Source organism: Sporosarcina sp. Y1004 (assembly GCF_057669665.1).
The window spans coordinates 56,838-114,508 of sequence record NZ_JBYHFQ010000008.1 but is presented as its reverse complement, the minus strand read 5'-3'; the positions used below and the strand labels follow the sequence as shown (position 1 = coordinate 114,508).

Sequence of the window (57,671 nt, the reverse complement as noted above, 5' to 3'; positions counted from 1 at the left end):
TTCGATATAAGGAACGACGATGTCATTGTGTAAACCCACTCCGGTAAGACCCCCTCCTACGCGTTCGAGTTCTTCTCCGATGATGACACCGTAGCTAAAATCAAGTCCGAGCCCGCCGTACTGTTCTTCAACTTGCGGACAAAGAAAGCCCATTTGTCCAAGTTTTTTCCAAAACGCAATCGGAACAAGCCTCTCTTTTTCCCATAAGTCATAATTTGGAACTGCTTCTTTCTGAAGAAACTTTCGAAGCGAATCCCGAAACATGTCATGCTCATCTGTTTCAAATCTGTATTTCCCCACTGGTTAACCCCCCCTTTTTTTCCATGTGCTTCAAAAAGATATATGTTATCTATCAGCGCTCGTCGATGATATATCTTTAACTCTCGACTTCCAAATCACTTCGGTTGCATCCGGATCGCACCGTCTAACCGGATGACTTCACCGTTTAGCATCGTATTCGTGAAAATACTTTCAACAAGCATTGCATATTCGTTCGGCCGGCCAAGTCGTTTCGGAAACGGCACCATTGAAGCAAGTGATAAACGCGCAGCTTCAGGTAATCCGTCAAACAGCGGTGTTTCTACAAGACCCGGCGCAATTGTCATCACACGAATCCCGAATGCCGCAAATTCACGTGCAATCGGTAATGTCATCCCAACGACACCGCCTTTTGATGCACTGTATGCACTCTGTCCAATTTGCCCTTCGAATGCAGCAACAGAGGCTGTATTTACAATAACTCCGCGCTCGCCTTCTTTGTTTGGTTCGTTCTCTTGCATAGCAACCGCCGCCACACGAATCACGTTAAATGTCCCTATCAAGTTAACCCGTATCACTTGTTCAAATTGTTCAAGCCCAATCGGAGTACCTCGCGATACGACTTTACCTGGTGTCGCAATCCCTGCGCAATTGACTACGGCAGTTAACTTCCCGAAAGTCTCTTTGACGGAGGCCACATTCGCCTCCACTTCTTCCGCACTTGCCACATCCGTTTTCAAAAATACAACATTTTTTTCCCCAAACTCATTTGCAAGTGCCAATCCACGCTCTTCATTCATATCGAAAATAGCTGCTTTTCCGCCGGCATCGATTATTCTTCTTACAGTGGCCTCCCCAAGACCTGATGCTCCACCTGTTACGATTGCGACAACCTGCTTCATTTCCATCCCTGAATCCCCCTTTTCAATCACGCCTCGGTGTGATTACGTCAAGATTTTGAATTGAGCTCGAGGCCTGCAGGGTGGAAGGATTGAACTTAATTCCTCCCTGTTAAATCCGTTCGATAATTGTAGCGTTAGCCATACCCATTCCTTCGCAAACCGCGAGCAATCCGTATCGGCCTTCTGTCCGTTTTAGTTCATGGATCATTGATACGAGCAATTTCGTTCCAGTCGCGCCAAGCGGATGGCCAAGTGCAATGGCACCGCCGTTCGGATTCAATTTCTTAGGATTTCCCCCGGTTTCTTTCAGCCAAGCTAGTGGAACTGGTGCAAATGCTTCGTTCACTTCATACGTATCCATATCTTCTATTGAAAGACCCGCTTTTTCTAATACTATCCGGGTCGCTTCTATTGGCCCTGTCAGCATTAACGTGGGATCAGACCCTACAACAGAACGCGCAACAATGCGGGCAATCGGTTTGAGTCCAAGCTCATTCGCTCTCTCCTGTGACATTAAAAGTACCGCCGATGCACCGTCACTCATTTGACTAGCATTACCCGCAGTGATTACGCCATTTTCATCAAAGACTGTTCGTAACCCAGCCAGCACTTTCGTTGTCGATTCGGGACGAGGCCCTTCATCTTTAGAAAACATTTCAGTTGTACCATCATCTCTCGTGATTTCGACAGAGACGATTTCTTCTTCAAACTTCCCTCCATCGATTGCCCGAATTGCTCTTTGGTGGCTTTCGAATGAAAAGCGGTCAAGTTCCTCGCGTGATAAATTCCATTTTTTGGCGATTCGTTCCGCCGATAGTCCTTGATTAATAATTTCATGTTTTTCTATGAGTTTTGGACTTGGTTTTGATTCTCCCATGTTAGACTTCATGGGAGCGCGCGTCATACTTTCCACGCCGCCCGCAATGACAATATCCATATCTCCCGAAAGAATGGCTTGTGACGCAAAATGCACAGCTTGCTGACTTGAACCGCATTGTCGATCGATTGTTACTCCAGGTACATGAACAGGAAATCCAGCGATTAGTGCTGCGGTTCTAGCAATGTTACCGCCCTGCTCTCCTGCCTGCGTCACACAACCTAAAATAACGTCATCAATAGCGCTTTTATTAATTCCGGCACGCATGACAAGCTCCTCAAGCACTACCGCTGCGAGGTCATCAGGTCTATAATTTTCAAAACTTCCCTTTCTTCTACCAATCGCGGTCCGTACCCCTTTAATAATAACAACTTCTCTCATTCCCCAATCACCCCTCTCAGATAAGCGATTTTACAATGACACTCCATTTTTAGTTTCTACACGCAACTGATATTTCGAAAACTTACCAAATTCATAGATTATTCTCATAATTATAGTTTACATGAAATCCCTACTATTTTCCATAACTATAGTAAATCAACTCAGCCTTAAGACCGAGTTGCAAATCCGTACAGCGCCTGTTTGGACAAGTGTAAAATCGTTATAAGATTAAGCTACAAACGAAAGGAGGAACAACACATGAAGAAACTTGGTTTTGCAGTACTTGGTATTACGGCAGCAATTATCGTCCTTGTGAATCTTGGATCACTTCTTGCACTTGCCTTTTCTGCATTGATTGCATATGCAGGGTTCCATTATTTCAGAAAAAGTAATTCTACAATCTCGAAAATTTTCTGGGGCGGCGTACTCATTCTCGCCTTGTTAAGCGCTATAGCGAATGTACCAGCGTTCATTGGGATCCTCGCAATTCTCGGTGTTTGGTATGCTTGGCGTAAATGGAAAGGCTCAGAAAACAACAATGTCATCAGTAATGTTTCAAACGATCCCTTTGTAAACTTTGAACGCCAATGGAATGACATTACAAAATAAGAGGAGGAACTATTAATGAACTCACTTTGGAATAGATTTAAATACTCGGTACAAGCAGATCTCCATACTCTATTCGACAAAAAGGAAACGAAGAACCCAATCGCAATGTTGAACCAATATATTCGTGAGGCTGAAAAACAGACTGATTCAATCGGGAAATTACTTGAACGACAAAGCACACTGCAAACTGAATTACAAAAAGAATTGTCAGAAGCAGAAAAAATGGCGGACAAACGTCGGAGTCAGCTTGAACTTGCAATAGTTGCTGGTGAACAAGACCTAATCGCATTCGCTGAAGAAGAAATTTCCGCGTACGATACACGTGCTGCAGAACTATCTGAAAGTGTTATGGAGACAGCTTACGAATTAATCTCTTTAGAGCGTAAATTCGAAGAGATGAAACATAAAGTAAAAGATATGAAAGTGCGTCAGCTACAATTGATGGGCAAAGAAAACGTAACGCGCGCCCATCACCGTATGGACGAAGTTATTTCACCGAAAAATGCAGACAGTAACATGGGCACAATCGGCGAGATGAAAAAGTATATTGAAAACCTTGGTGGGAAGATTGAACGTGAATTCGAAACGTCTTCAATGGACCGCCGACTTCAATCATTAGAGAAAAGTTCCGCAAAAGAGACGGAAGTTGTGTAAACTAGACTATAGGAGGAGGGTGTCTTCAGGAAATGGCAATAGTTGCCCGCCTTCCTTTTCCTTTTTTCAAAAAATCTGACCTCAAGAAGGAGGAGCAATAAATGGATCGAGCTAATACGAGCAAAATTACATTTTGGGGATTTACCTTTCTGCTGCTCATATTTGTCGAATCAGCATTCTTTCATAACGGTAATATCGTGTTCGCCCTTCTTGGTGCCGGATTTATTTATTACGGATCGAAGAAGCGCTCAAAACCTTTCTTTTTCATCGGACTTTTCTTCATCGCGGTCGCACTTTTTACATTGTGGAGCTTACGATTGCTCATTTTTGGTAGTCTTGTCTATATCCTTGTAAAGTTATGGAAAGGCGTACCGTCTGAAGAAATCATGCGTCCGCTAAAAGAAATCCAACAGGAAACTCCGAACGGCATTTGGAAAAACAAATTATTTTCTGTCCAATCCTCCCCGTTTTCGTCTTATGAGTGGGAAGATATTCACATTCAGGGGTTCTTTAGCAATATTCACATCGATGTGACAGATACAGTGCTACCAAAAGGAACCTCTTTAATTTCAGTGAGACAGGGATTTGGGAAAATTAAAATTGAGGTACCTTATGAAATTCCCGTTCGTATTCATTACACAACATTAATTGGTGACGCCAGAATTTTTGGCATCCATCGAAAACGACTTATCAATGAAACGCTTCATATGAAAGACAGTTATGAAGGCAAAATGCCTGATTCTCCTGAACTCATCATTACACTTTCCACTTGGGCCGGGGATGTTGAGGTGACGAGAAAATGAAAGCAGTCATCGGACGCGGTATTATGCTATCACTTCTACTTCTGGCCATTACAGCGGTATATGTCTACTTCCTCCTTGGCCTACCTTTGGAGGAAAGTTGGTTCGCCTTTTTCGAGTTGCAATTTGCGGAGGTTCCGCTTGGTTGGTGGGTTTTAAATACGATTTTTGTGCTTGCTTGGGGAATAGCCCTATGGAGTGGTACATTAGGAAGTTCAAAAGAAAAAGCAATCGAGCAAAAATTAACTGGATTAATTGATGCTGAAAAAGATGTCATTTTAAAAGAGAAACTTTCTCCACGAATGGACCGAGCAATTGGTTCAGTGTCAAATGTCATTCAAACGCAGCGAAAAAGTTTACAGCGGATTATTGATGAACGAGCAGAAGCACAAGACAAAATTATCCAAGAGCGCATCATTCAAGAAAGACAGCGGCTTGCACGCGAACTGCATGATTCCGTCTCCCAACAACTATTTGCTGCATCGATGCTAATATCTGCTATCACGGAAAACAACGACGACCTATCAGCACAAAAACCTTTGCTCCAAATCGAACGCGTTGTACAGCAGGCGCAACTAGAAATGCGGGCTTTACTTCTTCATCTGCGACCAGCAGCTTTGAATAATAAATCACTTACAGAAGGACTTGAAGAGCTACTCGTTGAACTAAGAGAGAAAGTACTATTCGATATCCGTTTTCGTTTAGAAGAAGTAAATCTCTCAAAAGGGGCGGAAGATCATTTGTTCCGAATTGCACAGGAAACGTTATCCAATACGCTTCGCCACGCACAAGCAACAGAAGTCGATGTACTATTTGTAGAACGGGATGGCCTTGCCATTTTCCGCGTGCAAGATAACGGGATTGGATTCAAGGATAGTGATGGAAAAGGCGGATCCTATGGACTCCAAAATGTCAAAGAACGGGCAATTGAAATCGGGGGATCATGCAAAATTGTTTCTGTACCATCCCAAGGTACAATTGTTGAAGTGAAATTGCCTGCGCGAAGAGGAGATGAATCGAATGATCAAGATCTTATTAGTGGATGATCATGAAATGGTCCGGATTGGTGTGTCAGCTTATTTGCAGATTCAACCGGATATGGAAGTTATCGGTGAAGCAGAAAACGGGAGAGAAGCAGTAGAAAAAGCACTCTCACTACGCCCCGATATTATTTTAATGGATATGGTTATGCCTGAAATGAATGGTGCAGAAGCAACTGCGGAGATTATTAAAGAGTGGCCTGAAGCGAAGATTGTCATTGTTACAAGTTTTTTAGACGATGATAAAGTATATCCCGCACTTGAAGCCGGAGCTCTCAGCTATATATTAAAAACCTCAAACGCCAAGCGAATCGCGGGAGCAATTCGTGAAACTTTGAAAGGACAAACGGTGTTGGAGCCTGAAGTAACTACGAAGATGATGCAAAAAATGCGAGCTGGCAAGGACCGACAGCCACATGATGACTTAACAGAACGTGAACTTGAAATTTTAATGCATCTTGCGAAAGGAAAAACGAATCAGGAAATCGCTGATGATTTATTTATTGCACTAAAAACAGTGAAGACGCACGTCAGCAACCTGCTATCTAAACTAGAAGTCCAAGACCGGACGCAAGCGGTCATTTATGCATTCACACACGAACTAGTCAATTGACATATCAAAAGCGCAGAGCGCCTGTTCAGAGGCGACAGGCATATGACGAGTTGGCGGAGCAGCGTCCTTTGCTGCAGAGCTAAATCGACTTATGACCCGAGCCTCTAGGCGCACGGAGCTAGACATATCAAAAGCGCAGAGCGCCTGTTCAGAGGCGACAGGCATATGACGAGTTGGCGGAGCAGCGTCCTTTGCTGCAGAGCTAAATCGACTTATGACCCGAGCCTCTAGGCGCACGGAGCTAGACGTATCAAAAGCGTAGGGCGCCATTCAGAGGCGACAGGCATAAGACGGGTTGGCGGAGCAGCGTCCTTTGCTGCAGAGCTAAATCGACTTATGACCCGAGCCTCTAGGCGCACGGAGCTAGACGTATCAAAAGCGCAGAGCGCCTGTTCAGAGGCGACAGGCATATCAGAAAAGGCAGCCATGTAGATTCGGATAGTCTCCGTCTCTAAGTGGCTGCCTTACTTATATAATTATTCCCCCACCAAGCGGCTCAACGCGTTAATAGTGCCTGCGTGAACGCCTTCATGCCAAATTACAAATTGAGCGACCGCATCTACTGTTACCATCGTATGCAAAGGACCAATTGACATCGGTTCTTGTAACGAATCGCTCAGTTTCCCATCAAGTGCTTTCATAATACGCTCCGGTTGTTCCTCTAACGCCACGAGAAGTTCTTCAATAGAAGGGATGTTCCCCTCCCAGCTCTCTGGAGTCGAGCCCGATACAAAAAATGAAATCCATTCCGGATTAACAAGCTCATAGCCCTCCACTGCTTTTTGAATAAGTGTTTCCATAGAGACAAAAATATGACCCGCGTTCCAGCGAATCGTGTTGCTGAATCCTGCAGGTTGTGTGTCCCATGCCTTTTCACTTATTTTGGCTACACGGCCAAGTGTGTATATACGACTGAATTTCAATTGATTCAATGTTTCGATTATAATCATCCCTTTCTTAATTCTCCCCCTTCTACTCTATCGTACCCTCGGGGGAAATCAAAGCGGTCACTCCATATAGGGGTGACCGCTGCTTAATTATGGTTTAAAAGGATCTTCATTTGGTTTCTCTTTGTTCCATTTTTCGTGTGTATGCTGGTCAAAATTGCTTTTTCCTTTATCTACCTCGCCATTAGGAGAACCTACGCCCGATACCGGTTTATTATTACCCGTATTCGTATTATTTATCTTATTTTCGGCGAAAGCAGACGGTTTGTTCTCACCCGTCTCTTCCTTTTCATTTTCTCTAAAAACTTCCGATGTATTTGAATCGGAAGGATCCGCAAGCGGTAGCTCATCGGATTTAGACATCCCTTTAACATTTGGTTCTAGATCGTCTTTGTTTGGATAATTGCCATCTGATTTTGTCATATCTACTTTAAATCCTCCCTCTTCGTACGGGGAACCGGGATATGCTTTCCGTCCCCTCGCACGGTTCTCGTTTTTTTATTTTGAGTCTTGTTGCTTTAACTTTCGCTATCAAAAATAGCCAATCGTTAACACAAGTATTGCTAGTAGTAATTCAAGTAACCCACTGAAAAGATTAATATATTACGGATTTCTGAACGTATGATGCCCTTCATTCACTAAATAACCTTGAAGAGACGCAAACCTATTTTCAGAATCCTGTGAAACCATTATCCCACTATTTCGTCTTATTTACAATAAACAGGGGGGATTTTTTGGAGAAATCGCTTTTTTTTGCTATGCCATTAATCAACATCGCTATTCTTATCTGGATTGAACAAAGTCTTGAGGTTGAATACATATGGAAAACGATGGCGAAGGTTGTTCTATTTCTACTGATTCCACTCATTATATATAGAAAGTTTGGATTTCCATTCTTACGCTTACGCGGTACAGATTCTAAAAGTATGGGTATCGCAATCACTTCGGGAATCTTAATAATGGCCGTTATCATCATGTCATTTCTCTTATTAAAGCCATTCATTAATCTAAATGAACTTATTGGCGATTTAGAAGACGCTGGTGTAACAGCTACAGTGTTCCCTTTCATCGCATTCTATATCTTGTTCGGTAATTCGATACTGGAGGAGTTTTACTTCCGCGGCCTGTTGCCTAATATTATAAGCAATTCAAAAGTCCGGCTTCTTGTTCCATCCTTCCTGTTCGCAATTTACCATATCGCAATTTTTCTACCTTGGTTCAGTCCAGCACTTCTCGTAGTTGCCGTTGCAGGACTCTGGTTGGGAGGAGTGATCTTTCAGTTGGCCAATGAAAAAAGCGGAACCATTTTGCCCTCTTGGACAGTTCATATGTTTGCAGATATCGGTGTTTTACTTGTTGGAGTGTATATTATTTACTTCTATTGAAAGAATGATCAATTTGCGTACTTTACCTAATCATTCCCGCCAAAGGAAAGCCTTAAACCCATTTCAATCGTAACGAATCCGCAAATAGAAAGAAGCCGTACGCAATACCCTTGAGTAAAGGCATTGAGTACAACTCACATCATTGTCCATTTATTAAACCGCTGCCACGACGACCGTTACTTTGAATAAATCTCCATCTACTTCAATTTTCATATTCCCATTATGCAAATCGACGATGGATTGTGCTATCGCAAGACCAAGTCCAGAACCGTCCGTTTGGCGTGATGCATCAGCCCTTTTGAATCGTTCAAACAATTCGTCGGTGTTTTCACCAAGCTCATACTTCGTCACATTTTTCACGACGAATTCCGCGTTATCTCCCACTTTTCGAAGTGTAATATAGACACGGGTACCCGGCAATGTGTATTTAATGGCGTTGACAATCAAATTATCCAGTACGCGCCACCATCTTTTCCCGTCGACATAGGCAACAAGCGTAGACTCTGGTAAGTTCACCCTAAAATCAAGGCCCGATTTCGAAATTTCTTCTTCGTGTTCTGCAAGTGCTTGTTGAAGCAATTGTGTCAAATCGACGCGTTGTTTGTGAAGCTCCAAGTTACCGCTTGCCATTTTCGAAACTTCAAACAAATCCTCAATCAATGTCTTTAAACGCTGTGATTTCCTATCTAAGATATCTATATATTTTGCTCTATCTTCAGCTGTGATATCTGCCTTTTTCAATAGATCCGTGTACGTAATAATGGACGTTAATGGTGTCCTAAGATCATGACTAACGTTCGTAATAAGTTCCGTTTTTAGGCGTTCACTCTTCGCTTGTTCGGTCATGGAACTGCGGACACCTTCGCGTAGGTTATTGAGATTCCGCGCATGGTCTGCAAGCGGTGATTTTCCTTCGATTTTAATTTCCTCATGAAGACGTCCATTCGCCATCGCTTCAGTAGCCACAATAATACGATTCAAATACGCCGTTCTTCTCACGAAAATATAGAGGAATGGCAGCCCAGCAAACAATACAAGTGGAATGTAAATCATAATTAATATGGGTTGCATGAGAACGACGGCAAACCCGATGCCCGCTAGGAAAAAGCCAATTAATAGAAGGAACGATTGAACACCAATTGAACGATTCAAAAACATCCCTTGCCATGCAAGTATAAATCTCATACTATAACTATCCTTAATTTCTTGTTTCAACACCACTTCATCTTTTATTCGCTCCATGAAATTAACCAGCTGTAACACTGTTAGAAATACGAGGAGTGTAAGGAATACAAAAGAAATTACATATATAACCAAATTTTCGAGGCTATAAAAATAAGCATAGTCTGCAACAAACAATAAATTAATATAGAGCATCAGCAATGTTGTAACCAGCAGAGCTCCTTTTACATCGATTTTTAAACGACTATACCAGTCCGCCCCTCTTCTATCCTTCACCCAGTTCTTATTGAAACGAAACTTTGTCAACAGAAGGATTAATGCAATTAGCCCGACAATCCAAGTGCTATAGGCAATATATTTTGATTTGTTAAACCAGGCTGCAAGTTGACCATGAGACCCTTCCTGTGATATCCCTTTTGAAATGACGACAATACCCTCGAAAGTCCGATCTGGGTTTCCGATTATTGAGCGGTTACTGTCGATGTATTCCCCAGTATGGTTTCCTGTGTACTGGTATAAATCAGCATTTTTTATTCGAAGTGACTTAGCCTTGAAGTACCCTTCCTTGGAATTGTACATTCTCTTGTAGGCGGCGGGCGCTTTGACATCACCGGACGCAAACGTTTCACCCGTTTCCACATCTTTCAACTCATAGGCAACCCACCGGAAGTTATAATCGTCCACACCATTGAATCTTTCACTTACATATTGTTCAAGCGCTTCTCCTTTTTCTTCACGGACTTTTGCCTCTACATGTTTATCATCTTGGAAGTTTTTTCGAATATCATCTATTTTCACTTCTTGCTCTTTAATCAGTTCTGTTTTTAACACTTCATTGCCAGCCGCTTTCGCTTCTTCAATTCGGTCTTGATATTGGGCTGTAATATTGGAAATTTGTTCAGCCAATGTGCCGTAACGCTCACGATGTTCGTCGATTTCCTCCTGTGATACTTTGATTTGTTTTTTCTCCTTTTCCACATCAATCGGATTCAAAACGGTTGTACTAATTTTATCGTAAAAATACTCCATTTCAGATTTAAAATCCTCTGTATCAACAAAGCTATTCCCGATAAACTTTGGACCCGTATTTATAAAAGAGACAAGCGCAGTTAAAAACAAGGCGATAAGAATCGACCAGACAATAAGAGGCATTCGTTTATTTTTCATATTCACACATTTCCTTTCACTATCCGGGTGAAGTAAGCAATCGCCCTACTGGAACGTTCCATTCCATTTCCGACCAGGTCAATGATGTGGGAGAAACAGTAACCGATACTCAAAGCGGCAATGACAATCGCGATGATTGACCAAACTACAGCCCAGTCATTTTTCGATTTTGTAACCAATGCCCCACACCACCTTTACATATCTCGGATTTTTCGGATCTGCTTCGATTTTTTCGCGTATTTTACGTATATGTACCGCAACGATATTTTCAGCATTGTACGCTGCTTCATTCCAAACGCGTTCGTAGATTTCGTTGATTGAAAATACACGCCCCGCATTCTTCATCAGCAACTCTGTAATTTTGTATTCAATTGGTGTCAGTTTTACCACGCCACCGTCAATAGTGATTTCCTTTGCTTCTTCATCCAGAACTAGCCCGTCGATTTCTACTTTTTTCTGGCCATCGTACGTCCCAAATTGGATATAGCGACGCAATTGTGACTTCACACGAGCCATCAACTCCATTGGATGGAACGGTTTCGTCACATAATCATCTGCACCAACGGATAGTCCATGAATTTTATCGGAGTCTTCCACCTTCGCACTCAGCATGATAATCGGGATATTGCGCGCTTCCCGAATTTTGAACGTCGCTGTAATACCATCCATATTTGGCATCATTATATCGAGAATTAGAAGATGGACATCATTCGACTCCAGTAGCTCAAGCGCCTCTACACCGTCCGCCGCCTTCAGTACCTCATAACCTTCATTTTTCAAATATATTTCAATCCCGTTACGGATGTCCTGATCGTCATCCGCTACAAGCACTGTGAATTTCGCCATCTTCCGCACCTCGCTTTTCTCTATGATACCAATTGTACCCGCCAAATCTTAACATTCACCAACTGTAATTATGAAGAAAGTCTTAAGAACAGATTATATATGTTCGATTAAAGAATCCCGTTGAATCTATTTAATGAGAGAGTTGTGATTCGGGGTGTGGATTATAGACCGCTCGGCGCTTTGGGGATGCCTCTCGCCATGAGCCTGGATTAACGCTTCGCATCCAGTCTCAGGGCTTAGGCTACCCCTTTGCCGCGCCTAAGCTGGGGTGTCCATTATCGAGAGAGTGCGGTTTGGAGTGTGGTTTGTAGATCGCTTGGCGCTTTGGGGATGCCTCTCGCCATGAGCCTGGATTAGCGCTTCGCATCCAGTCTCAGAGCTTCGGCTACCCCTTTGCCGCGCCTGCGCTGATGTGTTCATAATCGAGAGAAGTGTGATTTTGAGATGTAAATGCTGAGATTATAATGTGATTACTATTTGATACTAATTTCATTGAAGAAAGACACACTGCAGATTGCACTAATCTCCGATAAAGAAATGCGCTTTCTTACATAGACCATCCAGCGAAGGCGCGACTTCGTGGTAGCCGAAGCGATAAGACTGAAAGCGGTCTTCTTTCTGGCTTATCGCGGGAGGCATCCACAAAGCGCAAAGCGGTATTAGCGGGATTTCTGAATCTAACTATAATGTTGGTACTTTTATTAATCACCTCCGCAATTATAGATAAAGAAATACGCTTTCTTACAAGGTCTATCCAGCTACCACGAAGCGGCAAGCGGTATTAGCAGAGTTTCTAATTCATTCACTTGTTTCGTGACTTTTTCAATGGCCTACCGTATTCATTTGTTCAACATAAATATCGGTGAAAAACCCCTGTTCTCCCAACTATTGATGGGGGAACAGGGGTTTATTCATTTAACAAGCTAGACTTCTTCACTTTTCTACCACTGAGCGTCAATACGAGGATTCCGCCTAGCAACATAGCAATGCCCGTCCAGGACGTTCCGTCGAGATGCTCGCCAACCACAATAACACTCAAAACAGCTGCAGTAAGCGGTTCAGCAAGTGATAGGGTAACGGCAGAGGACGATGGAATTCTTTTTAATCCGGTTGAAAACAGGATGTACGCTACACTTGTCGTAATTATTCCAAGATACAGTACCACAGATATTCCCCGAGCAGAAATCAGACCTTCCGTTTCGAATAAAAGCAAAAATGGCATCATCATCAACGCACTAATGGAAAAGATGACTGCAACAGCAGGTACAGCATCCACTTTTTCAAGTACTTCTTTATTTACAAGTGCGTAAAAGGCAAACAATAGCCCTGCACCAAGCGACATCAAAACACCTACTGGATTAACAACGATACCGTCTTTATTTAAAAATAGCAGTGCACACCCCACAATCGCAAGAGCGGTAGCTGTAAGCCAAATAAATGTCGGACGGCGTTTTAACAAGAACCATTCGATGATTCCAGAAAAAACAGGCGAACTGCCGATGGTAACGACCGTCCCTATCGCGACACCGGTTAATCTGACAGAAGAAAAGAATAGATACTGGAAAATGGCCATTGAAATAGCCGCGTAAATCGTAGCTTTCCACGGCCAATTCTTGAAATCAATTTTACGCATGATTAGTAATAGAATCAGCAATGAAAAACCACCCACCGCAAGCCGTGATGCACCAACTGTCAATGGATGGATGGTTTGCGGTAGGAACGTTTGTGCAGTGCCAGTTGTTCCCCATAGTATTGCACCTAACAACACGAGTGTGTAGGCAATTCGCTGCGACATGATTCCACTGCTCCTTTTCCCTTTATATATAGAAGATACCATATAATTCGAGAGTTCCAACATTTCAAGTTCACTTGACACGACTAGTAACTATGTACTATAATCACTAATTGTTCACACGTGGTTCGTAACCATCCCACGCTAAAAAACTAGGAGGAAATAAGTAATGAAAATAAAAACAATGGCCATAAGCGGGATCATTGCCGCTTTATATGTAGCCGTATCTCTATTAATAGCACCACTGGCTTATTCAGCAATCCAATTTCGTATCTCCGAGCTGTTCAACCATCTTATAGTGTTTAATAAGAAGTTCTTCTTTGGTATTGTGCTCGGAGTATTCGTCACAAACTTGTTTTCTCCACTTGGCATGTATGATCTATTTTTCGGCGTGAGTCAATCAATTATAGCTCTTTCAATCACGATATTTTCCGCTAAATTTATATCTGGAGTTTTCAAGCGAATGGTCTTCAACACACTAGTTTTCACCTTTACCATGTTCATCATTGCTTTCGAGTTAAACCTAGCATTAGAGCTCCCTTTCCTACTTACATGGTTAACAGTTGCAATCGGTGAATTTGTTGTCATGGCAATTGGAATTCCGATTATGATGGCTTTGAATAAACGGCTAAACTTCAAGAAATTGATTTAACCGAAACAGCACCCGCCACTTTGTCTTCAACTGAATTTTCCAAGGAGGGCTTAGATGTATATCTCCATTCAAGAAACTGCAGAATATCTTAGCATGCCCGTCGAACAAATTCAGAAGTATGTAAGAGAAGGACGGATTCGTTCTGTCCATGACGGCGAACAATTTCTAGTGAACAAAGATCAGTTTGGTCTTTATTTAGAACAGCTCGAAACATTAAAACACCAAATTGACGAATGGCGTAACGAACCCATTCCACCCGATCGCGACATTAAAGATGAAGATTGAAATACCGGCTGAAAATCTACGGATTTTCAGCTATTTTTATTTAAATAGAGTACTCCGCATCGTCCGTGTACACGAATGGAAAGGACTATAAACGGGAATACTTATTTAACCGAACAGTTGCTTTCATAACATTTTGCTAGTATAGTTGAAAACTGTTTCTAAATTACCAGTAACACGAGGGGGAAGTATGAAGAAAATATCAAACGTTTTTTATATCACAATTGGTCTCATCATATTGACCGTTGGATATGGCGCATTCGCTCCTGAAAGTTTTGAAGCAATAACAACGAACATCAAAAATGTTGTTGCATCAACATTCGGTTGGTACTACATGTTGCTCATGTCATTTATGGTAGTCCTGAGTATCTTTTTCATCATAAGTCCATATGGGAAGATTCGTCTCGGAAAAGATGCAGATCGACCGCAATTTTCAACGGTTACTTGGATTGCCATGCTCTTTTCTGCAGGGATGGGTATCGGACTCGTCTTTTATGGTGCCGCAGAACCATTGTCACATTTTGGAATCAATCCTGCCACGGAAGCTCCAAATACAGATGCAGCTTTTAAAGAAGGGCTACGACAGACTTTCTTCCATTGGGGGCTCCATGTGTGGGCAATGTACGGTGTTATCGCACTATCTCTTGCCTTCTTCCAGTTCCGCAAAGGCGAACCGGGATTAATTTCAGCAACATTGAAGCCGATATTCGGCAAAAAAATGGTTGGTCCGTGGGGCGTTCTCGTCGATGTACTCGCAGTATTCGCGACATCTTTTGGAGTTGCTACATCGCTCGGCTTCGGTGCTGTTCAAATTAATGCAGGCCTTCATTACTTATTTGACGTTAAAATTAATATCTTTTCTCAATTTGTCATCATCGGGGTCGTTACTATCATATTCATCGGTTCCGCTTGGTCAGGACTTAGCAGGGGTATTAAATATTTGTCGAATACCAATTTAGTACTTGCACTCGCACTTCTCGGATTTGTGGTTATAGCGGGCCCGACATTGCTTATTTTCAATATGTTTACTGATTCTTTTGGAGGCTATTTATCAAATCTCGTTCAAATGAGTTTTCGCACAGCACCTTTAGACTCCGGGGATCGTAGTTGGCTTGACAGCTGGACCATTTTCTACTGGGCTTGGTGGATCTCATGGGCACCATTTGTAAGTATGTTTATTGCCCGCGTTTCAAAAGGACGTACCATTCGCGAATTCATGATTGGTGTACTTGTTGCCCCTACGCTCCTTGGATCATTCTGGTTTTCAGCGTTTGGAACAACAGCCATCGATATCCAGAAAAGCGGCGTTCTCGATTTGGCGAAAGCCGATACGGAACTAGTCATTTTTGAAATGTTTAGTGCAATGCCTTTGTCTATCGCCGTTTCAGTATTTGCCATATTACTGATTGCTTCCTTTTTCATTACTTCTGCAGATTCAGCAACTTTTGTTTTAGGCATGCAGTCGACAAACGGTTCGTTGACACCCCCAAATACGGTTAAACTCATTTGGGGGATCATCCAATCGACAATTGCCCTCATTTTACTTTCTGTCGGCGGACTTACAGCCTTGCAAAACACCATTATCATCGCGGCGTTGCCATTCTCATTCGTCATGTTGCTGATGGTTGCCTCATTGATCAAAGCATTGAAAGTAGAAGCTAAGTTAATGAAGCTAAAAAAATGAGTTGAAAAGGCGATTCCTGAGATGGAATCGCCTTTTTCTTAACTTTTGATAAGAACCTTTTCACGTTGTCCAACCATATATAAGAAGTCTCCGATCAATGCGCTTGCTGTCGGATACATGCCTGCTCCCGGGCCAACAAGAGTAAGGGACCCTAGATAATCAGTTTCAACAATAATTGCATTATCAACACCGTCGACTCCATATAACGGATTGTCAGGACCAATCAGTACCGGTCCCACACTTCCTCGCAAGACACCCTTTTCATCAATTGAAATCTCCGCGATATGCCGATAACGAAGTTTCCCCTTTAATGCTTCCGCAACATCTTCAGTTTTAACTCCATCGATTCCGACTATCGGAATGTCTCGCCAATCAGGCTGGGTACCAAATGACAGTGCACTTAAAATCATCAGTTTTCGAAAAGCATCTTTACCACTAACATCGTCAGTCGGATCTGCTTCTGCATAACCGAGCTCTTGTGCTTCAAAAAGTGCAGTGTTAAATGGAACTTTCTCTTCCCGCATCTTTGTCAAAATGAAATTTGAGGTTCCATTTAAAATCCCTCTGATTCGTCGTACTCGATCTGCAGGTAACAAGTTTTTCACTGTACGGATAATTGGTACTCCACCCGCTGTAGTTGCTTCATAACCGACCTGAACGCCCCGGAATTCCGCATGCTTCAATAATGCCGGACCATGTGTCGCGAACATTTTCTTATTTGCCGTTATAATGTTTTTGCCCTTTTCGATTGCATCTGAAAGATACGTATAAGCAGGTTCCTCACCAACAATTGCCTCAAAGATGAAATCAATGTCCGGGTTCATCAGTATGTCCTGGATGTCTCCCGTCACTTTTACCCCTGGTGTTGCTAGACGTACTTTCGCTATATCGCGAACAAGGATGGCAACTATATCGATTTCACAGCCTGTTTGTTGCTTAATCTCATTCTTTCTTTCATTCAAAATTCTGTAAATCCCTTCACCTACAGTGCCGAAGCCGAGTAGAGCAACCTTGATTGACGGCATTTCGCCACCTCCATGGACTGCTTAATAACAAGTCCCCATTTTTCAGATTCTCTTAAATGGCTATAGGGCGTAACAAACTAAGACGATTGTCATAGCCATCTTTCTTCCAAAAATTATACTGTTACAGCGACTGCTGCTTCAATAGCCTGCGCTAAATCTGCAATAATGTCTTCTGCTGATTCAAGACCGACCGATAGTCTAATTAGTTCCTCGGTAACGCCTGATTTTTTCAAATCTTCAGGGCCAAGCTGCTGGTGCGTCGTTGAAGCAGGATGGATGATCAAGGATTTTGCATCGCCAACGTTAGCTACGTGCGACCAGATTTTAACGTTGTCAATTACGTTTCGACCAGCCTCACGCCCGCCTTTGATACCGAAAACGATAATGGAGCCGAAGCCGTTTTTCAAGTACTTTTTCGCAAGGTCATATGATGGGTGATCTTCGTTCCCAGTATACGTTACCCATTCAACAGATGGATGCTGTTTCAAGAATTCTGCCACTTTGATAGCATTTTCATTATGTCTTGTCACACGCAGATGCAGTGTTTCAAGTCCTTGTAAGAAGTTAAAGGCACTATCCGGATCTAAGCAAGGTCCAAAGTCTCGTAACAATTGAACACGTAGCTTAGTGGCAAACGCCGCGCCTGCAGTGTCAATTCCATAACGAAGGCCATGGTAAGATTCATCCGGCTCAGTAAAGCCTGGGAACCGTCCTTGTGTCCAATCAAACGTACCCGCATCAACAGCAACTCCACCGATTGTTGTACCATGTCCGCCAATCCATTTCGTTGCAGAGTGGATCACGACATCTGCACCAAATTCGATTGGATTTGAACCGTATGGAGATGCAAACGTACTGTCTATTAGAAGTGGTAGACCGTTTTCATGTGCAATGTCCGCAACCGCTTCAATATCAAGCACATGTAAACTCGGATTACCAATTGTTTCTGCAAATAAAGCTTTTGTTTTATCTGTAATCGCTGCGCGGAAGTTTTCAGGATCCGTTACATCGACAAATTTTACATTGATGCCGTAACGCGGAAGCGTATTGGCAAATAAATTATACGTACCACCATACAAATTGCTCGCCGCGACAATTTCATCACCTGCGCCTGCGACATTTAGGATAGAAAATGCAATAGCCGCCATTCCTGAAGATAATGCAACTGCCGCCGTTCCTCCTTCAAGAAGTGCTATACGTTCTTCAAAAACAGCGACGGTTGGATTTGTAATACGCGTATAGATGTTGCCTGCTTCTTGCAGTCCAAACAATTTTTGAGCATGTTCTGTATCACGAAATACGAATGATGAAGTTCTATGAATTGGAACTGCACGAGAACCTGTTACGGGATCGGGTTTTTGTCCACCATGTAGAAGAAGTGTTTCGGGTTTAAGTTTTGTCAAAGTCATTACCTCCAAAGTTTTTTAGATGGAATTGATTGTGATCTGCGGAGGCGCTGGGGGTATTTTGGAAATAAAAAATAACCCCCTTCGCTTAAGAAGAGGGTTACGCTTTCGCTTTTTCCTCCCCTTATCTTTCAGATCATCCGAACCGATCTGTAGGAAGTAGCACCTTTACAAGCTGGTCGCTTGTCGGTTGCCGGGCATCGCAGGGCCTATTCCCTCCGCCGCTCTTGATAAGAGTTTGTATCATTCAGTTTTCCATCTTGTGACATAGTATAGTAGATAGCGCGAGACAAAGTCAAGAGATTATTAAATAATTTTTCTGAACCTTGCGTTTACCTCTAATGTTACAATTAATTTACCAATGTTTTGGAGGAATGGTTATGTGGTTATGGATTACAAGTGTACTAGTTTCGGGATATGCCATCGGTTGCTTACATGGATCGGTTGTCGCACAGATAATTTCGGGCGTTAACCTAAAAGAAACCGGGGTGAAAAATGCCGGTGCTTCGAATGCCACAATCGTTCTCGGGAAAAAATTCGGCGCACTGGTTGCTGCAATCGATATCGGTAAAGGTGCAGTAGCTGTCCTATTTGTGAGATATTTCGCAGAGAATGCAGGACTTCCAGGAGAAATTGTAGCTTTACTATTATTCCTCGCGGGTACTGCAACCGTGATTGGGCACAACTTCCCGTTTTATATGAAGTTCAACGGCGGCAAAGGAACCGCCACGATTATTGGCGTGCTGCTCGCCATCGACTGGAAGGTTGGACTCGTTGGTTTTGCATTATTTGTCATCGTGGCGATAGTAACAGACTTTCTCGTGTTTGGCGTGCTGATGCTGTACGTGACGCTCATCGCGATGGCAGTTTGGGCAGAAGGATACGGGCCCATTATAGCGGCAGTATTATTATTCGGCATCGCAATTTGGAAACATATCGAGAACTTCCGTCGGATGAAAAACCGTAGCGAGAAACAGGTTTCTACAGTTTTTAAAAAGAAAACATCTAAAAACTAAGGATTTCCCAATAATTAGGAAACAGAGGTGAATACACACCTCTACCCATTTGTATCATTCGTTTTCTTTAAACACTTTCTTTACAACAGCAATAATGAAATCTACATCTTCGTCAGTGCAGGACAATGGCGGACTGAGTGCTAAAATATTATTATAACCAGCTACCGTATCGCCATTTCTTCCGATAATAAGTCCATTTGCCTTGCATTCCCCGATAATTTTGGCGACACGCGCATTGGAAGCAGGTTCTTTCGTTTTCTTGTCTTCAACTAGTTCAATTCCTAAGAGGAAACCGAGACCGCGGATATCACCAACAAACGGGTGCTGCATTAGGCTTGCCAACTCTTTTTGAAGACGCTCACCAAGCTCGGCAGACCGTTCAATAAGGCTTTCGTTCTCAATAATTTCGAGGTTCTTCAATGCCACGGCACAAGCTGCAGGATTCCCGCCAAAAGTATTGATATGACGGAAGTGGCTATTTTCTTCACCTGTGTCAAACTTTTCGTAAATATCTTTTCGCACAGCTGTAACTGATAACGGTAAGTAGGCGCTTGTCAGCCCTTTCGCCATCGTAATGATGTCCGGCTTTACGTTAAAGTGCTGATGGCCAAATGCTTTCCCAGTTCGTCCGAATCCACAGATAACCTCATCAATGATTAGAAGGACGCCGTGGCGATTACAGATTTCTTGAACTTTTTCCAAGTAAATCGGATGTGGGATCAAGACTCCGCCACCAGTAATAAGAGGCTCCATAATAATCCCGGCAATTGTTTCTTTCTGCTCCCAAATAACTTTTTCTTCAAACTCTTGCGCACGTTGTATGTTGTATTCTTCAACCGATTGATTTGCTGGCCTGCGATAATTATCCGGTGGTGCAATATGCAGAAAACCTGGAACGAGCTGTTCATATTTATATTTCCGTAGAGCTTGACCAGTGGCTGAGAGCGCGCCCATAGAACTACCGTGGTAAGCCCTGTAACGTGAGATGAATTTGTAACGTGACGGTTCCCCGTTTTGCTGATGGTATTGACGTGCAAGCTTGAATGCCACTTCGTTTGCATCAGATCCGCTATTCGAATAAAAAAATACATAATCGCCGCCTAGCATGTCATTCAACTTTTCAGCAAGCTCAATGGCAGGTTCATGGCTTTGGGTCATAGGTGCATAGGCCAGTTTTTTCATCTGTTCATACGCAGCTTTCGCGAGTTCCTCACGCCCGTATCCGACGTTCACACACCAGAGTCCAGACATTCCATCCAAGTAACGATTGCCTCTATGATCGGTGATCCAAGCCCCTTTTCCGCTTTCGACGATCATCGGAGGATTCTTTTCATTGTAGGCGGAAATGTGATGCCATATATTTTGACGATCCTTTTCAACTAATGACGATGTATCCTTTATCACTTTTGTCATTTTCTTATCCCTCTTTCTCCATCAATAGTAGTAACAAATCAATTCCGATTACTTGGAAAGTCGAATGCAACACCTTTTTTGATATCTGTAGTTTCTGGCCATCTTTCTGACACCGTTTTAATTTTCGTGAAGAATCGAACAGTATCCGGCCCGAACATATGACTTTCACCAAATTTTGAACGCTTCCAGCCTCCAAAGTTGTGATAGCCTACTGGAATCGGAATTGGTACATTGACACCTACCATGCCGACTTCGACCTTCTCCGTGAATTCGCGGGCTGCAGGACCATTCTGCGTAAAGATCGTGACTCCATTTCCAAATTCATGGCCGTTTACCAAATCAATCGCTTCACCCAGATTGTTTACACGAACTACTATCCTTGCCGGTCCAAACACTTCCTGCCGATAAACCTCCATATCCGGTGTAACGTTGTCCAATAAAGTCGCGCCTAAATAGTATCCATTGCTATTTAGGCCTGTGTCGGGATTACGGCCATCTACACAGAGTTTTGCTCCTTCTAGTAAGCTGTCTTCAATGGATTTGAGTACCGCTTCTTTGGATTGTTGTGTGATGACCGGCCCAAAGTCGGCTTGTTCATCGTCATACGAACCCACTCTCAACTCTTCTACTTTCTTTATTAACTTCTCAACAAATATGTCGGCCGTCTTTTTACCAACAGGCATCGCGACAGACAGTGCCATACAACGCTGAGAAGCCGCTCCATACGCAGCCCCAAGGAATGAGTCAACTGCAAAATCGATATCAGCATCAGGCATGATGATCATATGGTTTTTCCCACCACCGAATGCGGCTACCCGTTTATGATGTCGACTGGCTTCCTCATAAATATATTCCGCCACTTTTGTGGAACCGACGAAACTGACTGCCATCACTTTTGGATGTGTGATTAACGCATCCACCGCTTCCTTATCACCATTCACCACACTCCATACCCCAGCAGGAAGCCCAGCCTTTTCCCAAAGCTCCGATATGAACAGTGCAGAATTTGGTACGCGCTCAGATGGTTTTAACACAACAGAGTTTCCGCATACAAGTGCCATTGTTGTCATCGCAACCGGTACCATTACCGGGAAATTGAAGGGTGAAATACATGTGACAACGCCAAGCGGCTGTTTAATGGAGAAGGAGTTAATGTTTCCGCCTACATCAGTTGAATGCTCGCCTTTTAATAGATGCGGTGCATTAATTGCAAAATCGACCGCTTCAATTGCACGGCTAATTTCTCCTTTTGCATCCGAAATTGTTTTACCGTTTTCCCGCCCAATCGTTCTAGCAAGTTCATCAGTTGCATCTATTAGTAACGTCCGGAAGTTGAACAGTACTTCTACCCTTTTTGCAACGGGGGTTTTCCTCCATGTGTTAAAAGCTTTATCTGCGGCCTCTATGGCTTGGTTCACATCTTTAGCTGTTGCGTAAGGGCAGTCAGCAGTTTTTTCTCCTGTGGACGGGTTATAAATAGGTCCATAACGTTCAGATGCCCCTTCCGATTTCACCCCGCCTATAAAATGATCTAGCTTGTTCATAATTTAATTAACCCCCTGTTTTCGTTTTTAAAAATTGATAACACGATTCCTATCGAGCATTTAAAATTGCTAAACTGAATTCCGCTTTTCCTTATCAGTATATTAATAGAAATTTCGACTTCTGCTTTACGTTTTGTAAAATCAAAGCCACATTGACTATACATTTTGTCCAAAATTGAATGTATTTCCCTTACAACACCTACTCCAATCAACATATTTGACTACTGCACTAGAGGAAACCTCCCCATTTAAGACTCCTACGCTAGATTAATCAGTACACAGTCTAGGGTTCGCATAATCAACATCAAAAAAATAGCGAGCCTTAACTCCAGTAATATCGGAGTAAAGCTCGCCTACGCTATATTCAAATGTCCTACTTATATACCTATATCAAACTTCGTTTTCCTTAAATACCTTTTTCATAACTGCGATAATGAAATCAAAATCTTCATCGGTACAAGACAACGGCGGGCTCAGCGCCAGGATATTATTAAAGCCTGCGACGGTATCGCCATTTCTACCAATGATAAGCCCATTTGCCTTGCAATCCCCGATAATTTTCGCGACACGGGCATTGGATGCAGGCTCTTTCGTTTCTTTGTCTTCAACAAGCTCAATTCCAAGAAGGAAGCCGAGGCCACGAATATCGCCAACGAATGGATGGTCTTTCAAGCTAGCTAGCTCTTTTAGCAGTCGCTCACCAAGTTCAGCGGATCGATCAAAAAGATTTTCTCTTTCCATGATTTCTAGGTTCTTTAATGCGACTGCACAAGCAGCAGGATTTCCACCAAATGTATTCACATGACGGAAATGACTGTTTTCTTCGCCTGTATCAAACTTTTCGTAGATATCTTTTCTGATTGCAGTTACAGATAGTGGCAGGTAAGCACTCGTTAGTCCTTTCGCCATCGTAATAATATCTGGCTTCAAATTAAAGTGCTGATGGCCAAACGCTTTCCCAGTCCGACCGAATCCGCAAATCACTTCATCAACAATTAGCAAGACTCCGTGACGGTTACAGATTTCTTGAACTTTTTCAAGATAGATTGGGTGTGGAATTAAGATGCCGCCGCCCGTAATAAGTGGCTCCATAATAATCCCGGCAATCGTCTCTTTCTGCTCCCATATAATTTTCTCTTCAAACTCTTGGGCACGTTGAATATTATATTCTTCGATTGATTGCCCCGCTGGTCTGCGATAATTATCTGGCGGCGCTACATGTAAGAATCCTGGCGCAAGCGGTTCATACTTGTATTTCCGTAATGCCTGCCCTGTTGCTGCCATTGCGCCCATCGAACTTCCATGGTAGGCCCGGTAACGGGAGATGAATTTGAAACGGGACGGTTCTCCATTCTGTTGGTGATATTGACGCGCAAGTTTAAAAGCTACTTCGTTCGCATCAGAACCACTATTGGAATAAAAAATCTTATAATCGCCGCCAAGCATTTCACTTAACTTTTCAGCTAGCAAAATTGCCGGTTCGTGACTTTGCGTCATCGGTACATACGCCAGTTTTTTCAGCTGTTCATATGCGGCTTGTGCAAGTTCCTCACGCCCATACCCAACATTCACGGCCCAAAGCCCGGACATTCCATCTAGATAACGATCACCGTTATGATCTGTGATCCATGCTCCTTCTCCACTTTCTACGATCATCGGCGGATTTTTTTCATTATAAGCGGAAATGTGATGCCACACATTTTCACGGTCTTTTTGAACTAATGACTTTGTCGTTTCTTTAGCTGTTGTCAATTGCCCCACTCCCTTTTTATAGCTGAAGCCTACATCAGCAGAACCTCAGCATTTATCCCCTATTTTGAACGACCCCGCTACGATTAGTGGCGTGCTGTCAACATTTTCTTCCGTGTGTAAAATTCGATTCCATCGCGGCCATTCGCGTGAAGATCACCGTAAAACGACTTCTTGTAACCAGAGAACGGGAAGAATGCCATTGGAGCTGGAACGCCAAGGTTAATGCCAAGCATCCCCGCATCGATTTCTTCTCTGAACTGGCGAATCGCTTTTGCGCTGTCAGTGAACAAACAAGCTCCGTTTGCAAAATCCGACTTATTTGCAAGCTCGATCGCTTCCTCTAATGTATCCACTCGAACAACTGACAATACAGGAGCAAAAATCTCTTCTTTCCAAATTTTCATTTCTGTTGTCACATTGTCGAAAATCGTCGGCCCGACGAAGTAACCGCCTTCAGAAGTGGACTTATCATCGCGGCCATCACGTAACAGTTTCGCGCCCTCTTCAACGCCTGACTCGATGTAATCAAGTGTCTTGTTTTTATGTGAATCCCTAATGACCGGCCCAAGGAATATCCCTTCTTCCAAGCCATTACCAATTGTCATTTTATTAGATTCATCTACTAATCTTCCGACTAATTCATCCGCAACATCGCCGACTGCAACAACCACAGCACAAGCCATGCATCTCTCCCCTGCGGATCCAAACGCGGCATTAATAATATTGGTTACCGTCGCATCCATATCCGCATCCGGCATGACGATTGTATGGTTTTTCGCGCCCGCTAATGCTTGAACACGTTTGCCATTCGACGTTCCCGTTTTGTAGACGTATTCAGCAACTGGCTGTGAACCTACAAACGATACTGCCGGAATATCTGGGTGATTTAGAATACCGTTCACGACGTCATGTGCGCCGTGTACGATATTGAATACACCATCCGGCAGACCTGCTTCATGCAGCAATTCCCCAAGACGGTTTGCCAGGAGTGGAGTCCGCTCAGATGGCTTAAGGATAAACGTATTCCCGCTCGCAATGGCTAGTGGGAACATCCAGCACGGCACCATCATCGGAAAGTTGAATGGTGTAATCCCTCCAATGACCCCAATCGGATAGCGGTACATGCCCGATTCAACGTTCGTTGCAATATCAGGAAGCTGATAACCCATCATTAATGTAGGCGCACCTGCCGCAAACTCGACACACTCAATACCGCGCAGCACTTCACCATAAGCTTCAGCATAGTTTTTTCCGTTTTCAATCGTAATAATTCTTGCAAGTGCGTCCCAGTTCTCTATTAGCAATTGCTGATATTTAAATAAGATTCTTGAACGTTGTGGCACAGCAACCTTCTTCCATTTTGCAAATGCTGTTTTCGCTGCCTCTACTGCTAGGTTTAAATCTTCAAGCGTAGATATGGGAACTTCCGCAAGGATTTCTCCCGTCGCCGGATTCGGTACCTCTTCATATTTATCTGTCGTTGATTTTACCCATTGTCCATTGATGAAATTTGTAAGCGTTTTCTTCTCTACTGCTGTGATTGTCATTTTTATTCCTCCTATTCTATTGGTCTTGCTAGTTGACTCTGATTTATTTAGGCTTCATACTATACTTTACAGACTATTTAGATACTTAACACTTTACATAATGTAAAATCGTTAGTTTAGTATTTTAACATTTGGGAGGGATTTATAAATATGAGTGATTTAATCTTTACAGTGAAAGACGTCCTTGCTCGTAATTCTTTCAAGTCCGCGAAACTAATCGCTGGTATTGAAGGACTAGATAGACGGGTGAAGTGGTCGCATATTTTAGAAACAGGAGAATTTGATTCGCTAATAAATGGAGGCGAACTTATTCTTACAACGGGTGTAGGTTTACAACTTGATCTCCCTTCCCAACTAAAATATGTGAAAAAACTAATAGAAAAAGATGTCGCAGGGATCTGTATAGAAATCGGACCTCATTTACAAGAGATTCCTCCTGAATTAGTCATGTTAGCCAATGAAAATAATTTCCCAATCATATTATTCAAGGAAATTGTAAAGTTTGTCGACATTACCCAAGACCTTCATACTTTCATCATTAATCAACATCACGAGATGCTTTCCCAACTCGATCATCTGTCGAGAAAATTCATTTCATTATCACTTACACACAACGGTATTCTAAAAATCCTTCGTGAACTACATGAACATTTTCAAGAGAACGTATTTTTTATTAACGATGATGCGAAACCATATTATTATCCATCAGAAATTAAAAGCTTAGATAAATCACTCCGTTCATATGTTAAAAGTTCCTCAATGGATAACACGGAACAAAGAACCTTTACGCTCGGTGATGATACATTCGCACTAATGCCCGTTCGAGTCCTTGGCCAAGTTTGGGGGAATTTGTACATACAAATAAAACACCCTCCACTATCAGAGGAATTTTTCTATCTTATTTTAGACCGCGCTAGCCTTGCTATAGCACAAATATTATTGCGGACTAGGACAATCGAAGAACGTAAACAAAACTCAGAAGATAAACTCGTTCAAAACCTAATAAACGGCCGGGAGTATGAACAAGACGATCTTCAAGCTTATTTTCCTCCCCCTAGCCGCAATATGCATTTCAGAGTTTTTATTATTCAAATAGACTCGCCAGTAATTAACCTCAGCGAAGAGGACTTGGATGAAATAAAACTTCAAAGATCTATAGTGATTCGTTCCCTTTTCAAAAGACATGGTTTTTTCCCTGCAGTTTCAGTTAGAAGAAATGAGATTACAGTCATTGCTTCATTCATCGCAGCCGATCATTTAAAAAAGGAAACAGATAGATTCTCACAAATCACACACGACATCCTCAAAATGAAAGAAAACAACTTTATAGATGGGGAAAAATGTACTTTCGGCGTAAGCACGGTCTACACCGCTATTTCAGATATAAAGAAAGGTTTCAAAGAAGCTCATAAGGTGCTGAAGCTACATGAATCTGAAATAACTACAAGTAATTTCTATGAAAGCTTAGGGATTTACAGACTACTGCTTTTATTAAAAAAGAGCGGCCACCTTGAAACATACATTAATGAATACTTGGGGGCTGTGCTCGAATTCGATCAGAAGTTGAATAGCAATCTCTTCGAGACACTACGCGTCTATCTTGAATGTAGTGGATCAAAAAAAGAAACTTCAGATCGACTGTTCATCGTCAGACAAACTCTGTACCACCGACTTGATCGATTGGAAACACTTCTTGGAAAAGATTTCATGGAACCAGCGAATCGCCTCGCTATCGAAACCGCCGTTAAGGCTTATGAATTGGTAATAGGGACTACACACAAAAATGATGTTGTCACAATTATTACATGACGATAATAATTACTTATAAATATTCAGACATATTTTAACAATACTAAGCGAGATGGTCTAATAGCGCTTCTTTCATAAATAATTCCCCCATCAATAACTGGCATAACAATTTATGCAGCTAGATGGGGGTATTCAATGTAGCATTCGCAACACGATTCACAAAATATATAACCACAAGCTCGTTTAAATATTTCGCACATTGCGTGTGCCTGATTGAGTCAATCTGAACGCGGATCCATAATATCTCTAATTGCATTACTTAACATATAAAACCCTAAAACCATTAACGTGATTGCAACACCCGGCGCATATGTATACCACGGTGCGCTTGCTAAATACGATTGAGAATCCCTTAACATGCGTCCCCAACTAGGATCTGGCGGCTGAACACCCAGCCCTAAATAACTTAAGCTTGCTTCTGCCAACATTGCAATTGCAAAACTTATAGATGCCGCAACAATAAGAGGGGACGAAACGTTCGGAAGTATATGCTTAAACATAATGTTAAACGGCTTCACACCTACCAATTTTGCCGATAGAACGTACTCAAACTCCTTATGTTGAATAAATCCACTTCGTGCGATTCTTGCTATAGTGGGGATCGCTATTATACCGAGAGCAATCGAGGTATTTAGCATTCCCGGACCAAAAACAGCTACTAGCATCAAGGCTAATATAATCCCTGGAAAAGCCATTAATGCATCCATAATTCGCATAAAAACCTCATCAACCCATCCGCCTACATAACCCGCAATTCCACCAATAAGAGTGCCAAAAATCATCCCTATGCACACAGTTACTGTACCTACAAAGAAAGCTGTTTGGGTCCCCTTCATAATTCTGCTAAAGATATCTCTTCCAAATTCATCTGTCCCAAACCAATGCACACCGTTTGGACTTTGCAGTTTGTTCGCGACACTCATCTCATTCACATCATGCGGTGTATATATAAAACTTAGAAGCATTAACAGTAAAAAAGTTAATAATATGAGGAGGCCCATGATTAAATTTATATTTTTCCCGTGACCCATTAGTGATTTCATGTTGACCTCCTTATGTCAATCGTATTCGTGGATCAAGAATCGAATATAATATATCCACCAAGAAGTTGATAAAAACAACTGCAAGTGTGATGTACATGACTATGCCTTGTACTAGTGGAAAATCACGATAACTAATAGATGTTATTAATAATTTACCTATGCCAGGCAAACCAAAAACTTGTTCGACAATAATTGTTCCCGCGATAACTTCTGCAGTTATTAGGCCAAATATTGTCAGTATCGGGATCATCGAATTTCTTAACACATGCTTGTAAAGAACCTTCTTTTCTTTGATTCCTTTACTCCGAAGCGTACGCACGTAATCTAATCGTAATTGTTCCAAAATAGCATTCCTTACATAGCGAAATTTAACTGCTATTTGAGGAATCGCAATTGTCAGTGCTGGTAACAATAATGCTCCTAATGCACCTGTTACACTTTGTGTCCAAGGCACATATCCACTAACAGAAAAAAACTTAAAATTCATTCCAAGATATAAAATCAATAACATCCCTAACCAAAAGGAAGGGATTGCCATCCCTAATTGGGTAACTGTAGAGAAAACAACATCACTTAATTTGTTTTGTCTTTTCGCTACAAAAATACCCAGAGGGATAGCAACAACCACTACGATAGTTAGCGTCATAATAGCCAAGGAGATGGTAACTGGTAATCGATCCAGAATCAATTCTGAGACTGGTTTTGAAAAACGGATTGATTGCCCTAAATCTCCTGTCATTAGCCCTTTAATCCACTCAAAATATTGGGTGTGAAGTGGTTGATCTAAACCAAGTTGCGCTTTTAAAGTCGCTATTTGCGCCTCGTCAGCGTCTGGGCCTAACATAATACGGATAGGGTCTCCTGGCATGACTTGAAAAACGGCGAAGGTAATAACGGATACTAGTGCCACAGTAACAATGAATAATATAACTCTACGTATGATATAAGCCATATTTTCTGTTCCTTTCTATTTTGCAGATCTCACTTCCGACATGTCATGGAACCAGAAAGGATACGCCTTTTGACCCTCTAAGTCTTTATTTAATGCCCATATTATCTGGTAATCAGCAATATAAACAGCTGCGGCCTCTTCAGTTAATATCTCCTGAGCACGATGATAAAGTTTAATTTGACCGTCCAGTTCAGGCTCGTTTAATACATCCGTCATTACTTTATCAAATTCAGCATTTTTAAATTTAAAGAAGTTCTCACTATCGTTAGTAGACACATAATCGTTGAGTACCTCATAAGCCGACGGTCTACCCGTTAAATCGATTGCTGTCATCTCATAATCCCTTCCACGATATATGCGGTCCAACCAAATTCCCCATTCAATCACTTCTATTTCAACATCTATGCCAATTTCCTTTAAATTCTCAACAGTAACTTGAGCAATATCGGAGTACATTGTGTTATGGGATGAGACAGACATCTTTGTTTTAAAACCATCTGGATAACCTGCTTCTGTTAATAACTCCTTCGCTTTTTCAATGTCTCTATCATATACATCCTGTAATCCATCCAAATAGTAATCCCCCATTGCAGGACTCATATTTGAACCCAATGGAGTGGCGAAACCTGAATACACCGAATCAATAATATCTTGTTTATTTATTGCATAATTAATCGCTTGACGAACTTTTGTATCGTTAAATGGCTCCCTTTCATTGTTAAAGGCAATTACCAATGATGAGTTATTATCTTGGTGATTTAAATTAAAATCGTTTTCTACTTCAGATATACGATGTGCAGGAATGCTTGTTAAATCGAGTTCATTCCCCTGCAAGGCCATAAATGCCCCTTGATCATCCGATTGGAATACGAAAGTAACTTTATCTAAATAAGGGATACCTTCTTTCCAGTATTCAGTATTTTTCTCTAAAACAAGATCAGTACCTGGACTATAGCTAACATATTTAAATGGGCCAGTTCCGATTGGATGATCATTATGTTTTCCGTCGTTCGCTTCGGGGATAATTGCAGATTGCAATGCTGTCAGAGAGTATAAAAAATTCGAATTAGGCTCTGTGAGTTTCATTACCACAGTCCTTTCATCCGGTATTTCGATAGATTCAACTTTCACAAAATTAGAAGATAGTGGTTCGTTATTGTTAGTGCCCATTAAACGATCAAATGTATACTTTATATCCTTAACTGTGACCGGATCACCATTATGAAACTTCACATTGTCTTTTATATTAAACGTATAAGTTAAGCCGTCATCTGAGAGTTTATAGTCTTCAGCTATCGCTGGCTTAAGTGTGCCGTCTGTTTCTGGAGAAAATAATCCTTCAAACATATTTAAAATCATTTGAAACGAAATAGATGCTGTGGCTGAATGTGGATCCAAAAAGTCAGGATCATCATTAATTCTTACTCTAATTTCTTTAGTCTCTTCTTTATCCGTCTCTTTATCCTTCTCTCCATTTTCACTAGTGCAAGCACTTAGCAACAGAATGGAGACTAGTAGCATCGAGACAAGTGATGACCAATATTTTCTTTTTTTCATTGCAAAAATCCCCCTTATAATGGTTTACGCTAACTATTCATGTCGTCATTCTCGTTTAACCTTCTCTTTGGATGCTTCTAAAACTCGGTATTCCAGAAACTGCGTCCGCAGATTTTATGGCTACTATAATCGCTTCTTCCATGACTTGTGCCGCTAAGCTCCCGATTAAATCCACTGGATATGATCCACCACCAGTTGCAAGGGCAAAAACTGTATCCCCGTCTAACATCGTATGGACTGGATATATAGTTCTTGCCAAACCATTTTGTGCAATTTGCGCTACTTTTTTCGCTTCAGCTTTTGTCAGCTTAGCATTTACTGCTACAACCCCGATTGTTGTATTTGTACCAGGAAGTATTGTGCTTTTTATGTTTTCCTGTAAATATAGGAGACTATCAATAAGTTCACCTGTTTCCGGGTCAATTGGACCGGCGATGATTTCTCTATTTGACGGTTCCCTTATATCTCCAACAGCATTTACCGCAACAATCGCACCGATCACAAGACCATTGTCCAATGTAAGAGAAGCGCTACCCAAGCCCCCTTTCATACAATTTTCAAATCCAGTTATCTTTCCAACTGTTGCCCCACATCCTGCACCTATATTCCCAAATGGAAATGACCCTTTTGCTGCTTTCTTAGCCGCCTCATACCCCATTTTTTTATCAGGACGAATTTTGGGATCTCCAACCGGAAGATCAAACAGAACTACACCTGGCACAATTGGAACTCTAGCTACCCCAACGTCAAGCCCTATCCCTTTTTCTTCGAGATATTGCATGACTCCCGAAGCCGAGTCCAAACCAAATGCACTTCCCCCAGCCAAACTGATTGCATGAACTTCAGTTACTGAATTAATAGGATCCAGTAATTCTGTTTCACGTGTGCCAGGAGCAGATCCGCGAACATCTACACCACAAACCGCCCCTTCTTCTGTAAGGATAATCGTACAACCTGTTAGCGCTTCTAGATTTTCAACATTCCCAACCTTTATACCCGGCACGTCGGTAATATTGCCAAAAGTCATATACACCAATCCTCATTCATTAGTTTTTCAAATAGATATTGGCTGTTCCGAATAAAGATGGCAAGCCACGGATTGCCCATCTTTTTGCCGGATTAGTTCAGGGCGTTCAATTTTACATCGATCAAAAGCATGGGAACATCGTGTATGAAATGCACATCCCGGCGGTGGATCTGAAGGACTTGGTGGCTCACCCTTCAATTGAATGATTTCTCGTTTACTACCAAAGTCAGCAACAGGAATTGCAGATAATAAAGCCTGCGTGTAAGGGTGTAATGGATTATTATAAATGTCTTTTTTGGGGCCAATTTCAACCAATTTCCCTAAATACATCACACCTACACGATCACTTATATGTTTCACAACACTTAAATCATGGGAAATAAATAAATAGGTCAACTTGAATTCATCTTGTAAATCCATCATTAAGTTCAAAACCTGTGATTGAACCGAAACATCAAGGGCTGAAACAGGTTCGTCTGCAATTATAAGTTGCGGATTCAATGAAAGCGCTCTTGCAATTCCTATACGCTGTCTTTGTCCACCTGAAAATTCATGCGGGAATTTTGTTAGAGACTCTTTTGGTAAACCAACTTTCCCAATCAAATCAAGTACTTTTTTGGATTGGTCTGATTTATTTAGTATTTTCCGTACAGCTAAAGGCTCACTTATAAGTTTCCCCACGCGCATTCTTGGGTTCAATGAAGAATATGGATCTTGGAAAATCATTTGCATATTCTTTCTATAATCGTCTAATTTTCGAAGGCCTAATTTCTCAAGATTCGTTCCTTCAAAAATAATTTCCCCTTCAGTAGGTTCTAGTAAGCGCAGAATTGTTCTCCCTAATGTAGATTTACCAGAGCCCGACTCTCCTACAATTCCAAGCGTTTCTCCCCTATACAAATCAAAACTTATATCATCCACAGCTTTGACTTGACTGCTTTTGCCTTTAAATGCAGCACCTTTGATCGTGAAATATTTTTTTAGGTTTTTTATTTCAAGTATCTTTTCTCTTTCATCCACACTAATTTCCTCCTTAATCCCCAAAAAGATGACATCTTACTTTATGCTGAGGATTAACCTCTATAAGATTAGGATTCTTTTCAAGACATATATCCATTGCATGTTCACATCGCGATGCAAATCTGCAACCTTTCGGAAATAGATGGGCTGGGGGTACAGAACCGGGTATCGAATCCAATCGTTCCAACTCTACGTCTACATTCGGAATGGTTTTTAATAATGCAGTCGTATATGGATGCTTCGTTCTCAAGAAGAGATCCTTGGCAGAGGCTTCTTCAACAATTTGACCCCCATACATAACAAGTACACGATCTGCCACTTCGGCGACAACGCCTAAATCATGTGTAATTAGCAAAATAGAGGAGTCGAACTTTTCCTTCATATCCACCATCAAATTTAGAATTTGAGCCTGAACCGTTACATCTAGTGCTGTAGTCGGTTCATCGGCGATTAATAGCTTAGGATTGCAAGACATCGCGATAGCAATCATTACCCTTTGTCGCATCCCACCAGATAATTGGTGTGGATATTCTTTAATAATTTTTTCAGCCCTAGAAAAACCAACAATTTTCAATAAATCTACTGCCTTTTTATAAGCATCTTTTTTCTTTAGTTTTTGATGCTCCATCATCGATTCTACAATCTGACTTCCTATCGTAAACACTGGGTCCAAAGATGTCATCGGTTCTTGAAAAATCATTCCAATGTCTTTCCCACGGACGTTGCACATTTCTCCTTCTGATAAGGTTAACAATTCTTTTCCTTCAAGTTTAATCGAACCCTCTACAATTTCACCTGGAGGACTTGGGATTAGTCTCATAATTGATAATGAGGTTATGCTCTTTCCACTGCCAGACTCACCTACTAATGCAACTGTTTCACCTTTATTAATCGAAAAACTGACATCATCAACTGCTTTAGCAATTTTCCCTTTCCCCATATGAAAATAAGTTTTCAATCCTTTAACCTCTAAAAGACAGTCGTTAACATCTAGCGGAGAAGGTTCACTGTTAATTTGTAGGCTTTGCATAAATTCACCTCTTCTCACTATTAAATACCAAATTTAATGGCTATATTCTTGATTTGTGTATAATTTCTTAATGCCACGAAACCTTTTTCTCTTCCAATTCCGCTTTTTTTATAGCCACCGAAAGGCATTTGGATTCCACCAGCTGCTCCATAGTTGTTAATGAATACTTGACCCGACTTCACCCTTGAAGCTACATAGTGAGCAACGTCGATATTTTGTGTCCAAATCCCCGTAACGAGACCATAATCAGTCCCATTAGCCAATTGGATAGCATCCTCCGCATCTTTAAAAGTAAACACACTTAATATTGGTCCAAATATTTCTTCTTGAGCTAATGAACTGGAGTGGGAAAGCCCATCTATAATTGTAGGCTCAATGTAATAACCACCTTCTGAACCTTCAACTGACACCGCTTTTCCTCCCGCAATAATGCTGCCTAAATTCTTAGCCTCTTCAATTCGACTCATGATTTGGTCATATTGCTTTTTGTTTAGAATCGGCCCAATATCTTTATCTTCACTCCCAGGACCAACTGTTAATGTATTAAACTTAGTTATTAACTTGTTCAAAAACTCTTCTTTGTATGATTCTTCTATCAAGAGCCTCGAGCCTGCCGAACATGTTTGACCCGCATTTTGGATAATCGCTTTAACGACCCCCTCCAATGCTTTCTCTTCAGATGCATCAGCAAATACAATATTAGGTGACTTACCGCCAAGTTCAAGAGTCACGGATACAACATTATTTGCTGCCGCTTTCATAACTGCAACTCCTGTATTCACAGATCCAGTAAATGTCACATGAGCAATGTCAGGATGCGCAGATAATGGTCCTCCGACATCTACACCTAAGCCTGTTATATGTTGGAAAATCCCTTTTGGTAATTCACTTGCAGAAAACCACTCTGCAATCGCATGGGCTGTCATTGGAGTATCTTCTGCACTTTTAACGATTACTGCATTTCCAGTTGCAATAGCAGCCGCTACACTTCTAGAAATAATTTGAAGCGGATAATTCCAAGGGATTATGTGAGCGGTTACACCAAGAGGTTCAAGAACTGTTGCATTTAAAATCCCTTCTTCAATCGGGATTGTTTCCCCCATCACTTTGTCTGCTGCACCGCCATAAAACTCAAAATACCTAGCGGCAGCTTCAACATCTGAACGCGCTTGTGACATTGGTTTACCAACATCTTCACATTCCCACTCGCTCCATTGTTCTGCATTTTCTCTAATATAATTTGCAAAGCTCACAAGAAGTTGTCCACGTTCATAAGCTTTTACCCTTCTCCACTCGTCACTTTCAAACGCTATTTGTGCTGCAACAACAGCTTGATTTACGTGAATTTTACTACCTTTTACGATTTCCGCTATTTTCTTTCCGTTTGATGGATTGAAAACCGGTAACCACTCATGGCTATCGTCACCAATCCATTCTCCATCTATTAACATTTGAATTCGTTTCATTAGCTATTCACTGCCTCTCGTTATTACAAACCTCTTCCGCCATCAACGTTTAATGTAGCGCCAGTTACCATTTTCGCATTATCTGATAATAGATAGATGACAGCATTCGCTATATCTTCTGGTTGAATTAATTCACCTAAAGGAACGCTTTGCTTAAATAGATCATTTTTCACGGCAGATACATCCGCGTTTTCCCCAGCAAATTGCCCTAGCATGTTTGTATCCGCAGGACCCGGATGAATTGTATTAACCCTGATTGAATGAGGGGCCAATTCGATCGCCATTGCCCTGGAAAAACTCTCCGCCGCTCCCTTTGAAGCAATGTACGATTGGAGACCTGGCCGTGGTCTAACGGCTGAAATCGATGCAATGGTAACAATTGAGCCCCTGTTTTTCGGCTTCATATATTTAACGGCTTGCTTACAGGTGATAAACAAACTGGTTGCGTTAATATCCATAAGCCGATGCCATTGCTCTAACGATACTTCCTCGATAGGAGTTTGAGATTGCGCAATACCCAATGCATTGACTAGACCATCTATTTTACCTTGTTCTTTATTAATCTCCTCAAAGATTTCCGAGACTTTTTGTTCATCTAAAACATCAGCCTCTTTGGCTACAAAGTTTGGTTGCTGAATATCTTTTAATGAATCTACTGACAAATCAATTCCAATAACGAAAGCGCCTCGTTCCAGCAATTGTGAAACGATTGCTTTTCCCATTCCTCCGCCTGCACCAGTTACTACAACGACTTTATCTGTTAATTTCATGATTTAAACTCCCCATTTTCTCAATGACATACCGTTCTTGTATTTTCTCAACAATAGCTTTACCCATTTGTTCAGTCGTTGCATTTCCACCAATGTCGGCTGTCTTTATTTTCCCTTCCAAAAGTACATCTTCGATTGCATTGATGATTATTTTAGATAGGTCTGCTTTGCCCAAGTGATCTAGCATTAAAGCTGCAGACCATATTTGAGCAATTGGATTTGCGATTCCTTTTCCAGCAATATCAGGTGCAGACCCGTGAACTGCTTCAAACATTGAAGGGTATTCCTTTTCGGGGTTAATATTAGCTGAAGGTGAAAGTCCTAGACCCCCTACAATTCCAGAACCAAGATCCGATAGAATATCTCCAAACAGGTTGGATGCAACAACAACTTCAAAGGATTGTGGCCTTTGGACAAAATATGCAACGAGCGCATCAATGTAGTAAGATTCTAGTTCCAACTCAGGATACTCTTCTTCCACAACTCGCTTTACATGCTCATCCCACAGCTTCATTGCATGGGTAACAGCATTCGATTTTGTTGCACTCGTTAACTTCCTTTTGCCGTTCTTTACCGCATATTCACTAGCTGCTTTTGTTATTCTTTCAATTCCACCGCGGGTCATAATTGTATTCTGAATGGCCAGTTCGGAATCCTGCGAATCAAACATGCGACCGCCACTATCCGAGTATTCTCCTTCAGCATTTTCGCGGAAGATGACAAAATCGATATCCTCGCCGTTCAATAGAGGTGATTTAACTCCAGGCAACGATTTAACCGGCCTGAAATTTACATATTGTTGGAATTTCTTTCGAATTGGCATAATTAATTCCCAGACCGTAACGTCATCCGGAACACGTGAATCACCAATAGCTCCAAACAAAATAGCATCGAAGTTCTTTAGCGTTTCCAGTCCGTCTTCAGGCATCATTCGTCCATTCGCTACATAATAATCCGAATTCCATGGAAATTCCTCAATATTCAACACAAAATTCGTTTCATATTCTTCCAACACCCTCAATACTTTTACTGCTTCTCCCATTACCTCAATGCCGATTCCGTCCCCCGGTATAACTGCGATCTTAAATTCCGTCATATTCTATCACTCCTTTGCATTTAAAAATCGGAGAGCCGCATCTCTAAATATTGCAGTTGTCACAGCTAGTTCTTCGATGTCGATATATTCGTTGATTTGGTGTGGGATATCTCGGTCCCCTGCACCAATTGTTACTATAGGTATGCCGTGCATATGAAGAAATGTCCCGTCCGTTGCTCCAGGAACTCCGTTATAAATCGGCTTCTCCCCTGTCACCGATTCAACCGCATCGTATATTGCCTGTACAACAGGGTCATCAGCAGCGGTTATTGTAGAAGGTCGGTTATCGAGAATCGTTAATTCCGATTTAAAATCTGGATCAGACTCTTTTAGTTTGTCAATAATCGCATTAATTCTTCCTAATAATTCATCGTGGTCTTGAGCTGGAACTGTTCGAATATCAAGCGTCATCATGCAGTGGTCCGGAATGACGTTAATCTGTGCATCTCCTTTCACGGGAGCTTGTAAAATCGTCGGAGTAATTGAAGGCCATTTTAAATAGGGATCCTCACCCAATCTTGCTTGCTCTTCTTTCTCCAATTTCTCCAGTTCTACTATGAGTCTTGCCATGCGCCAATTCGGGTTAATACCACTCCAAGAAATTGCACCGTGCGCCATCTTCCCAAAAATATCTACCCTTATCCGCATAGCTCCACGTTGTGCAATACAAACGTTATTCTCTTCCGGTTCGCAAATGATTGCTCCATCTACACCATCTGCCCAGCCTTGTTTAATGAAGTGCTTTATGCCGCTCATCATGCCTTCCTCATCCACAGGAATACATAAAATCATTTTCCCTTTGAACTCCTCTTTATCCTGAAGGAGTGAATGGACAGCAGTAATCATGCACGCCAAATTCCCCTTAGTATCATTTGTACCGCGACCGTACATCCGTCCACCCTCGATATGTGCACTAAAAGGATCATAAGTCCAAGCATCCCTATCTCCCTCAGTCACGACATCAGTGTGACCTTCAAATAGAAGAGTCTTACCAGGTTTTCCTGAGTCGACAATACCGATGACGTTCGGTCTTCCTGGCACAACCTCTTCCACATGTGTTTCAATCCCAAGTTCCCTTAAATACGCGGCAACGTGCATCGCTACTCTTGTTTCATTTCCATCCGGAGTATTTTCCCTATAAACGCTTGGAATGCGTACTAGATCCGAAGTTAAATTAATTACAGCCTCCCGATCTCGAATATAAGTCTTATTTTCAGCCTTTATCTTCATCTAATCTCCCTTTCCAACCTAGCATTTTTTCTTTAAATGAGATTTTACCAATATTACTCCACTCTTTAAATTAACTCTTTTGAATATTCTATATCAATTCTAAATAGTAGCCGCTTTCATTTAACTAGACAGAGTGTGAGCACTTCTTGGTAAAGTTTGGACAGATTGCCCAACTGGAAAATGGCAGTGTTTTTTTTAACACATTGTATGAATACTTTCCCTATTGATTTACAAGTCGTCTACTATAATTCAGAGATTTTGTTGTATGATTGGTATATTAAACTGCACAAATATTCAGTCACAGGTATTTGAAACCGCTTACACACCAAAGGAGGCCTACCACTCATTCCAGATGAACATGATTGACAAAATCATTCAAGACAGATTACGGTAATTTAAACGAGAAAATAATCAATTTTACAAGGGGGAATGTAGATGTCTCATCAACAAGGTAAGTTAAATCCAGATTTAAAAATCCGGCACATCAGTATGATTTCAATTGCAGGTGTCATCGGAGCTGGACTGTTTATCGGAAGTGGTGCGGTTATTAACGCTTCAGGACCGGGCGCGATTCTATCCTACGCATTTGCAGGAACAATTGTCGTCTTAGTCATGCGAATGCTCGGTGAGATGGCAGCCGCCCATCCCACAAGCGGATCCTTTTCCACCTATGCATCCGAATCAATCGGGCCGTGGGCAGGCTTTACAATTGGTTGGTTATATTGGTTTTTCTGGGTAGTCGTTATAGCAATTGAAGCAATTGCCGGTGCTGCTATAATGCAATACTGGATTCCTGATTTTCCACTTTGGTTAATGGCATTAATTTTAACTATCTTGCTAACACTGACAAATCTTTTTTCAGTAAAATCCTTTGGAGAATTTGAATATTGGTTTTCCCTTATTAAAGTCGTAAGTATCGGCTTGTTCCTCGTCCTCGGTCTTTGTGTTATTTTCGGATGGTATCCCGGCGTTGAGGCTCCCGGTACAATGAATCTTTTAGGTGCAGGCGGATTCATGCCAACCGGATTTGGTTCTGTCTTAATAGGAATTACAGTAGTCATCTTTTCATTCATGGGTACCGAAATTGTTACGATTGCAGCCGGCGAGTCTGACCACCCTGCAAAAGCAGTTCGGATTGCGACAAATAGCGTTATTTGGAGGATTCTCGTCTTCTACATCGGTTCTATAGCGATTGTAGTCACATTACTGCCTTGGAATTCCGCAAACTTACTTGTCAGTCCGTTTGTCGCTGTTCTCGATTATGTAGGTATTCCTGCCGCGGCACAGATTATGAACTTTGTTGTCTTAACCGCCGTTCTATCTTGCTTAAATTCAGCGCTATATGCGAATTCCCGGATGTTGTTCGGGATGGCACAGAAAGGCGATGCACCAAAAGCCTTTTTAAAATTAAGTAAAAGTGGCGTCCCTATCCGGGCCATCTTATTCAGTACAATCTTTTCATATATCGCGGTCATCTTTAGCTATATCTCGCCCGACAAGTTATTTTTATTTCTTATAAACTCGTCCGGGGCTGTGGCACTTCTGGTCTACCTGGTCATCGCATTCTCACATTTACAGATGCGAAGACGACTGGAAAAGGAAAACCCAGAGGCACTTCAAATTAGAATGTGGCTGTTCCCTTACTTAACGTACGCAACCATCGTCGTTATCGTGGGAATATTTATCGCAATGCTTATCATTGAATCATTGCGAGTACAAGCTGTACTTACGTTACTCATAGCTGGTTTGACCGTTGCTTCTTACTTCATTTTTGTCAGAAAGAAAAATGGTATAGGAGATTTGAAGAAAGGTATTGTACAAGCCTCTTCAAGAACGCTTCGCTAACAAAAAAACATCCAGTATCGCTTTTAATAAAAGCAATACTGGATGTTTTTTGTCTATTTCTAAAATCCCTGAGCCTTTGCCACACCTACGCCGAGGGTGTTGATTATTAAGTGGGTTGTAATTCGGAGTCTGGATTGTAGACCGCCTGGCGCTATGGAGATGCCTTTCTCCATGAGCCTGGATTGGCGGGCTTCGCATCTAGTCTCAGGGCTTCTGCTATCCCTTGTCGCACTTGCGCTGGAGTTGTATTTTTGAGATGTATGGAATGAGATTATAATGTGATTGCTATTTGATACTATCTTCATTGAAGAAAGACGCACTATAGGCTGCATGTCTAATTTTCCTATAACGAAATGTATTCTATCCCTAAAATGTATGAAAGTTCGTTACTTGGTAATCATAAACTACAGCACTATTGGACATGCTTTTATATAAGAAGGTATCTAAACAATATTTCATTAAGAAAAACGCTGAAATTGCTCAAATATACTCCTCTTTTTGAACATCAAATCTACTTTAATGCAAATTTCGTTAAAATATGGTATACTATTAGTAGACAACACATGAAATATAGTTTACGGTTAGTTGTTTTCCATCTTCATCTACTTTTACTTTTTGCTTTGGGTTTCCCAAAAGCACTCATTAAATAGATGGCAAGATGAGAATGGATAATAGGGGGAATTCGAATGGCTTTTCCACGTAGGGAAAAAGAAGTATCGGATTTTGTCGCAGCGCGCAGAATCGATGAAGAAATTTCGTTTGTCCGTAATGAACACGAAGTGAATGGTACTATTTTTAAAATACTTGAGAACTCCGTTATCGTTGAAATTACATCGAAGGACGCCGAACTTATTGGTGCTGCTTCAAACTTAACTGTTGTTTCACATAAGAATTACTCAATCGTTTAATAAAGCATACCTAACAATCAATGGGGATTTACCTAATCACCCATTGATTGTTTTATTTCTATAAAGACTAAAAAGGCATCTGCTTGAACAATGATGCCTTTTTTCTATGCAAACTTGGAAGAGCAACTCTCTCTATAAATTACAATTCGCAATAAATCTGTTCCGTGTATTAAGCACATGATTATTTGCCCACTTCAACTAGACAATTAAAGAAGGATTTTACTGGTCACCTCCCGAAAAGTAATAGAAAAGGGGGTTATCCTGATGCTTCGAATTCTTTTACTTACCGCAATTGTTGTATTGGGAATCATTTATATTTTCTTTATCCCCACTAACCCTATCGGTCTAAAAATTCTCATGAAACTCATTCCAATGGTACTCATTATTCTGTTTGCAGTAACGGCAAGACCACTATTTTCCCGTAAATATAAACAGATCATTATCGCTGGGCTTATCGTCTGTATGATTGCCGATGGTGTCATCTATTGGTTTTTACCCGGCCTTATCACATTTTTCATAGGACATATTTTTTATATTTTTGCATTCCGACATGTTGCATACAAGTCAATGCCATTCTGGGCAGCAGTTCCGCTCCTTCTATATGGTAGCGGCATGGCCGTATGGATAGCTGGTTCACAGTTTTCTAACGGACAGACAGTTCTTGGTATCGCTATTATTGCTTATATTGGTATTATTATAACGATGGGATGGATGGCCATCCGCACAAGATTAAAACTTGCGATTATTGGTGCTTTGCTATTCATGTTCTCAGATTCAGTTCTTGCAATTGATCGGTTTGTTTTTGAAATCCCTTATCGAGATGCATTCGTTATGATGACGTATTACGCGGCACAAACCCTTATAGCCGCCAGTATCGGTAGTCGGATTGTAAAGTATTCTGTAAACCGTAGCAATCTGTTAGGATAGATGAATCAGAAGTTTATTAGGAGGTTTATTTTAATATGAAAGAAAAATTATTTGAACGTCTTGTACGCTATGCAAAAATTGATACACAATCTGATGCAGCCAGTACTTCCACACCTTCAACACCTGGCCAATGGGACCTTCTGCATGAATTGCAAAAAGAACTTGCAGACATCGGGCTAGAAGACATTACGCTTGACGATCACGGTTATTTATTTGCAACACTACCCGCCAATACGGAACGTGATGTACCAGTTATTGGTTTCCTTGCGCATGTTGATACTGCAACCGATTATACAGGGAAGAATGTTAACCCAAAACGTATAGATAACTACGACGGCGACGATATACAACTGAATGACAGTACCATAATGGCCGTAGACAATTTCCCTGAACTAAAAAACTATGTTGGCCACACACTTATTACTACAGACGGAACAACACTTCTCGGCGCGGACAATAAAGCTGGTATTGCCGAAATTGTTACTGCGATGGAGTATTTCAAGGAAAACCCTGACTTAAAGCACGGGAAATTGCGTATTGCCTTCACGCCCGACGAAGAAATCGGACGCGGTCCGCATAAATTCGATGTCAACAAGTTTGGTGCGAAGTATGCATATACAATGGATGGTGGACCGCTTGGGGAGCTACAATACGAAAGCTTTAATGCAGCAAGTGCTAGAGTTACTTTCCGCGGAGTTAGTGTTCATCCAGGTTCTGCGAAAGATAAAATGGTCAATTCCATTTTACTGGCCAATCAATTCCAAGCAGCAATGCCTGTGGATGAAATCCCAGAAAAGACGGATGGCTACAAAGGATTTATCCACCTAATGCAATTCAACGGATCTACGGAAGAAACAACGCTTTCGTATATTGTTCGCTATTTCGACCGTGAAACATTCGAAGCGAGAAAAGGGTTAATGATTGAAAAAGCTGACAAGCTAAAGAAGGAATATGGAGAAGATGTGATTTCACTCGAAATTGAAGATCAATACTTCAATATGGGCGAAAAAATTGAACCCGTCATGGAGATTGTCGATATTATGTCTGATGCATTCAAGAATCTCAGCATAACTCCAAATATCGTACCCGTACGCGGCGGGACAGACGGGTCTCAATTGTCCTATATGGGTATGCCGACACCCAATATTTTCACCGGCGGAGAAAACTATCATGGGAAATACGAATATATTTCAGTCGATAACATGGAAAAAGCAACTCAAGTTATTATAGAGGCAGTAAAACTATTTGAAGATCGTGCATAATTAGAGGGGGATGACCTTTGAAAGAAATGTGGATTGGTGTCCTTTCTTCTGTTTTTTTCGCAGTGACTTTCATTTTGAACAGATCGATGGAATTAGAGGGCGGAAGTTGGCTTTGGAGTGCTTCCCTGCGGTATTTCTTTATGGTTCCGTTTTTAATAGCTATCGTGGCTTACCGAAAAGGGCTTGGAGATGTGAAGAAGGAATTTATCCGAAAACCTGCCCCATTCTTCATCTGGAGTGTAACGGCTTTCGTTCTGTTCTACGCCCCCCTTACCTACGCGGCTGCTTACAGTCCAGGATGGCTTCTTGCTGGCACATGGCAATTGACAATTGTGGCTGGCGTCTTGTTAGCCCCGTTGTTCACATTGATTGTGAAAACGAAAAACGGCGAAATGAAAATTAGACAAAGAATCCCACTACTATCACTAGGAATTACACTTGTCATTTTTGCAGGAGTCGTACTGATTCAAATACCGCATGCGCAGAATGTCGAGTTACGTACGCTTTTTCTTGGTATCATTCCCGTCATCATTGCAGCATTTGCTTACCCACTTGGCAACCGGAAAATGATGGCGCTTTTAGGGGGCAGGCTTGACACTTTTCAGCGCGTGCTCGGTATGACACTTATGACGATTCCCGTTTGGATTATTTTTTCCATCTATGCATTATGGACTGTTGGGCCTCCTTCCTTGAGCCAACTTGGTCAGTCTTTTATAGTCGGTGTCAGCTCGGGCGTTATCGCTACTACGTTATTTTTCATGGCTACCGACCGTGTACGAGGTGATCAGGGTAAACTCGCTGCCGTGGAAGCAACACAGTCCACCCAACTCATTTTTGTCATGCTTGGCGAAATGCTGATACTCGGTATCGCACTCCCCGGCACACTTTCTCTCATTGGAATCGCTGTTATTATTGTAGGAATGGCATTACATAGTTTCCAAACAGCACTAGCAAAAAAGAAATTGCCCATCACCAATTAAGGTGTGGGCAATTTCTTCGAGGTGCATATTTTATTACCAAAAACTCTGTCATGCTTTTGATACAGCCGATTAGCGTTCATATTCTCCAATTGTTTCTACCGCTTTTTCTGTTATTGAAGTATCAATCGCTTTATCAAAATCAATTTCACCACGAATGGCACCGTTTGCTTTGTATGCGTCATATTGTTTTTTTATATCATCGATGAACATCTTACCGTCAGGATCGAGACCAGTTACATTTACTTTATCCCATAAAGCGGCATCTTTTAACGCTGTATGCTTCGTCATAATATCTACTATCTCTTCTTTGCCTTCCCCTTTGATAAATGCATCGTTATAATCGCGCACCCCTTTCAAATAGGCCGACATGAATCGCAAAGAAATATCTTCCTCCTCGGCCATGAACTGAGGAGAACCTAACACCATTGCAATTTGGGATTCAGGTGCATAATCGGTCGCATCTCCGAACCGAACGTGGAACCCTTTATCTACACCTTGTGCGATTAGCGGTTCTATATTAATAGCGGCATCGATGGTTCCGCTGTCAATCGCACCGAGCATCGTTCCGAAATCGGCCATGAGTACGAACTCAACATCATCTTGAGTCAAACCTGCGTGCTTAACCATTTCCTCGTAAATGTATCCATCAATCGAGTTGCGAGAAGATACCCCTACTTTTTTTCCTTTTAAATCTTTATACTCTTTGATTACGTCAACCATATGATTACCAATAACGAGCGTGAAATAGGACTTCCCTGGTACGTTATGCCCTTTATCTGCAATAATCTTTACGTCAATGCCTTGCGCAATCGCATTAAAGAATGATGCGGTTGATACACCGCCCGCAATATCCACTTCTCCCGCCGCTAGTGCTGGTAGCATGTCATCGCTGTTTGCAAACTGTGCAAACTCCACTTCGATATTATAGTCTTCAAAATACCCTCGCTCTTTCGCAATGTAGAAACCTGCCCCCGAGGCTGCCCCGTCTTCCGCAATAATAACTTTTGCTCTTTTTTCGAGTGGTGCTAAATCACCGGAAGGATTAACATCAACTGTATCTTCAGGCTTTTGTTCATCTACTACCGGTTTTTCTGTCTCTTTCGGAGAACAAGCACCAACGAGGAGCGCTAACGCTAATAACGATAGCAACCATCCGCTTTTCATCCACTTTGCCATCGAATCTCTCCCTCTCTATTCAACGTCCCGTCTTGACCTTTGCACTTCTTCTTGCAGGTGTTTCCATATCTCTACGAATTGTCCGGCCATTATAGGGTTTTCTCGTATGTCTTCTATTTTTCGAGGACGCGGCATATCGACACTGATTTCTTGAATAATTTTACCCGGCTGCGAACTCATTAATAAGATGCGATCGCTTAACAACAACGCTTCGTCAATACTATGGGTAATGAATAAGATTGTTTTTCCTGTTTCTGACCAAATGGACAGCAACTCTTCTTGTAAGATAAACTTGTTTTGTTCATCCAGTGCAGCAAATGGTTCATCCATCAACAATATTTCTGGATCGTTAGCAAATGCACGCGCAATACTTACTCGTTGTTTCATTCCACCTGACAATTCTTTTGGATATAGGGATGAAAACTTTTCCAGACCCGTTTTTTTCAAATAATAAGCGGTGCGTTCTTTTATGAGTTCTTTCGGTAAATGACGCATTTCTAGACCGAATGCCACATTCTTTTCGACAGTAAGCCACGGAATAATACCCTTTTCCTGGAACACCATCGACTGTAGCGGACGGCCTTCTCCATCTGTAGCAATTGTAAATTCACCGATACTCGGTTTCTCGAGCCCTGCCAATATGCGCAGTAACGTTGACTTTCCGCATCCACTCGGTCCAACGAGGCAGACAAATTCCCCATCTTTGATTGTAAGATTAATGTCGTCCAGTGCTGTTACGCTGCCTTGTTTCTTGTAAAATGCTTTCGTCAGATTCTGAATCACGATTTTTGCTCTTCTGCTCACCTGCTCACCTCCACGGTAACATCTTTTTTTGAATTCCTCGGAGCAATAGAGAGAACAGATAACCAAAAAAGGAAATGAGAATGAGCCCTACATACATTTCTTGTAGTAAAAATGCTTTGTACGATACCCAAATTAGATATCCTATTCCGGATGTTGCCCCCATCATTTCAGCTGCCACAATCGTTAGTAGCGCTATCGCCTGCCCCATCTGAATTCCTTCCAACATGACGGGCATCGCGCCCGGTAAAGCAATTTTCGTAAAAAAGTTCAATTTTCCTGCCCCGTAATTTTTTGCTACATCTAAATAAATAGAGTCGATATTAATAACACCTGCAGCTGTATTGATGACAACAGGAAAAAAAACACTGCCCGCTATTGTTATTACTTTTGATAAATCACCAATTCCGAAAAGAATAATAATTATTGGAAGCAAGGCAAGTGTAGGAATCGGCATCAGGGCCATCACAATCGGCGAGACAAAATGCCTGATTGGCGAATAGAGCCCCATTAGTAATCCAATGATGACACCTGGTATGACGCCCATTAAAAATCCCGCGAAAATCCTATATAATGAAACGCCGATATGACCTAACATTTCACCACTGGAAATCATCCCTAAAAAGGTACTTACAATTGCGGATGGAGGGGGGAAGAAACGGATATCAATCATTCCAGTCCTCGACAAGAATTCCCACATGAGTAGCAGGAACAATGGAGATGCAATCGTCAACATCTGTTTCAACCGTTCTTTCGTTTGCCTTTGTCTCCATTCACGCTGCTCGATTTCAAACGGATCGTATCGGACAGCTTTATTATCTCTCTTCAACGTCACCACCTCTTCATTCAAATAGTATGTATCAGCCTAAAAAAGTGTGTTAGGCGCATGCGAAAAAACGGGTCTATTCAGTGATATTTCAACAAGAAATTCATGACAGTCATCTGACTAATAAACTATCTAGTCGATCGGACACAAATTGTGGGCGGTCAGGCGCGAGTTATGGGCGGTCGCCGCGGGTTATGGGCGGTCGCCGCCGGGTTATGGGCGGTCGCCGCCGGGTTATGGGCGGTCGGCCGCGGGTTATGGGCGGTCGGCCGCGGGTTATGGGCGGTCGGCCGCGGGTTATGGGCGGTCGGCCGCGGGTTATGGGCAGTCCACCACGGGTTTTGGGCGGTCGATAAGGATATATGAGCGGTTGAATTCGAGACAACATAAAAAACCATGGAGTAGGATTCTCCATGGTTTTGGTCACTTCAACTTATTCAAATAATAATCCCGGTCTTCTTTGCGTCAAACAGTAGCTCCTCCCGAAATGCCGGATGGGCGATATCGATGAGTGCTTTTGCACGTGCAGATAACGATTTTCCATACAGACTGGCGATTCCGTATTCTGTAACGATGTTGTCAACGTCGTTTTTCGACGTTGTAACGACAGAACCCGGCGTCAATTGCGGTTTAATGCGCGAAATAGTGTCATTTTTCACTGTCGAATACATGCAGATAAACCCTTTACCATGCTTTGCAAAACGCGCGCCACGAGCAAAATCAGCTTGTCCTCCAGTCGATGAATAATAACGGCCACCAATTGTTTCAGATGCACATTGTCCATAAAAGTCCACTTCCGTCGTCGCATTAATGGAAACGATTCTCTCTTCTTTCGCAATTTCACGTGGATCGTTCACCCTGCTGACCGGTAAAAATTCAACAGCAGGATTTTCATGGAGGAAATCGTACAAACGTTGTGATCCGAAAGCAAATGTCGCTACGATTTTCCCTTTATGTGTAAACTTCTGTGTACCATCGACCGCCCCTTCTTTTACTAGGTCGACGATACCATCTGTCAGCATTTCAGTGTGGATACCAAGATGACGGTGGTTTTTCAACATACCCATAACCGCATTTGGAATTGCGCCGATTCCTATTTGAAGTGAATCCCCATTTTCTATGATGTTTGTTACAAATTCAGCGATTTTTAGATCTTTCTCCCCGACCAAAGGTGACTTCTCTTCGGATAATGGCTGATCATTTTCGATATATCCCGCAACCTGGCTTATATGAATCTGATTTTCACCGTATGTCCGCGGCATATACTTATTCACTTCTAAGACAAACGGGACATGTCCGATGAATTCCGAAATATAGTCTGCCTGCGTTCCTAAAGAGAAATAACCATGTTCATCCATGGGCGATGCAACGGTCAAGACCATCGACATATTTGTGGTTTTCTTCAACATGCGCGGAACTTCATGGAAAACGTTCGGTACTAATTCTATTTTGCCTTCTTGGTAAGCTTTTCGTGTCGCACCGCTTAAGAAGTATGAAACATGTGATAAATGGCCTTTCATTTTACCGTTTATATAATCCCGCTCTCGAAGAGTCAGCATTTGATGAATTTTAACGTCATGTAACTTTGTATGATTCGCTTCCATTATATCCAGCAGACGGTGAGGTTCCCCATTTGCAATCGGAACGATGATATCCGCCTTTTTCCCAATCAACCCTATAAACTTATCTGCATTCAATCGTTTTTCCAATTTGATTTCCACCTCTGTAAGTTTTCAACTAGCAATTAGTATACAACAGACTGAACGCTCACTCAACTTGATGACCTATCACTTTGATGGATATAATGGATGTATGACAAACTTAACTTCGGATCAAATTAGACAACTGAATATGTATAGCATTTACGTAGAAAAACCGGAACAAAACTTATTCACATTGGAAACGCTGCTCGATGAAAAAAAAATGGAGGACGTATTAATTGTAATCCAAGCAGTGAGCGGAAGCCCTAACCGAACTGTAGCAGCGTCGTACTTCATGCGTCGTTTCGGAATGTTCACCGCGATGCAATTTTATAACTTGGCGGCGTACGATGAGGTATGGAATGGAGATAAAAAACATCTTCATTTCGGGGCAAAAGTAGAATACGAAAAACTGTCTGTTAGTATGTTTGCGAATGCGGAAGACTGGCAGGACGTGGACGATGGTGAACGTCGCGTTGTTATTAAACGAATTCTAAAAGATCAGTGTGACGCTGTCATCAGGCAAATCCGAACCATGACATCTGTTTCGCCGCTAACGTTATGGGAAAACATTTTCGGGTTTCTCCTTTGGCAATATCACGTACTGCTCGAAAATCCAGCTACATCCCTGGAAGCGCGTGCTGACCTCAATCTATTGAAAGATGATGCACTTTGGGAAGATATCGCTACACGTTCATTATTCGCGGATTACCTAGGTGGATGCGAACCTTCTGCCCTTTTAAACACTGAAGTCCGCAAGACATGTTGCTTCTCCAAAGATGTTCCAGGACTTATGAAATGTGGTTTTTGCCCGATAAAGTAATTCATAAACACGATTTACCTTGGTAATTCATAGACCAGATTTACCTTGGTAATTCACAAACCAGAATTCCCTTGGTAATTCATTAACCCGATTTGTCTTGGTAATTCACATACCAGACTTTCAGCGAATAAATTGTCCCACTGGCTGCGCCACCATAAAAAAAGCCCATGAAAATCCCGGCGTACAAGTTGCCTGGATGACTAATGAAAATGGATAAAACAAGTCCAGTGATAGTTGTAACTGTTGAAAACCAGGTCTCAGGTATTTTGAAAAGGACTCTCATTAGGATTAAAACTAGCAAAATTACTGGAATTGCCCAAAAAGCATCCCAAACATTCGTATGAATTATCGGAAACTCTTTCAATATGACACCACTCCTTTTTCACATTAGCTTTCCCATCATATTACTGTTTCAGTATAAATTTTAAGGCGAAAGGAAGAGAACCTATATGGAAATTAAAGGTCATACCGTTCTAGGTAAAGTACTTGATAACGAAACTCGCTGCGCCCACTACCATACAGAAGTCGATCGAATTGCTATCAAGTATTATTGCTGCGACACCTATTTTCCTTGCTTTGAATGCCACAAAGAAGACGGGTGTGGCAATCCCGCGGTCTGGCCCGATGATAAATTCATTGAAAAAGCAGTTCTGTGCGGGGCTTGTGGTCATGAACTGACAATTACGGAGTATTTGGAGAGCGGTTCGGTATGCCCTAGTTGTTCAGCTTCGTTTAATCCGAAATGTAGTTTGCACAGAAATCTCTACTTTCAAACTTAACAAGTCTAATTAACCAAAGAGACGTCTCAATCCAGGAATATGAAAAAACGCTAGATCTCACCTAGCGTTTTTTTAGTCAATTATATCATTTTTAGATTCAGGTAATGATTATTGACAATCCATCTTATACTCTGTTGATGAAATAAATCACCTGACTCGAAGATTAATTCGGATTCCGGAAGGATCTTCCGTCATAAATCCACTACCGTCCAATTCCACTTTCATACCTAACGCTTCCACCTTCGTAATAGCTTCATTCAAAACTGTTTCATCCGGATAAACGAGCGTATACGATTGAAGTCCAACACTTCCCGCTTTAGGGCGTGTTACACCTTCGCCATTCCACGTATTCAAGCCGAGATGGTGATGGTATTTCCCATTCGACATAAATAAAGCCTGTGGATAGGTGGTCACGACTTCGAAGCCAAGGGCATTGTAGAAAATTTCCGTTTCAGGCAGATTTGCCACATGCAAATGGACATGCCCCATCAACGTACCGGTAGGGAGCCCCTCCCATGTCTTTCCTGCACTTTCTGCAACAATACTTTCCCCATCGAGCGGGTCCGTACTCATGCCGACCTTTCCATTTTCCCAAGTCCAAACAGCAGGGTCACGATCCGTGTAAATTTCAATTCCATTGCCATCCGGATCTGACAAATAGAGTGCTTCACTCACTAGGTGATCAGCAGCCCCAATCCGTGTACTATTTTGCACGAAATGTTTAATAATCGCTCCGAGATCGGCTCTCTCCGGCAACAAAAGCGCAAAGTGATAAAGTCCAGAGTGATGTGGTTCTTTCGGAGTCACATTCTCCGGTTGTTCGATAATTAGTAGGGGCGTCTTCCCGTCCGCTGTCAATACTACCTTGTTGGATTCTTGTTCAAGTATTTTAAAGCCGATTATCTCTTTGTAAAAACGGACGGATCTGTCCAAGTCCAAGACGTTGAGATACACTTCCCCTGTATACGTAAGCGGTGCTTTATGAAAATTCATTTATATTCCTCCTAAATTCTTTTTATCAGTTACTTACTTTATGTAACTAACTTTATATGTTAGAATGAGAATTGTCAATAAAGGAGCTGGTATTTTATGAACGATTTTGAACTTTGTCCGCGTTTCGAAAAAGCCGTATCTATATTAAGCCAACGCTGGACTGCCCTTATATTGTATCAATTAACAGCAGGACCACAGCGTTTCCGTACAATGACCGACAAACTCAGCGTCAGCGGAAAAACATTATCTCAGCGATTAAAAGACCTGGAACAGCAAAACTATGTTGTTCGTACTGTATACCCGGAAACACCTGTACGAATCGAATATTCATTGACCGAAAAAGGAATGTCTCTTACACCAATTATGAAAGAAATCGAATTATGGTCAAAAACATGGGTTGCTCAAGTGGAAGAAAACGTATAATAGAACAAAACACCTTATCCATATATTCATATTATTCATATTATTAATATTATTCATATTATTCATATTAAATCGAATTTAAACAATAATGATTTAAACCTCCCCCTCACTATTTTATTGTGATAAAATGATGGAATACATAAAAAATGAATGATATTTCCACTATAGTTTCTTTCTAATTTTGAGGGGGAAAATCATGGCTACAGGCTATCAGGGCACGAATAAGATGCTGACAGGAATTGTTTTCGGTGTTATTACTTTTTGGCTTTTCGCACAATCTTTAGTCAATATTGTCCCGGTAATGCAAAACGATTTAGGGATTTCACTGGGCGTACTGAATATCGCAATCAGTTTGACCGCATTGTTTTCAGGTATTTTCGTTGTTGCAGCGGGTGGATTGGCCGATAAATTCGGGCGGAAAAAATTAACCTATATCGGGCTTATTTTAAGCATTATAGGTTCGCTTCTTCTTGTCATAACGAATGGGGCAACATTGTTGATTATCGGACGGATTATCCAGGGTCTGTCTGCTGCTTGTATTATGCCCGCCACGATAGCTTTGGTAAGAACCTATTATGATGGGGCAGATAGACAACGCGCGCTTAGTTATTGGTCCATCGGGTCTTGGGGCGGCTCCGGTATTTGTTCATTTGCCGGGGGAGCTATTGCGACTTCTATGGGTTGGAGATGGATTTTTGTCTTTTCAATCGTTTTCGCTATCCTAGCAATGATTTTGCTCAAAGACACACCCGAAAGTAAAGTGGTACAGAAAGTTCCTTCCCGTTTCGATTATACTGGGTTAGTCGTATTCGTATTGATGATGGTTGCATTAAACGTTGTCATCACACGGGGTGCCGATTTCGGTTGGACAAGTCCACTCATATTAGGTTTAATCGCAGCTACGCTGATTGGCGTGTTGTTCTTTATTAAAATAGAAATGGGCAAATTGAACGCCTTGATTGATTTTAACTTATTTAAAAACAAACCGTATACAGGTGCTACCATCTCCAACTTCTTATTGAATGCGGTAGCAGGAACGCTTGTTGTAGCCAATACATATGTGCAAGTCGGAAGAGGATTCTCGGCGTTTCAATCGGGGATTTTATCCATCGGTTATTTAGTATCCGTCCTCGTTATGATCCGTGTCGGTGAAAAAATATTGCAGAAAACCGGAGCGAAATTGCCAATGGTGGTAGGTTCTATCTTGGCTGCAATCGGTATCGGATTAATGGCATTGACGTTTTTACCAGACATAGCCTATATCATCGTCGTCTTTGTTGGATTCATCCTGTTCGGTATCGGACTCGGATTGTATGCTACGCCATCCACAGATACGGCAGTCTCTAGTGTACCGGAAGATAAGATCGGTTCATCTTCAGGTATTTACAAAATGTCGAGCTCACTTGGTAGTTCCTTCGGTGTTGCCATTTCTGCCTCGGTATATAGCGCGATAACACTTACAGGCAATATTGAAAAGGCGGCATCTATCGGAATCATCACCAACGTCATATTCGCAGTATTGGCACTGATTGCGATTATATTCTTAATCCCAAAATCATCTAATTCAGCCAAACAAGACGCCTCCAAACAGAAAGTCCGGAAAACTGATTATGCGCATCCTGTTAATGAAAATAGTAGAATATAATATAAGCCGATCAATTGTAAGACGAATTAAAGCGCTTCAATCAAAGTGGATGAAAACAGCCTTAAATCACATGTGATTTAAGGCTGTTTTATTCTCCAAATTAACTCTGATGATAAAAACAAAGCTTTCTTATTCTACTGCTTTTGTTTCTTAATACGGATTAGAATTACTATCCCCTCATCTTAGAAAGTTATTCTATTCCAAGTTTGCTCTTCTCCATTATTGAGCGTCCTCTTATTTACAAATCATTTTTGAGGTGTATAATGTGTAGGTGGTCAGATTACTTTTATTATTTCACTGCATTTTTTCAGTATAGTATAAATTAAAGATATTCTTTTCGGTAAACAAGAAAGTTTAAATTTTCCGAATTTACTTTCCAGCATTATAAGATAGTGGGTGGTTAGAGGTATGAAAACAGATCAAGAATTCACTCTTGTCGAACATTTAACGGAGCTGAGGAAGCGGCTCATTATTGTAGTTGCGACTTTTATAGTTTCACTCATAATAGGTTTTGCTATTGCACCAAAAATATTAACTTTCATCAAGATGCAGCCTACAGCCCTTCACGTAGAATGGAACGTTTTCGGCTATACGGATGGGCTAATGATTTATTTAAAATGCGCTTTACTGTTGGCCATTCTGATTACATTGCCCATTGCGTTATACCAGACCTGGTTATTCGTGAAGCCGGGTATGTCCGGGGAAGAATCAAAAGGAGCAGTCATGTTTATTCCGGCCTCTTTTTTCTTGTTTTTGGCGGGCATCAGTTTCAGTTATTTTCTTCTATTCCCTTTAATGTTGAACTTTATGTCAAACATCAACGAATCGATTGGTGCAATAGAAACCTACGGGATGAAACAATATTTTACATTCATGTTTAACTTGATTATTCCAGTGGGTATTGTATTTGAATTACCTGTGGTCGTACTATTTCTGACAAAGTTAGGTATTGTAACACCGGAAAATTTGAGGAAAATGAGAAAGGTTGCTTATTTCCTACTTGTAATAGTCGGTGTTTCTATTTCACCACCTGACTTCATTTCCGATATTCTCATTATTATTCCTTTATTACTGCTATTTGAGATCAGCATCCTTGTGTCTAGCTGGTCACTAAAAAGAAAGCGGGCAAATGAATTGAAGCGTGAGAAGATGTTGAAGGAAGAAGATTAATGTATCTCTATTGGCAGTAATATTATATTGATTTTGGTTACCTTAAGCGTGTATTTGAATAAAGGAGGAGAAAACCATGCCAAACATCGGTGTACCGGGTTTAATTATTATTCTAGTAATTGCTTTAATCATCTTTGGACCATCCAAATTGCCTCAATTAGGAAGAGCTGTAGGACAAACTCTAAAGGAGTTCAAGAGTTCAACAAAAGACATCATGGATGATGTAACAGATGAATTCAAATCAGATGATAAAGAAGTAGCAGAGAAAAAGAAAATTTAATAGATAATTCAAAAGCCGGCATCAGATACGATTTATAATCGTATCTGATGCCGGCTTTTTGAGCGATTAAACTACGTTATATTTATGAAACATACGGATACATCCAAGCACGAGACACCTCAACTCCTGAAAAGTTTACATTTCTCTATACTGTAGATGTTGCCGCCTCTTTAATTTCCTTGCGTCTAGCGTAAATATTTTTGACAATCGCTTTACCAACTGCATATGTCGGAACGGCAACAATGATGCCTAAAAAACCTCCGATATTACCTGCAGCCAGTATTACAGTAATAACCGTAAGCGGATGGAGATCCAGCGATTTCCCCATCACATTCGGCGTTATGAGATTGCTTTCGATTTGCTGGGCAACAAGCATAACGATTGCAGCTAAAATACCAGTCTTCGGATCCTCTAGGAAGCCGATAATAATTGCTGGTACAGCAGATATCCACGGACCAATGAATGGAATTAAATTCATGAACAAGCCGAAAACAGCTAACAGTAAAGCATATTCCAAGCCAATAACCAGATAACCAATGTATAAGAAAATTGCTAAAATAAAACTGATTAACAACTGTCCCTGGATATATGAACGAAGTACCGTATCGATATCGTGTAGGGTTTTTTTAATCCACTCTCGTCTTTTCCCGGAAAAGAAATTATAAATGAACGGTGCAAACTTTTCATGATCTTTCAGCATGAAAATAAAGAAAAATGGAACAAGTACTAGCAAGAACATTGCCTGTAGAAACGACTGTAAAAACTGAACAATCCATTTCCCAAAATTGACCGCAATGGATTGAATCGAATCAGCTGCACTGTCAATAGAATCTTCCAACTGTTTTGGTAAATCATCTTTTTGTTGAAGAAGTGAGTCTTTCATGACGTTGATTTCATTAGTAATTGTAGGTGCATTATCAACCAAGTTATTAATTTGTTTCGTTATCGGAGGACCAATAATCGCTATAAATATCCAAACGACAGCTACGAGTATCGCAAAAATCGAAAGAATGCTTCCCCACCTTGGTACTTTCCTTTTTTCCAGAAACCGTTGGACTGGCTCCATAATATAATAAAGTACGCCGCCTAAAAGCAACGGTATGAAAATGGCTTTTGCAATAATAACCAGCGGTGAAAAAATCCCTTGAATCTCCATAAAGTATTTAATAATAAGCATTGCAAGTAATATTCCAACACCCACTTGGAACCATAGCTTTTTCGTCATATTCCCACTTCCTTTTCATATCACCATTTTGATACACTATTAATTTTAAGTATACGTTGTTTTACGGATGGCGTCGAAGAAAGTTTCAACTCCCCTTAATATGAACAATTCATTCGACACTTTTGATTGGACCATAAACCAGTACCGCGCTCACAACTAAGGTGTTTTTCCGTCCGTAGTCAATTTCACTTTCTTCGAAACTAGCTCAAGTACTTTAAACCCGATAACCTCATCATTAGATTAAATTGAACTTGGTGAAACACATTAAAATATACTTCTCCATTACGCATAATTGGTGTTTTATGAAAGTTTCTTTGGTTTCCCCTCCAAAAAATAGTAACTTAATTACTTTATGTAACTAAATTTATATGTTATAGTAACTTTTATCAACGTATTAAACTTCTGTAGAAAGGAACCGATAAACTATGAGCGAATTTGAACTTTGCCCACGTTTTGAAAAAGCTGTATCTGTGTTGAGTCAACGCTGGACTACTCTTATTTTATATCAATTAATGGCAGGACCGCAGCGTTTTTGTACCATGACCGATAAACTTGGGGTCAGTGGTAAAATATTATCCGAACGGTTAAAAGATCTTGATCAGCAAGGTTTTGTCATCCGAAATGTTTACCCAGAAACACCAGTACGGATTGAATATTCGTTAACTGAAAAAGGAATGTCACTTACACCCATTATGATAGAAATCGAAAAATGGTCCAAAACATGGGTTGCACCCGATTCCATTTCAAATAATACATAAAGCCAATCACACTCAAAAACTGGCTTTATGTATTCATATTTTGGAGAGATTCTTTGTATGTTTTTCTCATCATCACTTCAACAGACTGCCTTTCTCTACAATTAGTCTTGCAGTCCATTTTCATATTGATGTATGCAAAAGCAAGGATATAACAACTTCAACCATTTAATGACAATCGCCCTTCTTATATGTCTCTAAAAAACCCTTAATTTGCTCGGGCGTTTTCAAGTAATGAACAGTCTTCCCTTCCCCCGCATAACGCTGCATCCGCTCTATCATTTTCTTTTTCCGTGCTCCATACGTCGTCACAATAAATTTCAAAAATGCCTTATCTATCTTTTCCTTACACCCTTCCCCCATATCATCCCGAGTTTCC

At 41.4% G+C, this 57,671-nt stretch carries 56 protein-coding genes and 2 riboswitches (2 of these 58 cut by a window edge); of the genes, 23 read left to right on the top strand and 33 right to left on the bottom strand.

Annotation, left to right across the window (positions count from 1 at the left end; genetic code table 11):
• From AC25Y6_RS08160 to AC25Y6_RS08150, 3 genes are all read right to left on the bottom strand, one after another.
• Positions 1-300: the 5' portion of an acyl-CoA dehydrogenase family protein gene (locus AC25Y6_RS08160; RefSeq protein WP_488142650.1), read on the bottom strand. 849 nt of this gene lie to the left of the window's left edge; the window shows 300 of its 1,149 coding nt (coding positions 1-300); its start codon is at positions 298-300; its stop codon lies off the left edge, out of view.
• A gap of 95 nt (positions 301-395) precedes the next feature.
• Complete coding sequence (locus AC25Y6_RS08155) at positions 396-1,166, bottom strand: 3-hydroxyacyl-CoA dehydrogenase (protein WP_488142649.1); 771 nt, start codon at positions 1,164-1,166, stop codon at positions 396-398.
• A 103-nt stretch (positions 1,167-1,269) separates the two neighbouring features.
• Entirely contained in the window at positions 1,270-2,418 is a 1,149-nt protein-coding gene (locus AC25Y6_RS08150; RefSeq protein ID WP_488142648.1) for a thiolase family protein, read from the bottom strand.
• 258 nt (positions 2,419-2,676) lie between these two features.
• On the opposite strand from AC25Y6_RS08150, the gene AC25Y6_RS08145 reads away from it, so the two are divergent.
• From AC25Y6_RS08145 to AC25Y6_RS08125, 5 genes are all read left to right on the top strand, one after another.
• Positions 2,677-3,027: a lmo0954 family membrane protein gene (locus AC25Y6_RS08145; RefSeq protein WP_482101277.1), complete on the top strand. Its 351-nt coding sequence runs from the start codon at positions 2,677-2,679 to the stop codon at positions 3,025-3,027.
• Between the two features lie 15 nt (positions 3,028-3,042).
• A complete protein-coding gene (locus AC25Y6_RS08140; protein ID WP_482101278.1) occupies positions 3,043-3,681 on the top strand; it encodes a PspA/IM30 family protein in 639 nt (212 codons plus the stop codon).
• Between the two features lie 101 nt (positions 3,682-3,782).
• Positions 3,783-4,484 carry a cell wall-active antibiotics response protein LiaF gene (gene liaF, locus AC25Y6_RS08135; RefSeq protein WP_482101279.1) on the top strand — a complete coding sequence of 234 codons (702 nt, stop codon included), beginning with the start codon at positions 3,783-3,785 and terminating at the stop codon, positions 4,482-4,484.
• The gene (locus AC25Y6_RS08130) at positions 4,481-5,527 is read left to right on the top strand and encodes a sensor histidine kinase (RefSeq protein WP_488142647.1); all 1,047 of its coding nucleotides are present in this window, start codon (positions 4,481-4,483) and stop codon (positions 5,525-5,527) included. Before liaF ends, AC25Y6_RS08130 begins: the two co-directional genes overlap by 4 nt.
• The gene (locus tag AC25Y6_RS08125; RefSeq protein ID WP_488142646.1) at positions 5,502-6,134 is read left to right on the top strand and encodes a response regulator; all 633 of its coding nucleotides are present in this window, start codon (positions 5,502-5,504) and stop codon (positions 6,132-6,134) included. The genes AC25Y6_RS08130 and AC25Y6_RS08125 overlap by 26 nt, the downstream gene beginning before the upstream one ends.
• A 476-nt stretch (positions 6,135-6,610) precedes the next feature.
• Here AC25Y6_RS08125 and AC25Y6_RS08120 read toward each other — a convergent pair whose 3' ends face one another.
• On the bottom strand, positions 6,611-7,084 hold the full coding sequence (locus AC25Y6_RS08120) for a DinB family protein (RefSeq protein ID WP_488142645.1): 474 nt from the start codon (positions 7,082-7,084) through the stop codon (positions 6,611-6,613).
• 87 nt (positions 7,085-7,171) lie between these two features.
• Positions 7,172-7,504 carry a hypothetical protein gene (locus tag AC25Y6_RS08115; protein WP_488142644.1) on the bottom strand — a complete coding sequence of 111 codons (333 nt, stop codon included), beginning with the start codon at positions 7,502-7,504 and terminating at the stop codon, positions 7,172-7,174.
• A 311-nt stretch (positions 7,505-7,815) separates the two neighbouring features.
• On the opposite strand from AC25Y6_RS08115, the gene AC25Y6_RS08110 reads away from it, so the two are divergent.
• On the top strand, positions 7,816-8,466 hold the full coding sequence (locus tag AC25Y6_RS08110) for a CPBP family intramembrane glutamic endopeptidase (protein ID WP_488142643.1): 651 nt from the start codon (positions 7,816-7,818) through the stop codon (positions 8,464-8,466).
• 153 nt (positions 8,467-8,619) lie between these two features.
• On the opposite strand, the gene AC25Y6_RS08105 is transcribed toward AC25Y6_RS08110, so the two are convergent.
• From AC25Y6_RS08105 to AC25Y6_RS08090, 4 genes are all read right to left on the bottom strand, one after another.
• On the bottom strand, positions 8,620-10,815 hold the full coding sequence (locus AC25Y6_RS08105) for a sensor histidine kinase (protein ID WP_488142642.1): 2,196 nt from the start codon (positions 10,813-10,815) through the stop codon (positions 8,620-8,622).
• A gap of 2 nt (positions 10,816-10,817) precedes the next feature.
• Entirely contained in the window at positions 10,818-10,994 is a 177-nt protein-coding gene (locus tag AC25Y6_RS08100) for a hypothetical protein (RefSeq protein WP_482101286.1), read from the bottom strand.
• Positions 10,972-11,661 (bottom strand): response regulator transcription factor, encoded by a 690-nt coding sequence (locus AC25Y6_RS08095; RefSeq protein WP_482101287.1) that lies wholly within the window; start codon positions 11,659-11,661, stop codon positions 10,972-10,974. The genes AC25Y6_RS08100 and AC25Y6_RS08095 overlap by 23 nt, the downstream gene beginning before the upstream one ends.
• Before the next feature lie 907 nt (positions 11,662-12,568).
• The gene (locus AC25Y6_RS08090; protein WP_488142641.1) at positions 12,569-13,456 is read right to left on the bottom strand and encodes a DMT family transporter; all 888 of its coding nucleotides are present in this window, start codon (positions 13,454-13,456) and stop codon (positions 12,569-12,571) included.
• 114 nt (positions 13,457-13,570) lie between these two features.
• A riboswitch (PreQ1 riboswitch) is annotated at positions 13,571-13,615 on the top strand.
• A 7-nt stretch (positions 13,616-13,622) separates the two neighbouring features.
• On the opposite strand from AC25Y6_RS08090, the gene AC25Y6_RS08085 reads away from it, so the two are divergent.
• The 3 genes from AC25Y6_RS08085 (at position 13,623) to AC25Y6_RS08075 (ending at position 16,071) form a co-directional block, all read left to right on the top strand.
• Entirely contained in the window at positions 13,623-14,105 is a 483-nt protein-coding gene (locus AC25Y6_RS08085) for a QueT transporter family protein (RefSeq protein ID WP_482106040.1), read from the top strand.
• A 54-nt stretch (positions 14,106-14,159) separates the two neighbouring features.
• Complete coding sequence (locus tag AC25Y6_RS08080) at positions 14,160-14,390, top strand: excisionase family DNA-binding protein (RefSeq protein WP_482106039.1); 231 nt, start codon at positions 14,160-14,162, stop codon at positions 14,388-14,390.
• A gap of 187 nt (positions 14,391-14,577) precedes the next feature.
• Entirely contained in the window at positions 14,578-16,071 is a 1,494-nt protein-coding gene (locus tag AC25Y6_RS08075; RefSeq protein ID WP_488142640.1) for a BCCT family transporter, read from the top strand.
• Between the two features lie 38 nt (positions 16,072-16,109).
• On the opposite strand, the gene AC25Y6_RS08070 is transcribed toward AC25Y6_RS08075, so the two are convergent.
• On the bottom strand, positions 16,110-17,096 hold the full coding sequence (locus AC25Y6_RS08070; RefSeq protein ID WP_488142639.1) for a homoserine dehydrogenase: 987 nt from the start codon (positions 17,094-17,096) through the stop codon (positions 16,110-16,112).
• A 113-nt stretch (positions 17,097-17,209) separates the two neighbouring features.
• Entirely contained in the window at positions 17,210-18,499 is a 1,290-nt protein-coding gene (locus AC25Y6_RS08065; protein WP_482101293.1) for an O-acetylhomoserine aminocarboxypropyltransferase/cysteine synthase family protein, read from the bottom strand.
• A 124-nt stretch (positions 18,500-18,623) separates the two neighbouring features.
• Positions 18,624-18,739, bottom strand: a riboswitch (SAM riboswitch).
• A gap of 143 nt (positions 18,740-18,882) precedes the next feature.
• On the opposite strand from AC25Y6_RS08065, the gene AC25Y6_RS08060 reads away from it, so the two are divergent.
• Positions 18,883-19,518, top strand: a complete 636-nt coding sequence (locus tag AC25Y6_RS08060) for a glycerol-3-phosphate acyltransferase (protein ID WP_488142638.1) — start codon at positions 18,883-18,885, stop codon at positions 19,516-19,518.
• A 54-nt stretch (positions 19,519-19,572) separates the two neighbouring features.
• Here AC25Y6_RS08060 and AC25Y6_RS08055 read toward each other — a convergent pair whose 3' ends face one another.
• The 4 genes from AC25Y6_RS08055 to AC25Y6_RS08040 form a co-directional block, all read right to left on the bottom strand.
• Positions 19,573-20,931, bottom strand: coding sequence for an aminotransferase (locus AC25Y6_RS08055; protein WP_488142637.1), 1,359 nt, complete (start codon positions 20,929-20,931; stop codon positions 19,573-19,575).
• 38 nt (positions 20,932-20,969) lie between these two features.
• Positions 20,970-22,475, bottom strand: coding sequence for a CoA-acylating methylmalonate-semialdehyde dehydrogenase (locus AC25Y6_RS08050; protein WP_488142636.1), 1,506 nt, complete (start codon positions 22,473-22,475; stop codon positions 20,970-20,972).
• Positions 22,476-22,865: 390 nt separating this feature from the next.
• Positions 22,866-24,227, bottom strand: coding sequence for an aminotransferase (locus AC25Y6_RS08045; protein WP_488142635.1), 1,362 nt, complete (start codon positions 24,225-24,227; stop codon positions 22,866-22,868).
• 83 nt (positions 24,228-24,310) lie between these two features.
• Positions 24,311-25,774 (bottom strand): CoA-acylating methylmalonate-semialdehyde dehydrogenase, encoded by a 1,464-nt coding sequence (locus AC25Y6_RS08040; RefSeq protein ID WP_482101298.1) that lies wholly within the window; start codon positions 25,772-25,774, stop codon positions 24,311-24,313.
• Positions 25,775-25,924: 150 nt separating this feature from the next.
• Here AC25Y6_RS08040 and AC25Y6_RS08035 point away from each other — a divergent pair, with 150 nt between their 5' ends.
• The gene (locus AC25Y6_RS08035; RefSeq protein ID WP_482101299.1) at positions 25,925-27,583 is read left to right on the top strand and encodes a PucR family transcriptional regulator; all 1,659 of its coding nucleotides are present in this window, start codon (positions 25,925-25,927) and stop codon (positions 27,581-27,583) included.
• Between the two features lie 218 nt (positions 27,584-27,801).
• Here AC25Y6_RS08035 and AC25Y6_RS08030 read toward each other — a convergent pair whose 3' ends face one another.
• The 10 genes from AC25Y6_RS08030 to AC25Y6_RS07985 are packed head-to-tail and all read right to left on the bottom strand — an operon-like array spanning position 27,802 to position 38,774.
• Complete coding sequence (locus tag AC25Y6_RS08030; protein ID WP_488142634.1) at positions 27,802-28,626, bottom strand: ABC transporter permease; 825 nt, start codon at positions 28,624-28,626, stop codon at positions 27,802-27,804.
• Positions 28,627-28,636: 10 nt separating this feature from the next.
• Positions 28,637-29,578: an ABC transporter permease gene (locus AC25Y6_RS08025; protein ID WP_482101301.1), complete on the bottom strand. Its 942-nt coding sequence runs from the start codon at positions 29,576-29,578 to the stop codon at positions 28,637-28,639.
• A 15-nt stretch (positions 29,579-29,593) separates the two neighbouring features.
• Complete coding sequence (locus tag AC25Y6_RS08020) at positions 29,594-31,135, bottom strand: ABC transporter substrate-binding protein (protein WP_488142633.1); 1,542 nt, start codon at positions 31,133-31,135, stop codon at positions 29,594-29,596.
• Positions 31,136-31,190: 55 nt separating this feature from the next.
• The gene (locus AC25Y6_RS08015) at positions 31,191-32,162 is read right to left on the bottom strand and encodes a P1 family peptidase (protein ID WP_488142632.1); all 972 of its coding nucleotides are present in this window, start codon (positions 32,160-32,162) and stop codon (positions 31,191-31,193) included.
• A 27-nt stretch (positions 32,163-32,189) separates the two neighbouring features.
• Positions 32,190-33,182 carry an ABC transporter ATP-binding protein gene (locus AC25Y6_RS08010; RefSeq protein WP_482101304.1) on the bottom strand — a complete coding sequence of 331 codons (993 nt, stop codon included), beginning with the start codon at positions 33,180-33,182 and terminating at the stop codon, positions 32,190-32,192.
• Between the two features lie 13 nt (positions 33,183-33,195).
• On the bottom strand, positions 33,196-34,212 hold the full coding sequence (locus AC25Y6_RS08005; protein ID WP_488142631.1) for an ABC transporter ATP-binding protein: 1,017 nt from the start codon (positions 34,210-34,212) through the stop codon (positions 33,196-33,198).
• Between the two features lie 20 nt (positions 34,213-34,232).
• Positions 34,233-35,678, bottom strand: coding sequence for an aldehyde dehydrogenase family protein (locus AC25Y6_RS08000; protein ID WP_488142630.1), 1,446 nt, complete (start codon positions 35,676-35,678; stop codon positions 34,233-34,235).
• Between the two features lie 23 nt (positions 35,679-35,701).
• On the bottom strand, positions 35,702-36,448 hold the full coding sequence (locus AC25Y6_RS07995) for an SDR family NAD(P)-dependent oxidoreductase (protein WP_482101307.1): 747 nt from the start codon (positions 36,446-36,448) through the stop codon (positions 35,702-35,704).
• Positions 36,432-37,544, bottom strand: coding sequence for a tartrate dehydrogenase (locus AC25Y6_RS07990; protein WP_482101308.1), 1,113 nt, complete (start codon positions 37,542-37,544; stop codon positions 36,432-36,434). Before AC25Y6_RS07990 ends, AC25Y6_RS07995 begins: the two co-directional genes overlap by 17 nt.
• Positions 37,545-37,550: 6 nt before the next feature.
• Entirely contained in the window at positions 37,551-38,774 is a 1,224-nt protein-coding gene (locus AC25Y6_RS07985) for a M20 family metallopeptidase (RefSeq protein WP_488142629.1), read from the bottom strand.
• Between the two features lie 435 nt (positions 38,775-39,209).
• Here AC25Y6_RS07985 and AC25Y6_RS07980 point away from each other — a divergent pair, with 435 nt between their 5' ends.
• From AC25Y6_RS07980 to AC25Y6_RS07960, 5 genes are all read left to right on the top strand, one after another.
• Positions 39,210-40,619, top strand: a complete 1,410-nt coding sequence (locus AC25Y6_RS07980; protein WP_488142628.1) for an amino acid permease — start codon at positions 39,210-39,212, stop codon at positions 40,617-40,619.
• Positions 40,620-41,305: 686 nt separating this feature from the next.
• Positions 41,306-41,527, top strand: a complete 222-nt coding sequence (locus AC25Y6_RS07975; protein ID WP_482101311.1) for a DUF2187 family protein — start codon at positions 41,306-41,308, stop codon at positions 41,525-41,527.
• Between the two features lie 264 nt (positions 41,528-41,791).
• A complete protein-coding gene (locus AC25Y6_RS07970) occupies positions 41,792-42,454 on the top strand; it encodes a lysoplasmalogenase (RefSeq protein WP_488142627.1) in 663 nt (220 codons plus the stop codon).
• A gap of 35 nt (positions 42,455-42,489) precedes the next feature.
• A complete protein-coding gene (gene pepT, locus AC25Y6_RS07965; RefSeq protein WP_488142626.1) occupies positions 42,490-43,716 on the top strand; it encodes a peptidase T in 1,227 nt (408 codons plus the stop codon).
• Between the two features lie 17 nt (positions 43,717-43,733).
• On the top strand, positions 43,734-44,696 hold the full coding sequence (locus AC25Y6_RS07960) for a DMT family transporter (RefSeq protein WP_488142625.1): 963 nt from the start codon (positions 43,734-43,736) through the stop codon (positions 44,694-44,696).
• Positions 44,697-44,765: 69 nt separating this feature from the next.
• On the opposite strand, the gene AC25Y6_RS07955 is transcribed toward AC25Y6_RS07960, so the two are convergent.
• The 4 genes from AC25Y6_RS07955 to AC25Y6_RS07940 all read right to left on the bottom strand — a co-directional run bounded on the left by AC25Y6_RS07955 (position 44,766) and on the right by AC25Y6_RS07940 (position 49,208).
• Entirely contained in the window at positions 44,766-45,872 is a 1,107-nt protein-coding gene (locus tag AC25Y6_RS07955) for an ABC transporter substrate-binding protein (RefSeq protein WP_488142624.1), read from the bottom strand.
• Positions 45,873-45,887: 15 nt separating this feature from the next.
• Entirely contained in the window at positions 45,888-46,676 is a 789-nt protein-coding gene (locus tag AC25Y6_RS07950; protein WP_488142623.1) for an ABC transporter ATP-binding protein, read from the bottom strand.
• A 4-nt stretch (positions 46,677-46,680) separates the two neighbouring features.
• Positions 46,681-47,409, bottom strand: a complete 729-nt coding sequence (locus tag AC25Y6_RS07945) for an ABC transporter permease (protein ID WP_482101411.1) — start codon at positions 47,407-47,409, stop codon at positions 46,681-46,683.
• Positions 47,410-47,936: 527 nt separating this feature from the next.
• The gene (locus AC25Y6_RS07940; RefSeq protein ID WP_488142622.1) at positions 47,937-49,208 is read right to left on the bottom strand and encodes an acetyl-CoA hydrolase/transferase family protein; all 1,272 of its coding nucleotides are present in this window, start codon (positions 49,206-49,208) and stop codon (positions 47,937-47,939) included.
• 103 nt (positions 49,209-49,311) lie between these two features.
• On the opposite strand from AC25Y6_RS07940, the gene AC25Y6_RS07935 reads away from it, so the two are divergent.
• Complete coding sequence (locus AC25Y6_RS07935) at positions 49,312-50,022, top strand: hypothetical protein (protein WP_488142621.1); 711 nt, start codon at positions 49,312-49,314, stop codon at positions 50,020-50,022.
• Positions 50,023-50,104: 82 nt separating this feature from the next.
• Here AC25Y6_RS07935 and AC25Y6_RS07930 read toward each other — a convergent pair whose 3' ends face one another.
• Positions 50,105-50,386 carry a hypothetical protein gene (locus AC25Y6_RS07930; RefSeq protein WP_488142620.1) on the bottom strand — a complete coding sequence of 94 codons (282 nt, stop codon included), beginning with the start codon at positions 50,384-50,386 and terminating at the stop codon, positions 50,105-50,107.
• An 85-nt stretch (positions 50,387-50,471) separates the two neighbouring features.
• Between AC25Y6_RS07930 and AC25Y6_RS07925 the strand changes: the two genes are divergently transcribed.
• Complete coding sequence (locus AC25Y6_RS07925; RefSeq protein ID WP_488142619.1) at positions 50,472-50,801, top strand: CHY zinc finger protein; 330 nt, start codon at positions 50,472-50,474, stop codon at positions 50,799-50,801.
• 147 nt (positions 50,802-50,948) lie between these two features.
• Here the strand turns inward: AC25Y6_RS07925 and AC25Y6_RS07920 are convergent, their stop codons facing one another.
• Positions 50,949-51,794 carry a VOC family protein gene (locus tag AC25Y6_RS07920; protein WP_488142618.1) on the bottom strand — a complete coding sequence of 282 codons (846 nt, stop codon included), beginning with the start codon at positions 51,792-51,794 and terminating at the stop codon, positions 50,949-50,951.
• Positions 51,795-51,890: 96 nt separating this feature from the next.
• On the opposite strand from AC25Y6_RS07920, the gene AC25Y6_RS07915 reads away from it, so the two are divergent.
• From AC25Y6_RS07915 to tatA, 4 genes are all read left to right on the top strand, one after another.
• A complete protein-coding gene (locus AC25Y6_RS07915) occupies positions 51,891-52,217 on the top strand; it encodes a winged helix-turn-helix transcriptional regulator (protein WP_488142617.1) in 327 nt (108 codons plus the stop codon).
• A 196-nt stretch (positions 52,218-52,413) separates the two neighbouring features.
• The gene (locus AC25Y6_RS07910; RefSeq protein ID WP_488142616.1) at positions 52,414-53,862 is read left to right on the top strand and encodes an MFS transporter; all 1,449 of its coding nucleotides are present in this window, start codon (positions 52,414-52,416) and stop codon (positions 53,860-53,862) included.
• A gap of 408 nt (positions 53,863-54,270) precedes the next feature.
• Positions 54,271-55,032, top strand: coding sequence for a twin-arginine translocase subunit TatC (gene tatC / locus AC25Y6_RS07905; protein WP_482105955.1), 762 nt, complete (start codon positions 54,271-54,273; stop codon positions 55,030-55,032).
• A gap of 76 nt (positions 55,033-55,108) precedes the next feature.
• Positions 55,109-55,312, top strand: a complete 204-nt coding sequence (gene tatA / locus AC25Y6_RS07900) for a twin-arginine translocase TatA/TatE family subunit (RefSeq protein ID WP_488142615.1) — start codon at positions 55,109-55,111, stop codon at positions 55,310-55,312.
• Positions 55,313-55,457: 145 nt separating this feature from the next.
• On the opposite strand, the gene AC25Y6_RS07895 is transcribed toward tatA, so the two are convergent.
• Positions 55,458-56,537, bottom strand: coding sequence for an AI-2E family transporter (locus AC25Y6_RS07895; RefSeq protein ID WP_488142614.1), 1,080 nt, complete (start codon positions 56,535-56,537; stop codon positions 55,458-55,460).
• 425 nt (positions 56,538-56,962) lie between these two features.
• Here AC25Y6_RS07895 and AC25Y6_RS07890 point away from each other — a divergent pair, with 425 nt between their 5' ends.
• Positions 56,963-57,295, top strand: a complete 333-nt coding sequence (locus tag AC25Y6_RS07890; RefSeq protein WP_488142613.1) for a winged helix-turn-helix transcriptional regulator — start codon at positions 56,963-56,965, stop codon at positions 57,293-57,295.
• A gap of 165 nt (positions 57,296-57,460) precedes the next feature.
• Here the strand turns inward: AC25Y6_RS07890 and AC25Y6_RS07885 are convergent, their stop codons facing one another.
• On the bottom strand, positions 57,461-57,671 hold the 3' end of the coding sequence (locus AC25Y6_RS07885; RefSeq protein WP_488142612.1) for a P-loop NTPase family protein. 317 nt of this gene lie beyond the right edge of the window; the window shows 211 of its 528 coding nt (coding positions 318-528); the start codon falls outside the window, past its right edge; its stop codon occupies positions 57,461-57,463.

Excerpts from the sequence above, each read along its gene's own strand:
- AC25Y6_RS08040 (WP_482101298.1), bottom strand. The coding sequence starts at position 25,774 with ATGACAATCACAGCAGTAGAGAAGAAAACGCTTACAAATTTCATCAAT.
- AC25Y6_RS08035 (WP_482101299.1), top strand. The coding sequence starts at position 25,925 with ATGAGTGATTTAATCTTTACAGTGAAAGACGTCCTTGCTCGTAATTCT.
- AC25Y6_RS07925 (WP_488142619.1), top strand. The coding sequence starts at position 50,472 with ATGGAAATTAAAGGTCATACCGTTCTAGGTAAAGTACTTGATAACGAA.
- AC25Y6_RS08145 (WP_482101277.1), top strand. The coding sequence starts at position 2,677 with ATGAAGAAACTTGGTTTTGCAGTACTTGGTATTACGGCAGCAATTATC.
- AC25Y6_RS08000 (WP_488142630.1), bottom strand. The coding sequence starts at position 35,678 with ATGAAACGAATTCAAATGTTAATAGATGGAGAATGGATTGGTGACGAT.
- AC25Y6_RS08150 (WP_488142648.1), bottom strand. The coding sequence starts at position 2,418 with ATGAGAGAAGTTGTTATTATTAAAGGGGTACGGACCGCGATTGGTAGA.
- AC25Y6_RS07990 (WP_482101308.1), bottom strand. The coding sequence starts at position 37,544 with ATGACGGAATTTAAGATCGCAGTTATACCGGGGGACGGAATCGGCATT.
- AC25Y6_RS07975 (WP_482101311.1), top strand. The coding sequence starts at position 41,306 with ATGGCTTTTCCACGTAGGGAAAAAGAAGTATCGGATTTTGTCGCAGCG.
- liaF (WP_482101279.1), top strand. The coding sequence starts at position 3,783 with ATGGATCGAGCTAATACGAGCAAAATTACATTTTGGGGATTTACCTTT.
- AC25Y6_RS08095 (WP_482101287.1), bottom strand. The coding sequence starts at position 11,661 with ATGGCGAAATTCACAGTGCTTGTAGCGGATGACGATCAGGACATCCGT.
- AC25Y6_RS08080 (WP_482106039.1), top strand. The coding sequence starts at position 14,160 with ATGTATATCTCCATTCAAGAAACTGCAGAATATCTTAGCATGCCCGTC.
- AC25Y6_RS08025 (WP_482101301.1), bottom strand. The coding sequence starts at position 29,578 with ATGGCTTATATCATACGTAGAGTTATATTATTCATTGTTACTGTGGCA.
- AC25Y6_RS07945 (WP_482101411.1), bottom strand. The coding sequence starts at position 47,409 with ATGTTGACGATTGCATCTCCATTGTTCCTGCTACTCATGTGGGAATTC.
- AC25Y6_RS07985 (WP_488142629.1), bottom strand. The coding sequence starts at position 38,774 with ATGAAGATAAAGGCTGAAAATAAGACTTATATTCGAGATCGGGAGGCT.
- AC25Y6_RS08155 (WP_488142649.1), bottom strand. The coding sequence starts at position 1,166 with ATGGAAATGAAGCAGGTTGTCGCAATCGTAACAGGTGGAGCATCAGGT.
- AC25Y6_RS07920 (WP_488142618.1), bottom strand. The coding sequence starts at position 51,794 with ATGAATTTTCATAAAGCACCGCTTACGTATACAGGGGAAGTGTATCTC.
- tatA (WP_488142615.1), top strand. The coding sequence starts at position 55,109 with ATGCCAAACATCGGTGTACCGGGTTTAATTATTATTCTAGTAATTGCT.
- AC25Y6_RS08120 (WP_488142645.1), bottom strand. The coding sequence starts at position 7,084 with ATGATTATAATCGAAACATTGAATCAATTGAAATTCAGTCGTATATAC.
- AC25Y6_RS08005 (WP_488142631.1), bottom strand. The coding sequence starts at position 34,212 with ATGCAAAGCCTACAAATTAACAGTGAACCTTCTCCGCTAGATGTTAAC.
- pepT (WP_488142626.1), top strand. The coding sequence starts at position 42,490 with ATGAAAGAAAAATTATTTGAACGTCTTGTACGCTATGCAAAAATTGAT.
- AC25Y6_RS08115 (WP_488142644.1), bottom strand. The coding sequence starts at position 7,504 with ATGACAAAATCAGATGGCAATTATCCAAACAAAGACGATCTAGAACCA.
- AC25Y6_RS08015 (WP_488142632.1), bottom strand. The coding sequence starts at position 32,162 with ATGACTTTTGGCAATATTACCGACGTGCCGGGTATAAAGGTTGGGAAT.
- AC25Y6_RS08020 (WP_488142633.1), bottom strand. The coding sequence starts at position 31,135 with ATGAAAAAAAGAAAATATTGGTCATCACTTGTCTCGATGCTACTAGTC.
- AC25Y6_RS08105 (WP_488142642.1), bottom strand. The coding sequence starts at position 10,815 with ATGAAAAATAAACGAATGCCTCTTATTGTCTGGTCGATTCTTATCGCC.
- AC25Y6_RS07995 (WP_482101307.1), bottom strand. The coding sequence starts at position 36,448 with ATGAAATTAACAGATAAAGTCGTTGTAGTAACTGGTGCAGGCGGAGGA.
- AC25Y6_RS08125 (WP_488142646.1), top strand. The coding sequence starts at position 5,502 with ATGATCAAGATCTTATTAGTGGATGATCATGAAATGGTCCGGATTGGT.
- AC25Y6_RS07980 (WP_488142628.1), top strand. The coding sequence starts at position 39,210 with ATGTCTCATCAACAAGGTAAGTTAAATCCAGATTTAAAAATCCGGCAC.
- AC25Y6_RS07955 (WP_488142624.1), bottom strand. The coding sequence starts at position 45,872 with ATGGCAAAGTGGATGAAAAGCGGATGGTTGCTATCGTTATTAGCGTTA.
- AC25Y6_RS08070 (WP_488142639.1), bottom strand. The coding sequence starts at position 17,096 with ATGCCGTCAATCAAGGTTGCTCTACTCGGCTTCGGCACTGTAGGTGAA.
- AC25Y6_RS08090 (WP_488142641.1), bottom strand. The coding sequence starts at position 13,456 with ATGTCGCAGCGAATTGCCTACACACTCGTGTTGTTAGGTGCAATACTA.
- AC25Y6_RS07935 (WP_488142621.1), top strand. The coding sequence starts at position 49,312 with ATGACAAACTTAACTTCGGATCAAATTAGACAACTGAATATGTATAGC.
- AC25Y6_RS08085 (WP_482106040.1), top strand. The coding sequence starts at position 13,623 with ATGAAAATAAAAACAATGGCCATAAGCGGGATCATTGCCGCTTTATAT.
- AC25Y6_RS07890 (WP_488142613.1), top strand. The coding sequence starts at position 56,963 with ATGAGCGAATTTGAACTTTGCCCACGTTTTGAAAAAGCTGTATCTGTG.
- AC25Y6_RS07915 (WP_488142617.1), top strand. The coding sequence starts at position 51,891 with ATGAACGATTTTGAACTTTGTCCGCGTTTCGAAAAAGCCGTATCTATA.
- AC25Y6_RS08060 (WP_488142638.1), top strand. The coding sequence starts at position 18,883 with ATGTGGTTATGGATTACAAGTGTACTAGTTTCGGGATATGCCATCGGT.
- AC25Y6_RS08075 (WP_488142640.1), top strand. The coding sequence starts at position 14,578 with ATGAAGAAAATATCAAACGTTTTTTATATCACAATTGGTCTCATCATA.
- AC25Y6_RS08030 (WP_488142634.1), bottom strand. The coding sequence starts at position 28,626 with ATGAAATCACTAATGGGTCACGGGAAAAATATAAATTTAATCATGGGC.
- AC25Y6_RS07970 (WP_488142627.1), top strand. The coding sequence starts at position 41,792 with ATGCTTCGAATTCTTTTACTTACCGCAATTGTTGTATTGGGAATCATT.
- AC25Y6_RS08055 (WP_488142637.1), bottom strand. The coding sequence starts at position 20,931 with ATGACAAAAGTGATAAAGGATACATCGTCATTAGTTGAAAAGGATCGT.
- AC25Y6_RS08140 (WP_482101278.1), top strand. The coding sequence starts at position 3,043 with ATGAACTCACTTTGGAATAGATTTAAATACTCGGTACAAGCAGATCTC.
- AC25Y6_RS08050 (WP_488142636.1), bottom strand. The coding sequence starts at position 22,475 with ATGAACAAGCTAGATCATTTTATAGGCGGGGTGAAATCGGAAGGGGCA.
- AC25Y6_RS07895 (WP_488142614.1), bottom strand. The coding sequence starts at position 56,537 with ATGACGAAAAAGCTATGGTTCCAAGTGGGTGTTGGAATATTACTTGCA.
- AC25Y6_RS07910 (WP_488142616.1), top strand. The coding sequence starts at position 52,414 with ATGGCTACAGGCTATCAGGGCACGAATAAGATGCTGACAGGAATTGTT.
- AC25Y6_RS08130 (WP_488142647.1), top strand. The coding sequence starts at position 4,481 with ATGAAAGCAGTCATCGGACGCGGTATTATGCTATCACTTCTACTTCTG.
- tatC (WP_482105955.1), top strand. The coding sequence starts at position 54,271 with ATGAAAACAGATCAAGAATTCACTCTTGTCGAACATTTAACGGAGCTG.